This is a genomic window from Peribacillus sp. V2I11 (assembly GCF_030817135.1).
Taxonomy (GTDB): Bacteria; Bacillota; Bacilli; order Bacillales; family DSM-1321; genus Peribacillus; species Peribacillus simplex.
This window is the reverse complement of sequence record NZ_JAUSYW010000001.1, coordinates 1-57,671: the sequence shown is the minus strand read 5'-3', so window position 1 is coordinate 57,671 and position 57,671 is coordinate 1. Positions and strand designations below refer to the sequence as shown.

Annotated in this window: 51 protein-coding genes and 3 riboswitches (1 of these 54 running past the window's edge); of the genes, 38 read left to right on the top strand and 13 right to left on the bottom strand. The window is 40.0% G+C overall.

The genetic code is table 11. From position 1 onward, the window contains the following. Positions 1–242 carry the 3' end of an IclR family transcriptional regulator gene (locus QFZ73_RS00250; protein WP_307261767.1) on the top strand. It extends 514 nt beyond the left edge of the window, so 242 of the gene's 756 nt are visible here — the last part of the coding sequence; its start codon lies beyond the left edge, outside the window; its stop codon occupies positions 240–242. A gap of 225 nt (positions 243–467) precedes the next feature. Here QFZ73_RS00250 and QFZ73_RS00245 read toward each other — a convergent pair whose 3' ends face one another. Further along, positions 468–1,490: an NAD(P)H-dependent amine dehydrogenase family protein gene (locus QFZ73_RS00245; protein ID WP_307261765.1), complete on the bottom strand. Its 1,023-nt coding sequence runs from the start codon at positions 1,488–1,490 to the stop codon at positions 468–470. 757 nt (positions 1,491–2,247) lie between these two features. Between QFZ73_RS00245 and QFZ73_RS00240 the strand changes: the two genes are divergently transcribed. The 5 genes from QFZ73_RS00240 to QFZ73_RS00220 all read left to right on the top strand — a co-directional run bounded on the left by QFZ73_RS00240 (position 2,248) and on the right by QFZ73_RS00220 (position 7,269). After that, positions 2,248–3,528 (top strand): MFS transporter, encoded by a 1,281-nt coding sequence (locus QFZ73_RS00240; RefSeq protein ID WP_307261763.1) that lies wholly within the window; start codon positions 2,248–2,250, stop codon positions 3,526–3,528. Between the two features lie 316 nt (positions 3,529–3,844). Beyond that, a complete protein-coding gene (locus QFZ73_RS00235) occupies positions 3,845–4,627 on the top strand; it encodes an SDR family NAD(P)-dependent oxidoreductase (protein ID WP_307261761.1) in 783 nt (260 codons plus the stop codon). 279 nt (positions 4,628–4,906) lie between these two features. Further along, complete coding sequence (locus QFZ73_RS00230) at positions 4,907–5,695, top strand: alpha/beta fold hydrolase (protein ID WP_307261759.1); 789 nt, start codon at positions 4,907–4,909, stop codon at positions 5,693–5,695. 101 nt (positions 5,696–5,796) lie between these two features. Continuing rightward, the gene (locus QFZ73_RS00225) at positions 5,797–6,045 is read left to right on the top strand and encodes a ferredoxin (RefSeq protein WP_307261757.1); all 249 of its coding nucleotides are present in this window, start codon (positions 5,797–5,799) and stop codon (positions 6,043–6,045) included. A 231-nt stretch (positions 6,046–6,276) separates the two neighbouring features. Continuing rightward, the gene (locus QFZ73_RS00220) at positions 6,277–7,269 is read left to right on the top strand and encodes an NAD(P)/FAD-dependent oxidoreductase (RefSeq protein ID WP_307261755.1); all 993 of its coding nucleotides are present in this window, start codon (positions 6,277–6,279) and stop codon (positions 7,267–7,269) included. Between the two features lie 400 nt (positions 7,270–7,669). Here QFZ73_RS00220 and iadA read toward each other — a convergent pair whose 3' ends face one another. Together iadA and QFZ73_RS00210 are read right to left on the bottom strand one after the other, a co-directional pair. Continuing rightward, a complete protein-coding gene (gene iadA, locus QFZ73_RS00215; protein ID WP_307261752.1) occupies positions 7,670–8,842 on the bottom strand; it encodes a beta-aspartyl-peptidase in 1,173 nt (390 codons plus the stop codon). 36 nt (positions 8,843–8,878) lie between these two features. After that, complete coding sequence (locus tag QFZ73_RS00210; RefSeq protein ID WP_307261750.1) at positions 8,879–10,300, bottom strand: YfcC family protein; 1,422 nt, start codon at positions 10,298–10,300, stop codon at positions 8,879–8,881. A 275-nt stretch (positions 10,301–10,575) separates the two neighbouring features. Between QFZ73_RS00210 and QFZ73_RS00205 the strand changes: the two genes are divergently transcribed. Beyond that, positions 10,576–12,618, top strand: a complete 2,043-nt coding sequence (locus QFZ73_RS00205; protein ID WP_307261748.1) for a sigma-54 interaction domain-containing protein — start codon at positions 10,576–10,578, stop codon at positions 12,616–12,618. A gap of 231 nt (positions 12,619–12,849) precedes the next feature. On the opposite strand, the gene QFZ73_RS00200 is transcribed toward QFZ73_RS00205, so the two are convergent. Beyond that, entirely contained in the window at positions 12,850–13,761 is a 912-nt protein-coding gene (locus QFZ73_RS00200; RefSeq protein ID WP_251431896.1) for a LysR family transcriptional regulator, read from the bottom strand. Positions 13,762–14,215: 454 nt separating this feature from the next. On the opposite strand from QFZ73_RS00200, the gene QFZ73_RS00195 reads away from it, so the two are divergent. From QFZ73_RS00195 to ggt, 4 genes are all read left to right on the top strand, one after another. Beyond that, a complete protein-coding gene (locus QFZ73_RS00195; RefSeq protein ID WP_251431892.1) occupies positions 14,216–15,190 on the top strand; it encodes a TAXI family TRAP transporter solute-binding subunit in 975 nt (324 codons plus the stop codon). Between the two features lie 85 nt (positions 15,191–15,275). Next, complete coding sequence (locus tag QFZ73_RS00190) at positions 15,276–15,782, top strand: DUF1850 domain-containing protein (protein ID WP_307261744.1); 507 nt, start codon at positions 15,276–15,278, stop codon at positions 15,780–15,782. Beyond that, complete coding sequence (locus QFZ73_RS00185; RefSeq protein ID WP_251431886.1) at positions 15,775–17,769, top strand: TRAP transporter permease; 1,995 nt, start codon at positions 15,775–15,777, stop codon at positions 17,767–17,769. Before QFZ73_RS00190 ends, QFZ73_RS00185 begins: the two co-directional genes overlap by 8 nt. Before the next feature lie 221 nt (positions 17,770–17,990). Further along, positions 17,991–20,066, top strand: coding sequence for a gamma-glutamyltransferase (gene ggt / locus QFZ73_RS00180; RefSeq protein ID WP_307261741.1), 2,076 nt, complete (start codon positions 17,991–17,993; stop codon positions 20,064–20,066). A 131-nt stretch (positions 20,067–20,197) separates the two neighbouring features. Here ggt and QFZ73_RS00175 read toward each other — a convergent pair whose 3' ends face one another. Then, a complete protein-coding gene (locus tag QFZ73_RS00175; RefSeq protein WP_307261740.1) occupies positions 20,198–21,118 on the bottom strand; it encodes a LysR family transcriptional regulator in 921 nt (306 codons plus the stop codon). 123 nt (positions 21,119–21,241) lie between these two features. Between QFZ73_RS00175 and hutG the strand changes: the two genes are divergently transcribed. The 4 genes from hutG to QFZ73_RS00155 all read left to right on the top strand — a co-directional run bounded on the left by hutG (position 21,242) and on the right by QFZ73_RS00155 (position 25,374). Next, on the top strand, positions 21,242–22,198 hold the full coding sequence (hutG, locus tag QFZ73_RS00170) for a formimidoylglutamase (RefSeq protein WP_307261738.1): 957 nt from the start codon (positions 21,242–21,244) through the stop codon (positions 22,196–22,198). 356 nt (positions 22,199–22,554) lie between these two features. After that, positions 22,555–22,710: a hypothetical protein gene (locus QFZ73_RS00165; protein ID WP_153246094.1), complete on the top strand. Its 156-nt coding sequence runs from the start codon at positions 22,555–22,557 to the stop codon at positions 22,708–22,710. A gap of 60 nt (positions 22,711–22,770) precedes the next feature. Further along, positions 22,771–23,442 (top strand): SOS response-associated peptidase, encoded by a 672-nt coding sequence (locus QFZ73_RS00160; protein ID WP_307261728.1) that lies wholly within the window; start codon positions 22,771–22,773, stop codon positions 23,440–23,442. 321 nt (positions 23,443–23,763) lie between these two features. Further along, a riboswitch (SAM riboswitch) is annotated at positions 23,764–23,871 on the top strand. Between the two features lie 186 nt (positions 23,872–24,057). Continuing rightward, on the top strand, positions 24,058–25,374 hold the full coding sequence (locus tag QFZ73_RS00155; protein ID WP_307261726.1) for a Na+/H+ antiporter NhaC family protein: 1,317 nt from the start codon (positions 24,058–24,060) through the stop codon (positions 25,372–25,374). A 192-nt stretch (positions 25,375–25,566) separates the two neighbouring features. On the opposite strand, the gene QFZ73_RS00150 is transcribed toward QFZ73_RS00155, so the two are convergent. Together QFZ73_RS00150 and QFZ73_RS00145 are read right to left on the bottom strand one after the other, a co-directional pair. Continuing rightward, a complete protein-coding gene (locus tag QFZ73_RS00150) occupies positions 25,567–26,112 on the bottom strand; it encodes a chromate transporter (protein ID WP_307261723.1) in 546 nt (181 codons plus the stop codon). A gap of 49 nt (positions 26,113–26,161) precedes the next feature. After that, entirely contained in the window at positions 26,162–26,785 is a 624-nt protein-coding gene (locus QFZ73_RS00145; protein WP_307261721.1) for a chromate transporter, read from the bottom strand. 260 nt (positions 26,786–27,045) lie between these two features. Here QFZ73_RS00145 and QFZ73_RS00140 point away from each other — a divergent pair, with 260 nt between their 5' ends. From QFZ73_RS00140 to QFZ73_RS28795, 7 genes are all read left to right on the top strand, one after another. After that, positions 27,046–27,924 (top strand): LysR family transcriptional regulator, encoded by an 879-nt coding sequence (locus tag QFZ73_RS00140; protein WP_307261719.1) that lies wholly within the window; start codon positions 27,046–27,048, stop codon positions 27,922–27,924. A gap of 377 nt (positions 27,925–28,301) precedes the next feature. After that, entirely contained in the window at positions 28,302–30,293 is a 1,992-nt protein-coding gene (locus tag QFZ73_RS00135) for an alkyl/aryl-sulfatase (protein ID WP_307261717.1), read from the top strand. Between the two features lie 295 nt (positions 30,294–30,588). Next, on the top strand, positions 30,589–31,827 hold the full coding sequence (locus QFZ73_RS00130; RefSeq protein ID WP_307261714.1) for an MFS transporter: 1,239 nt from the start codon (positions 30,589–30,591) through the stop codon (positions 31,825–31,827). A 118-nt stretch (positions 31,828–31,945) separates the two neighbouring features. Beyond that, complete coding sequence (locus QFZ73_RS00125) at positions 31,946–32,851, top strand: LysR family transcriptional regulator (protein ID WP_307261712.1); 906 nt, start codon at positions 31,946–31,948, stop codon at positions 32,849–32,851. A 173-nt stretch (positions 32,852–33,024) separates the two neighbouring features. Then, positions 33,025–34,197, top strand: coding sequence for an acyl-CoA dehydrogenase family protein (locus QFZ73_RS00120; RefSeq protein WP_307261710.1), 1,173 nt, complete (start codon positions 33,025–33,027; stop codon positions 34,195–34,197). Between the two features lie 27 nt (positions 34,198–34,224). Continuing rightward, on the top strand, positions 34,225–35,799 hold the full coding sequence (locus QFZ73_RS00115; RefSeq protein ID WP_307261707.1) for a class I adenylate-forming enzyme family protein: 1,575 nt from the start codon (positions 34,225–34,227) through the stop codon (positions 35,797–35,799). A gap of 800 nt (positions 35,800–36,599) precedes the next feature. Continuing rightward, the gene (locus QFZ73_RS28795) at positions 36,600–36,782 is read left to right on the top strand and encodes an AbiH family protein (protein WP_373458983.1); all 183 of its coding nucleotides are present in this window, start codon (positions 36,600–36,602) and stop codon (positions 36,780–36,782) included. 307 nt (positions 36,783–37,089) lie between these two features. Here QFZ73_RS28795 and QFZ73_RS00110 read toward each other — a convergent pair whose 3' ends face one another. Beyond that, positions 37,090–37,875 carry an IclR family transcriptional regulator domain-containing protein gene (locus QFZ73_RS00110; protein WP_307261705.1) on the bottom strand — a complete coding sequence of 262 codons (786 nt, stop codon included), beginning with the start codon at positions 37,873–37,875 and terminating at the stop codon, positions 37,090–37,092. Positions 37,876–38,117: 242 nt separating this feature from the next. On the opposite strand from QFZ73_RS00110, the gene QFZ73_RS00105 reads away from it, so the two are divergent. From QFZ73_RS00105 to QFZ73_RS00045, 13 genes are all read left to right on the top strand, one after another. Then, the gene (locus QFZ73_RS00105; protein WP_307261703.1) at positions 38,118–38,774 is read left to right on the top strand and encodes a CoA transferase subunit A; all 657 of its coding nucleotides are present in this window, start codon (positions 38,118–38,120) and stop codon (positions 38,772–38,774) included. A gap of 6 nt (positions 38,775–38,780) precedes the next feature. Further along, positions 38,781–39,446, top strand: a complete 666-nt coding sequence (locus QFZ73_RS00100) for a 3-oxoacid CoA-transferase subunit B (RefSeq protein ID WP_307261701.1) — start codon at positions 38,781–38,783, stop codon at positions 39,444–39,446. Positions 39,447–39,470: 24 nt separating this feature from the next. Beyond that, positions 39,471–40,652: a thiolase family protein gene (locus QFZ73_RS00095; protein WP_307261699.1), complete on the top strand. Its 1,182-nt coding sequence runs from the start codon at positions 39,471–39,473 to the stop codon at positions 40,650–40,652. A 70-nt stretch (positions 40,653–40,722) separates the two neighbouring features. Then, a complete protein-coding gene (locus QFZ73_RS00090; protein WP_307261697.1) occupies positions 40,723–41,997 on the top strand; it encodes an Nramp family divalent metal transporter in 1,275 nt (424 codons plus the stop codon). 525 nt (positions 41,998–42,522) lie between these two features. Beyond that, positions 42,523–43,611, top strand: a complete 1,089-nt coding sequence (locus QFZ73_RS00085; protein WP_307261695.1) for a LuxE/PaaK family acyltransferase — start codon at positions 42,523–42,525, stop codon at positions 43,609–43,611. Then, complete coding sequence (locus QFZ73_RS00080; RefSeq protein ID WP_307261693.1) at positions 43,608–45,059, top strand: acyl-CoA reductase; 1,452 nt, start codon at positions 43,608–43,610, stop codon at positions 45,057–45,059. The genes QFZ73_RS00085 and QFZ73_RS00080 overlap by 4 nt, the downstream gene beginning before the upstream one ends. A gap of 11 nt (positions 45,060–45,070) precedes the next feature. Then, a complete protein-coding gene (locus QFZ73_RS00075; RefSeq protein WP_307261690.1) occupies positions 45,071–45,817 on the top strand; it encodes an ABC transporter ATP-binding protein in 747 nt (248 codons plus the stop codon). Next, positions 45,814–46,572, top strand: a complete 759-nt coding sequence (locus QFZ73_RS00070; protein ID WP_307261687.1) for an ABC transporter permease — start codon at positions 45,814–45,816, stop codon at positions 46,570–46,572. The genes QFZ73_RS00075 and QFZ73_RS00070 overlap by 4 nt, the downstream gene beginning before the upstream one ends. Then, the gene (locus tag QFZ73_RS00065; protein WP_307261685.1) at positions 46,569–47,600 is read left to right on the top strand and encodes an ABC transporter substrate-binding protein; all 1,032 of its coding nucleotides are present in this window, start codon (positions 46,569–46,571) and stop codon (positions 47,598–47,600) included. Before QFZ73_RS00070 ends, QFZ73_RS00065 begins: the two co-directional genes overlap by 4 nt. Continuing rightward, positions 47,597–48,361, top strand: a complete 765-nt coding sequence (locus QFZ73_RS00060) for an SDR family oxidoreductase (protein WP_307261683.1) — start codon at positions 47,597–47,599, stop codon at positions 48,359–48,361. Before QFZ73_RS00065 ends, QFZ73_RS00060 begins: the two co-directional genes overlap by 4 nt. A 123-nt stretch (positions 48,362–48,484) precedes the next feature. Further along, positions 48,485–48,658, top strand: coding sequence for a type II toxin-antitoxin system HicB family antitoxin (locus QFZ73_RS00055; protein WP_307261682.1), 174 nt, complete (start codon positions 48,485–48,487; stop codon positions 48,656–48,658). 1,034 nt (positions 48,659–49,692) lie between these two features. Continuing rightward, complete coding sequence (locus tag QFZ73_RS00050; protein ID WP_307261680.1) at positions 49,693–51,120, top strand: alanine/glycine:cation symporter family protein; 1,428 nt, start codon at positions 49,693–49,695, stop codon at positions 51,118–51,120. A 180-nt stretch (positions 51,121–51,300) separates the two neighbouring features. Next, a complete protein-coding gene (locus QFZ73_RS00045; RefSeq protein WP_307261678.1) occupies positions 51,301–51,519 on the top strand; it encodes a YozQ family protein in 219 nt (72 codons plus the stop codon). Between the two features lie 113 nt (positions 51,520–51,632). Here the strand turns inward: QFZ73_RS00045 and QFZ73_RS00040 are convergent, their stop codons facing one another. From QFZ73_RS00040 to QFZ73_RS00020, 5 genes are all read right to left on the bottom strand, one after another. After that, positions 51,633–52,478 (bottom strand): energy-coupling factor ABC transporter ATP-binding protein, encoded by an 846-nt coding sequence (locus tag QFZ73_RS00040; protein ID WP_307261676.1) that lies wholly within the window; start codon positions 52,476–52,478, stop codon positions 51,633–51,635. A gap of 18 nt (positions 52,479–52,496) precedes the next feature. After that, positions 52,497–53,273, bottom strand: a complete 777-nt coding sequence (cbiQ, locus tag QFZ73_RS00035; protein WP_307261673.1) for a cobalt ECF transporter T component CbiQ — start codon at positions 53,271–53,273, stop codon at positions 52,497–52,499. Further along, entirely contained in the window at positions 53,260–53,571 is a 312-nt protein-coding gene (locus tag QFZ73_RS00030; protein WP_307261671.1) for an energy-coupling factor ABC transporter substrate-binding protein, read from the bottom strand. The genes cbiQ and QFZ73_RS00030 overlap by 14 nt, the downstream gene beginning before the upstream one ends. A 1-nt stretch (position 53,572) precedes the next feature. After that, complete coding sequence (locus tag QFZ73_RS00025; RefSeq protein WP_063233507.1) at positions 53,573–54,316, bottom strand: energy-coupling factor ABC transporter permease; 744 nt, start codon at positions 54,314–54,316, stop codon at positions 53,573–53,575. A gap of 34 nt (positions 54,317–54,350) precedes the next feature. Next, on the bottom strand, positions 54,351–54,509 hold the full coding sequence (locus tag QFZ73_RS00020; RefSeq protein ID WP_307261667.1) for a hypothetical protein: 159 nt from the start codon (positions 54,507–54,509) through the stop codon (positions 54,351–54,353). Beyond that, positions 54,493–54,688: riboswitch (cobalamin riboswitch) on the bottom strand. It overlaps the preceding gene by 17 nt. Before the next feature lie 204 nt (positions 54,689–54,892). Beyond that, positions 54,893–55,082, top strand: a riboswitch (cobalamin riboswitch). 149 nt (positions 55,083–55,231) lie between these two features. Here QFZ73_RS00020 and QFZ73_RS00015 point away from each other — a divergent pair. The 3 genes from QFZ73_RS00015 to QFZ73_RS00005 form a co-directional block, all read left to right on the top strand. Then, the gene (locus QFZ73_RS00015) at positions 55,232–55,600 is read left to right on the top strand and encodes a (2Fe-2S) ferredoxin domain-containing protein (RefSeq protein WP_251431845.1); all 369 of its coding nucleotides are present in this window, start codon (positions 55,232–55,234) and stop codon (positions 55,598–55,600) included. A 14-nt stretch (positions 55,601–55,614) separates the two neighbouring features. Next, positions 55,615–57,252, top strand: coding sequence for a precorrin-3B C(17)-methyltransferase (cobJ, locus tag QFZ73_RS00010; RefSeq protein WP_307261664.1), 1,638 nt, complete (start codon positions 55,615–55,617; stop codon positions 57,250–57,252). Positions 57,253–57,270: 18 nt separating this feature from the next. Further along, on the top strand, positions 57,271–57,671 hold a 401-nt coding region (locus tag QFZ73_RS00005), incomplete at its 3' end, for a sirohydrochlorin chelatase (protein ID WP_307261662.1).

Sequence of the window (57,671 nt, the reverse complement as noted above, 5' to 3'; positions counted from 1 at the left end):
AACTACGTCAAGCTTTGGATGAAGCGAGAATGAATGGTTACACGATAACTTCATCAGAACTTGAGGATTATACAAAAGCGGTGAGTGCACCGATACTCAATGGTAAAGGTCAAATAGTAGCTGGTATTAGTGTGGCTGGGATTGAAGCTAGATTTCAGGAAGATCGCTTGCCTGAATTGATAGACAAAGTAACGAAAGCAGCCAAGGCCATTTCCATGAAACTTGGTTCTCAAACAAATTAATGAAGATAGAAAAATCATGTCATTTTCGGAATATATTTTCCTGAAATAAGATAACTTACATAAGATAGTCAATTCCTACATATAGGAAGTAAAGCCACCGCTTATGGTGGTTTTTTGTCGTTCTTGATCTTGGAGTAAATACTGAGCCAAATCGAAAAGGTGAACCATTCGGGGTTCACCTTTTCTGATATCGTAAGATTTATACGCAAGATTGTTGGTTAGCCATTAAATACGCACAAAGTCAGATTGATTTATATTTCTCGGCACCCCGATGTCAGCCATTGTAAGTAAACCTGGTTTACGAAGGGCATCAATTTGCTTAGCGGTATTGATAATCATTGCAGCGGTTGCGGTATCTCCAAAGATGCCGTTTGGAACAATCAACCTTTGGGTTTCGTTCCCCTCAATAACGATTTCATCTTCCTGTTTAATTCCTGCGGACATCGTTAAATCCAAGGTAATTTCCTTTCCGTCCACAGTCTTGCCCGTGGAAATTTGATGAAGCCCCATAACATCCCCTGGTTTTAAGGTAGTTAGCGGAACGGTCATATTTTCGCTTGCAATCGTTGGTTCAATGGTATTGTTTACACTTGATAGTTTCCAATTCAGCCCATAAGCGATTAACCTGACAGACTCCTCAAGACCTACATGCCCAATTTTATTCCGTTCAGCTAGATATTCAAACTCTTCTCGGGTCATCCCGATTCCGACCTTTTTTTGTAAGGGGAGGCGCCTTTTCGAAACATCAACTTTACGATTGACCTTAATGTGGTTAACCATGGTCAATATTGTTGTAAAAGAAATGGCCATAGTATCCATGATGTACCCTGGATTGATTCCGGTCCCAATGACACTAAGTCCTTTTGCTTTAGCATAATCATCTATTTCATTTGCAAGTAGAGGGTAGCGATGCCAAGGGAAGGAGAGCTGTTCACAGGTGGAAACCACTGAAAAGCCGTGATCTAGAAGCTCTTTGATTTGGGGCCATACTTGTTGTACGTTAGAACCGGTTGCATGGAGGGCGATAGGATGGTCAGCTTCAGTATTTACTTCCTGTATATGGGAGACTACACACTTGTTCGTTTCCTTTTCATTGATTAATGAGCCAATATCCTTTCCTACCTTATCGGGATCAATATCGACAACACCGATAATCGATTGTGGATTGGTTTGGTAAGCACTGCGTAGAATTTCAATTCCGATGGGACCCAATCCGAATACTGTGAACTGAGAATATTGTATAGTCATTCATCTCTCATCCTTTCAAATATCGTATAACAAAAGGTTAACATTGAGTGATAAATAATAAAAATAGTTAATTTTTATATATTTATAAAGAATCGTTATAAAAGAAAGACAATGAATGAGCGGATAGTGAAGAATCATTTTTCGATTTTGGGGTTACCGGAAGTGTGAAATGGTGGTTCACGAATTGTAACTTATTCAACTCGAGCCGCAACATAAGTTGGGATGTTGGACAGGGATACATGGTTATCTCCTATGGAGAAACCGCCATACTGTCCCCGGTTAAAACCTTTTCCTTGAACGGACTCTAGACCTAGTAAATCTCAATCCGCAGCATCTCCGGTTTTTTGGGCATGATGGACATTTTCTCGCTTCGGTTAATGAAGTTTCAAAAAATAATTATTGAATTGCATTACCTAAGGCTCGAGAATTTGCAGAAACGTTATCCGGTTTTATGTGATACAGGGAAAGTCAATGAAGAGAAGGTATTGTTTCTTTTTTTTATCGAAACAATACCTTATTTCGTTTTGTATATAAAACTACTTTTTTTCTGTTGGAAAAATATTAATCTGAATATTATTGACTATTATGAAAATTCAATATAACATTAAATATCGGTAACATTGTTTTTTATATAAAACAAGAGTTGCTGTCATCTTTTGAAAGGAGGAGTTGGTGAAGTTTGATAGTATGATAGACATTTTCTTTATCGAAAATCATGAAAGCGCATTCAAAGAGCCTATTATAAGGGGGAAATAACATGTTACAAGGTCAAAAAAGATGGTTGTACATTGCGATTCCTATTTTTTTCTTCTGGTTTTTCGGTCAGATTGATAAAGTAGGTATCTCTGTTATCCAAACCGATCCGGGATTTTTAAGTGATCTTGGTTTAACCGGCCCGGATAAAAATGCGAAAATTGGCTTGATCTCCTTTATATTCATGATTTCATACTCCTGTTCCAACATTTTTTGGGGAGTTATTATCGACAAGTTAGGGGCACGGAAAACAGCAGTTTTAGGTTTACTGGTATGGACAGCGACAATGGTCATGGGAGGGCTGTCCACTTCATACGAAATGTTTTTAATTAGTAGAGTCATCCTCGGAATTGGGGAAGGTATGATGATCCCGATATCGGGTAAATTCATTTCGAATTGGTTTAATAAACGAGAGCTTGGCAGGGCACAGTCATTCTGGATTACTGGAAACTACCTTGGCCCGGCAGTGGGTACAGTTATGCTCATTCTAATTATTTCAACGTTTCATTGGCAGGCAGCGTTCTTTGCTCTCGCCGCCTTTAACTTGTTTATAAATATTCCAATGTTCCTGTTTTTGACTCGTAATACGCCAGAAGAACATCCACGCATGAGTAAAGAAGAAGTCTCCTATATTCGCCAAAAAGACGAAGCGGATGATGTGCAGTCGAAGAAATTCTTCGCAAAGGATTATCGTTATTGGGTTGTCTGGTTTGGCAATTTGATGTCGTCCTTTCTTTTCTTTGGAATCAGTATTTGGCTGCCTACATATCTCGTTGAGGCCAAAGGCTTTGAAAGGGAAGCAATGACTGGTATTACTTCATTATCGTGGCTATTCGCGCTTGGATTTGTCCTGGCTGGCGGATTTCTGGCGGACAAAACGAAGCGCCCGAGTTTGCTTGCGACGATTCTTTTCATACTAACAGCTGTATTTTTGACAATCGCTGTCATTGCACCAAATCCTATTTTGGCAGGCGTTTCAATGGGGCTCGCCATGGGAACTCAGGGAGGAATGTTTCATCTGACCAATTTCTTCATCATCAAATTTTCAACACCTGAAACAGCGGGCCGCGCAGCCGGTTTAATGGGATTCACAAATATTATGGGTGGATTTTCAAGCTATATTATGGGGTGGAGCCGCGATTTGTCTGGCGGTGATTTTGGTCCCTCCATTGCCATGCTGATTGTAGCAGCCACTCTTGGGTTTGTGGCGTACTTGTTTATGATTAAACAAGAAGTTGCCGAATCTCACCTAAGTAATACGACAGGAAACAAAATAACTTTATAGAGCGCTAAAAGGTTAATATAATACGTTTCTTATTGACGAGTACACAGGAGTAAGGATAACTACAGATTGATATAGAACAAGTAACCTATTCCCGAACGATGGTTTCAGTTTTTTTACAGCTTACATTGACAATAAAGCGATTACATTTTAGAATTGTTTATATAAAAAAACATAGTTTTATATGTAAAACAACGTGTGGTAATTTTTGAAAAAATATTTGCTAGCTTACAAGAAACGTACACTTGATTGGAACCTAGATCTTTGTATAACCGTTCATCACGTTTGAAAGATAACAGAAAGGGTGGAGACAATGGGCATGGCCTTAAAAGATAAAGTCGTATTGATTACAGGGGGAGCTTCTGGAATAGGAGAAGCTGTCACACGCCGTTTTATACAAGAAGGGGCAAAAGTGAGCATTATCGGCCGCTCTAAAGACACGTTAGCGAAAATGAAAGAAGAATTTGGTGAAAATATCCTTACTTATCAGGGAGATGTAAGCAAATACGAAGACAATGAGCAAGCGGTCCAAGCTACTGTTGAGCAATTCGGAAAGTTAGATGTTTTCGTTGCGAATGCCGGCGTGTTCGATGGATTTGCCAAATTTGCCGATGTGACTCCTCAGGCGCTTTCCGAAGCGTATGATTTTCTTCTCAATATTAACGTAAAAGGCTCTTTTTTCGGAGCGAAAGCCGCTCTTGAAGAACTGAAAAAAACAAATGGCAATATTATTTTTACCGTGTCCGGTGCAAGTTTTTATCCAGATGGCGGCGGTGTTTGGTACACAGCGAGCAAACACGCCCAAATTGGATTGATGCGCCAGCTTGCGTTCGAACTATCTCCTTCTATCCGGGTAAATGCGGTAGCACCAGGGGGTACATTGACAGCACTCACGGTGATTCCACCGCTGCGTCCATTTGTGAAAATCGTCGATAATGATACGAAAGCAAGCAGCATTAAAAAACGGAATATTCTTCAACTCGCCCAGATGCCGGAAGATCACGTTGCGGCGTATGTACTGTTAGCATCTGACGAATCACGTGCGATCACAGGTGAAGTCATTTCCAGCGACGGAGGATTGTCAGTGCGGGGACTTGGCTAATCTGACAAAGATTTTAATACTGTTTTTAGCTAAATTGTAAGACAGGAACGGAAGAGGAATTTCCTGCTTATCTTCAGGAATGGAAGCACTTTCTTTATCAGATCAAAACGAAAGCTATTTCCAAGCGAAATATAAATGGAGTAAATCATTCACTATTTAAGAAAGATTTATCAAGAATAGGTGTTTTAAGAGTTAGAGATTTGCCTTGAAAAGTTCAGCAGTCTTAAACTGTATTGTTCAACGAAATGCCAAAAATAAATAAGGGGGGGGACTGATATTATGCCATACGTAAAAGTGGAAGATTTAAGTATTCATTATGAAATAGAAGGTAATGGAGAACCTTTAGTATTATTACATGGTATGAGTAATAATTCACAGTCATGGAAGGAGCAAATCCAGGAATTAAAGGAGCATTATACAGTAATTGCATGGGATGCTCCGGGTTATGGGAAAAGTTCAGATCCAGCAGAAGAATTTAGAAATTTTAAAGAGTTTGCACGTATTCTGAACGGCATGCTAGATCAGCTAAAGTTGGAAAAAATCCATCTGCTCGGCCATTCGATGGGAGCGGCAATTGCGATAGAGTACTGTAGCCTGTACCCTAATAGGATTAATAAACTTATATTAGCCGACTCGACAAGAGGGGCTGCTGCTCTAACCCCTGAAGAGAACGAGACGAAATTGAAAAATCGATTATTTTCAATTGAAAACCTTTCTACTGAGGAGATAGCGGATAAGAGGATAAAAGCATTGCTATCTCCCCATGCCTCAGAAAAAGTCTATAAGCGAGTAAAAGAGATCATGACACAGATAAGACCGGCAGGATATCGTTCGGTAGCCAATTCACTTTATCATCTGAATCAAATGAGATTGTTATCTCATATAGATGTTCCTGTTCTTGTAATTTGTGGTGAGTTGGATACTGTAACTCCTATAAAGGAATCGGAAGCAATTCATGAAGAACTAATAAACTCCCGGCTAGTGATAATTCCAGAAGGAGGTCATTTGTGTTATCAGGAAAATACTGGAAAGTTCAATTCGAGCATTTTGGAATTTTTGAGTGAGTAAGAATAAAACAATTTGGAATTGCTAAAGGATTCTAAACCATATTTAGAAATGCCTTTGTAAAAAACAGAAGCTTAGATTATTGAAGGGGATGGATAGTAAAAATGCCTAACTATACAATCGTGGATAAAGAAACTTGTATTGCTTGCGGAGCATGTGGTGCTTCAGCTCCGGATATTTATGATTACGATGAAGAAGGTATTGCGTTTGTTATATTGGATAATAATGTTGGGGCAGCGATCATACCTGATGAACTAGAGGAAGATATGCTAGATGCTTCAGAAGGATGTCCAACCGATTCTATTAAAGTAGCTCAAGCGTCATTTGATGGCAATCCTAATAAATTTGAATAATATTTCTAGATACAAGCATTAATGCCTTTTTGTTATTGATAATAGATGTATAGATTTATTAATTAGGAAATTGAAAAGTCTAGTGTTTTAGAAATGGTGGATTTTCAACAGTCTTTATCCATCATTTGTTGGAACGAGAAAAAGGAAGGATTACTCGTATAATCATTAAGTCTATCCCTTTATCTATGTTCAGTATGAACAACCAACCTAGAAGAACAAGGAGTGATTACATTGACAGAAGAAAAGAAGGTCTATGACATAACAATTATTGGCGGCGGCCCAGTTGGCTTGTTTACGGCGTTTTATGGGGGAATGAGGCAAGCAAAGGTGAAAATCCTTGAAAGTCTTCCTCAATTGGGAGGACAGCTTTCGGCTCTTTATCCCGAAAAATTCATTTATGATATAGCTGGATTTCCAAAAGTAAGGGCACAGGAATTGATAGAGAATTTAAAAGAACAAATGAAAGTATTCGAACCAACAATCTGTCTTGAAGAAGCAGTTGAACAGATGGAAAAGCAAGCAGACGGAACATTTAAGATCACCACAAACCTCGATACTCATTTCTCTAAATCAGTGATCATTACTGCTGGAAATGGAGCTTTTCAGCCTCGTAAACTGGAATTGGAAGATTCAACACAGTTCGAAAATAAGAATTTGCATTATTTTGTGAATGATATGAACCGCTTTAAAGGAAGAAAAGTGGCGATTCTAGGTGGTGGAGATTCTGCTGTTGATTGGGCCCTTATGTTAGAGCCGATTGCTGAAAAGGTAACATTGATACACCGAAGAGATAAATTCCGTGCGCATGAACATAGTGTAGAAAAATTATTGAATTCCTCTGTTGAAGTCAAAACACCTTATATTCCCTCCGAACTGGTTGGAGCAGATCAGATTAATCAAATTGTTTTAGAACACACTAAGACTCAACAAAAAGAAGTGATTGACGTAGATGATTTAATTATTAACTACGGCTTTGTCTCTTCTCTTGGTGCGATTAAAGAATGGGGTCTAAACATCAATAAAAATGCAATTATCGTTAATTCCAAACAAGAAACAAATATTTCAGGCATTTACGCAGCCGGGGATATTTGTACGTATGATGGAAAGGTTAAATTAATTGCTTCTGGATTTGGGGAAGGTCCTACGGCAGTTAATAATGCTAAAGCCTATATTGATCCTATGGCGAAAGTTCAGCCGATACATAGTACTTCCTTATTTGGTTGACCTATATCTAGTAACAAGGCTCTTCTGAAGAAATGAATTAAAAAGCACATAGGCGAGACCCCTAATGTAAATTGTGATAGATAAGGGGTCTCGATTATCCTGATTTTAATGGAAATGAAAAGTAGATTATAATCCCTTGAAAATAAAGTATTTCGAGGCTTAACAGGATTTGTTCCCTAATGAAGCAATAGGTTGATAGTTCAACAAAGGGGACAGGCCAATATGGCTGCAAAAAAATAAAAGTCGAAATCCTTTACAGCTAGGAATTCGACTTTTTAGTTTGTTTTAAGCAACGCCTCTATAGCAATTCTTCACAATATTAATTCCAGGTGATCCCTAATACGGAATCTTAAACAACCCGAGACGTAAAAATTTTTCGATAACGGCTATTCTGTCTAAATTATTCAAATGTTCCTTTTACCAACGGAATGCCCTTTTCTACCATAACTTGTCCTCTTGCCATTACAGTGGCGATTGCCAAAGTTTCCTTTTGCAATAATACGATATCAGCATCCTTCCCGGTTTGGATACTGCCCTTGTTTGATAGTTTCAGCACTTGTGCGGGATTCGTGGTGATGACCTTCAGTGCCGTTTCAAGGGGGATTCCTTCTTCTAAAACAGAATCACGCACTTCGTGATATAGCGAAGATACTTTTCCTACTTGAAGGCCTGCATACTCCCCATGGGTGTTGAAAAATGGAAGGCTTGCCTGCCCGTCTGAAGAGAAGGTGATGTGTCCGACTGGAATCCCTTCTTCAAGCATCTTGCGCAAGGCCAGGCTGCACTTCACTTCGCCATCATCCAGAAACTGAGGAATGGTGCTTGTAGTAAAGTCTACGTACCCGCCCCGCTTAGCGTAATCAATTCCCGCCTTGAATAATTCTTCATTACGGTTGATATGTGTCGGATGGAGCTGCCGAATCGGGATGTTGGTTTTATCAGCAATTGCATGTAACAACGAAAGCTCGCCATCTCCGTCTCCTACATGAACTTCTAATATACCTGCTTTTCCTGACAGAATCCCGCCGTTGCGTGCCGCTGCGGCGATTTTTGTCAATTCCTCAAAAGTGGGTTCTGATGATCTATGGTCGGAGATGGCAATCTCCCCGACACCGATAATTTTGTCGATAAAAATAAGGTCATCTTCGATTTTTCCTGTCAATGTTTTTACTGGCACTTGGTAGGAACCTGTATGTATGAAACAAGAAATACCCTCTTCTTCAAGCGCCCGGGCCTTGGCAAGCAGGCTTTCCATTCTACGCGTAGTCCCGTCTGTACCAAGCAAGCCGACAAGCGTTGTAATACCTGAAGTCGTAATATCCGTAAGCATCAGCTCGGGGGTGCGGGTTTTGAATCCGCCCTCGCCGCCTCCGCCAATAATATGAACATGTGAATCTATGAAACCTGGAACAACCAAAAGATTGGTCGCATCAATGATTTGAATAGGGGCAAAGTTTTCAGGAACCTCGATTCTGTCATCTATGAATGCGATTTTATCGCCTGTAATCAAAACGTCTTTCCGTCCTAAGTAATTGGGTGAGTATATCTCGCCATTTTTTATTAAAGTAAGCAATGCGTTTCTCCTCCTGTTATTAATTCGTGTTTTATATCAGAATGGACCATAACCGATGAAGTGAGCCGAGATGACAGCTATCAATCCGATGAGATATTGAATGAGTACCAGCGGCAGAATCCACTTCGCCCATTTCGTCCATGGTATGCCCGCGATTGCCAAGCCCGCCATCAAGGTGGTTGCGGTCGGGAAAATCATATTTCCAATTCCGTCCGCAAAAGAGAAAGACAACACTGCAGTTTGGCGTGTAATATCCAATAAGTCTGCGAGCGGAACCATAATTGGCATGGTCAACATCGCATGACCGGTGCCGGAAGCTAGAATAAAATGAATGAGAGTTTGGAAGCTGTACATGCCGGCAACGCTTAAATAGGCCGGAATATGCTGAATAGCTTCAGATATTTGATGCAGCATAGGGTCGACGATATGTCCCTCATTCAATACGACAAGAATGGCACGTGATACGCCTATTATCAAAGCGCCGCCGAGCAAGGCTGCAGATCCATTGGTAAAGGAGCTGACGATGTGATCTGCAGACAATTTTCCGATGATTCCAATTACAATTGTCAATATAATGAATAAGGCAGCGATTTCTGTCATGTACCATTGGAACTTGATGACTCCAAACGCCAAGACGATATAGTTAATTAAGAAACTGCCTAAGATGAACTTATGTCTCGCTGTTAACTTCACACTTGATTGCAGCAGTTTTTTCGATTCTTCTTTTGTATATTTTCCATAGATTCCGATGGAAGGATTTTTCTTTACCTTCATTGCGTAACGATGGATATAAAGAACGGAAACAAGGTAGACGATAATAAATAAAATAAGGCGCAACCCTATTCCTGAGAACATCGGCAATTCAGCAATCCCTTGCGCAAGTCCTACTGTGAATGGATTCATGATGGCAGTCGTGAACCCTGACAATGCCCCAACAATGACGATGGCGGTTCCAGTAATTGTATCGAATCCGAGAGCCAACGCCAGCGGAATGATAAGAGGAAGATAAGCTAGTGTTTCCTCCGCCATTCCCATTAAGGAGCCGCCTACAGCAAAAAACAGCATCACGACAGGAATCAATAGCTTTTCACGTGTCGCCAACTTCCGAGCCATTGTGGCGATAAGCACATCAACCGTTCCTGTTGCTCTTAAAACACCGAAAAATCCTCCGATTATCAATAAGAAAAAGATAATATTTCCGGCTTCTACCATTCCGGTGTGAATCGCTTTTATCATATCGAAAAATTCGACCGGTGCAGATTCTATCCATTTAAAAGAACTGGCGTCAACAGTTGTCCGTCCATCTGCTTCAATCCTTGCATATTCCCCGGCCGGCAAAATGTAAGTGAATAGAGTTGCTATTGCGAGAATGCAGAGCAGCAATACAAAAACATTGATTTTTCTCTCTTTTTCTCCCTTTGTTTCAAGCGAAACAGCCTTCTCTTCTATTTGGCTCATAAGTGTCTCTCCTTTGTTTTTAAAATAAGTGCATGGAAGTAATACGCTTACAAAATATTGCCGGCCTATCGACTATCATCTGTTTATTTCGTATTCTGCTGTTTCCCTCCTTTTCAAGTCCATTGGCACTTCAATGCTTTTATATATGCAAATTCTGTGCCAATATCGGGTAATTGATTTTTATGGAAACTTTAGGGTTGGATTAAAGTTTAAGGTCTTTATTGGTTCTTTTTGGTGATATAATAGTACCAATTAAAAGACAGGTAGGTGTTTTTATGTCAAAATCATCACTTACACTTATAGCGGGAAGCTCAAAAACAAAGGAAGCCTTGCAGGAGCAACTGGAACAACTGCTTGGAGACTATGTTCATGTCAAAAGCCATGCTGCCGATGAGGGAATACCTCGATCTCTGGGAGATGGGATTTTCTTGTATTCATCAGATGCCGCATACGATAAGAAAAAGGGAATGTATAGCGTAAATCCCGAGAAAATAATTGTGGGAAAGAGAACTGTTAATCATGAATACATTGACAAGCTATTAAGAATACCAGTGGGTTCGGCAGTTCTTTTGGTGAATGATGATGATGATGCAACTATAAACCTTATTGAATCCTTATATCAGCTTGGTATCGATCATGTTCAATTTATCCCTTTCAGGAAGGGGATTTTATTTTATGAGAATGTCCAAATAGCCGTTTCACCAGGAGAAACACATCTGTGCCCTTCTTACATAAAAGAAGTAATCGATATAGGCGTGCGTCTTTTTGATATAACAACAATTCTGGAAGTTGTAGAATGCTGCGGTTTACAAAAGGATATATCTTCGAAGATTTCAGAAAGGTATATTAGCAATATCATTGAATTACAACGTAAGCTGTTATATGCAGAGCGTGATGCCAAGCAGATGAGCGATCACATCCAAAATGTCTTGGGGACTGTCGATGACGGAATATTGGTCGTTAACGAGGAAGGGCTGATAACGGTATTCAATAATCAGCTTGCGGCATTGTTCCATGTTGATGCACAAGATATGGTTAATAAGTATCTAGAGCATGTAATGAATCGCCGGGATATTATCGATTTCATCATGGAAAGTAATGATGAAAGCAAGTTCTTCAATATAGACGGCGTGGACATCGTAATTTTCCGGTTACAAATGATGAAAGAAAATACAATCGTCGCAACCTTCAAAAGCGTACATCAAGCCTTTGAAATAGAAAAGACCGCTCAAAGAGAAATGCGAAATAAAGGATTTTATACAAAATACTGCTTTGAAGATATTATCGCCGAGGATGAAGTAATGAAAGAGCGTAAGCAGATTGCCAAGAAGCTTGCCCTGTCAGAGCATCCGATTTTGATTCAGGGAGAGACAGGAACAGGAAAAGAACTGTTTGCTCATGCTATTCATGAGCATTCTTTGCGAAAGAACGGACCGTTTTTGGCTGTCAACTGTAGCGCTTTAACAGAAACGTTACTTGAAAGTGAATTGTTTGGCTACGAAGAAGGGGCATTTACAGGGGCACAAAGGGGAGGCAAGAAAGGACTGTTTGAAATGGCGGATAACGGGACTATCTTTTTGGATGAAATTGGTGACATAAGTCTCACGGTTCAATCCCATCTGCTTCGAGTTCTTCAGGAGGGGGAAATCCGTAGAATTGGGGGCAAAAGAATCATTCCCATTAATGTTAGGGTGATTACCGCGACGAATAAAAATCTTCAAGATAAGATGCGGGACGGTTCATTCAGAACAGATTTGTTTTACCGGCTGAATGTACTCAATCTTTACATACCGTCACTCAAAGAGAGAAGAGCGGATATTCCACTTTTGATAAAGCATCTCATCACAAAAAGCGGGAAGTGGGTAAAAGTAGAGCACGACGTTTTGGAGTATTTCATGCAATATAAATGGCCCGGCAATATACGTGAACTTAAAAGCACAATCGATTACATGCTGACGGTTTGTGAGGGGAATGTCGTGACGAAAAGTGACCTTCCGTTCATGCACGGGCATGCGGAAGACAGTGTGACGGCAGATTATCCCGTCTGTAAAAGTATGCTGGAAATTCAGGAGCGCGCTTTCATCATGGAAGTAATCAAGCAATGCAACGATAAAGGAAAAGCGGCAAGCAGAGAACTGATTTCTAGTCAAAGTCAAGAATCGGACTTTGTCTTGTCCCCTCAGCAGATCCGTCGCCGCTTGGATATATTAGAAATCGAAGGATTTATCGTCAAAGGCAGAGGAAGGGCAGGCACTAAGATCACCGCTGAGGGAATAGAGTATTTATATTTTCTTAAGTCAAAGCATGCTATGCACTGATATAATTAGTCACTACCAATATGGGGAGTTTGCTAATTTAAGATTTTTACAAGTTATGGAAAATCTAAATCTGAAGTTTAGTAGGTTAAATTTTCCCAATATTAACAGCCCCATTTCTCAGTGTCATAAAAGAGAAATGGGGCTTTTTTAACATCGATTATAATTTAGTTCTTTTTACTATAATTGGCCCTTTTTCACACCGTGTCGTTTCGCAGCTTTTTCCAACAAGAATCAAATATCGCTAAAAGCATGGTCATTTTTTAACGTTTTCAAAATATGCATAGTCAGCATTGATGCATCCGTGTTTTTCCATACTGCCGATATGGAACTGGATAATTCCGAGTTATCGATGTTCAAGGCTTTAACTTTGCTTTTTCCCAACAAACTCACCATATCTTCCGGCATGAGTGCTACACCTAAGTTATTGGATATTAGATTGGCGATCGTCAGTAATTCAGAGCCTTTACATAATTCTTTAGGTGAAAATCCAGCAGTCAGACAAGCCTTTTCCAAAAGGAATTGAAGGGAGTGTGCTTGAACGGCATCATAATGGATAAAAGGTTCGTCTTTTGCTTCGGATAAATGTATAGCATCCTTTTGGGCTAGCGGATGATCAATGGAAACGACTAATTGTAAAGGGAACCTCATGAATTCAAGCATGCTTAATCCTTCATTGTCGATGATGTTACTGTGAATGGGCGTTCGGATGAAACCTATGTGATAATTTTGTTGGTTTACGAGTTTTACAGCCCTTGAGGATGTTGTTTCATGAACGTAAAATTCTGTTTCCGGGTATTCCCCCACAATCTTTTTCAATAGCTTCGGGATAAATATGCTAGCTGCAGAGGGGACGGTGGCAATCTTCAGTTTAGGCTTGGGGATGGTTTTATTTTCAACTATGTAATTCACTGTTTTCTCAATATCTTCAAAGGAAGGAGCTAGTTTTTTATAGATGTACTCTCCTTCTTCTGTCAATGTAATTTTTCTTGTCGTTCGATTCAATAATTTAAAGCCTAATTGTTTTTCAAGGGATAATATCTGTTGGCTAAGACCGGGCTGGGATATATGCAGGGTTTTGGAAGCCTCACTGAAACTAAGATGGTTAGAAACCTCTATGAAATAGCGGAGGGATAGGAAATTCAAACAATCACCCACTTCAGTTGGATTTGAAAGTAAAAGGCCAAAATGGCTGGTAAAAGAAAGGGTGGACTTCTAATATTCCCTCTCAAACAAATGCTGGAAATAACGATTAAAGGCTAGAAGTATGCTATTAAGGTCATTTTATAATATAGACTTATAAGTTTATAACAATAATATATTTCTAAAATGGAAGAGTCAATATTATCCTTAAAAAAAGGAAGAATAGGTAATAAAAGGTAGAATATTACTATTAGATAGCGAATTCCCCTTGTTTTTAATAGGTGTTTTTACACATTTATGCTTGTTATTTCGATTTGCATAAAAGTTTTTAATCAAATGCTAGTTCTTTCGGCTTAAGTTTCTAATTTTGTAAAAAAAGGGAAAGTGAGGTGATCGGTAGAATAATAACACTATCATCTTTTGCGGATGAAGAAAACAATTGAGGGGGTGGAGTTTTATGAAAAAATTTCATAAGTGCTTTTTATTGGTTATGATTTTGACGGTAACCGGTATTATCGCGGCTTGCGGAGACAGTAAAGCAGGTGTCTCGGGCAGCGGAAACCAAAACTTGAGTCTGTTGACTGGTGGAACGGGAGGTACATACTATCCACTCGGAGGACAAATTGGAAAAATCATTTCCGATAAAACAAAAGCGAATATAACACCTCAGACATCCGGTGCTTCGGCTGAAAATATGGAAACTTTAAGAGCTGGAGAAGCTGAAATCGCTTTTTCGCAAACGGATATCGCCGCATACGCACTGGAAGGAAAAGAAATGTTTGACGGGAAACCCATAGACAACATACAAGCGATCAGTTCTCTATATCCTGAAACGGTTCAAATTGTAACGACTGCAAAAAGTGGCATTAAATCAATTGACGATTTAAAGGGTAAAAAGGTATCAGTAGGTGCACCAGGTTCAGGTGCATACATCAATGCCATGCAAATCCTGGAGATCCATGGGTTGTCTGAGAAAGATATTAAAGGACAAAATCTATCTTTCGATGAGTCGGCGGAAGGAATCCAAGCAGGCAATATTGACGCAGCTTTCATTACGGCCGGAACGCCAACTGGTGCAGTTGAGGCGCTGTCCGTACAAAATGATATTATTATCCTTCCTATTGCAGAAGACAAGATTCAAGCTTTGGTTAAAAAGTATCCATACTATGCTGAAGACACAATTCCTAGCGGTACGTACAAAATCAAATCCGAGGTGAAAACAGTTGCTGTTAAAGCGATGTTAGTGGTTACAAAGGATCTTGATGAAGATTTAGTTTATGAAATGACTAAAGCTGTTTATGACAACACAGATCAAATCACTCATGCAAAAGGAAAGTTCATTACAGCAGAGACTGCACTTGAAGGGTTAGGGGAAATGGAAGTTCATCCTGGCGCAGAAAAATACTTTAAAGAAAAAGGTGTTTCCAAGTAATGCAATTTGGTCGGTAGCTCGCTTTTTGTGGCCTATCGGCTTTGTTTTTTCTGAATGGGATTTCGGATTTTGAAAGGAGGTACCTATGAAATTCAAGAGATTCTTGGCGTTTGGTATACCTCTGATCATCACATTTCTATTATTTTTTCCATATAAACATGTCATTGCCTTTTCCTTCGAGGACCAAGGGAAATTAGTCGCGTACTTACCATTGGAAAGCGAAAAAAATTTCCAGATTAAGTATACACACTCCATCCACCTTTCGGATGTACTGGAATCATATCGTTTTTCCGATAAGCAAATCATACAAACCGAATTTTCTTATCATGATTTTGCAGTCGGTATGCCTTCCAATGCAGAGGGGAAGGAAGTATTCGAAGAGAAAGACGGTACCTACTTCATAAAAAATATGAAACGTAATTTCACCTATATAGATTTACGAGTAGGACAAGTCAGGGCTAACCATAGATTGGTATATGATGAAAAAACATATACATTGACAGACTTTATTAAACCAGGAACATGGGTCAGGATTTCATTGGAAAGTATTTCATTATGGGAACAGTTGAAGGGAGTGAAGATTAGTGGCTGATAAAGAAAAAACCAAATATTTAACCGAAGCAGAGCAACAGGAGTTATTGGAAAAATATGATCCTGAAGCCGGGACAAGGAAATTAACTGGTGTCTTGGGCCACATTGCGTTTTTTGGACTTTTAGCTTTTTCGTTATTCCAATTATATACTGCTATTTTTGGTGTTTTTACAGCACAGATCCAACGGACGATACATTTAGGGTTTGCACTCTCCCTTATTTTTTTACTATTTCCTGCAAACCGTAAGAAGCGTCAAAAAGGAAAGTTTCAAATTGCCTGGTACGATGTCATTTTAGCGATTCTTAGTATCGGGGTTGGTGCATATTGGCCCTTATTTTTCGAAGATATCGTCATGAATGTAGGACGTTTGGGCGCATTGGATTTTGCGGTTGGTTTAATGGCCATCCTGCTGGTTTTGGAGGCAACCAGGCGTGCAGTGGGGATTCCTATTATGGTCATTGCTTCATTATTCATTTTCTATGGAATTTTTGGACAGTATATGCCGGGATTCCTCGCTCATCGCGGTTTAACTTTGGAACGTTTGGTGCAAACGATGTTCTTTTCGACAGAGGGCATTTTAGGTACCCCGTTAGCGGTGTCATCGACATTCATCTTCCTATTTTTACTGTTTGGTTCCTTTCTAGTCCGTACAGGAGTCGGCCAATACTTCAATGATCTCTCAACGGCCATTGCAGGCAGAAGGATAGGGGGACCTGCCAAGGTTGCAATTTTCTCCAGTGCTCTGCAAGGGACGATTAGCGGAAGCTCTGTAGCTAATGTTGTCACTTCAGGGGCATTTACGATACCGATGATGAAAAATCTTGGTTATAAGAAGGAATTCGCAGGGGCAGTGGAGGCGGCCGCTTCGACAGGCGGTCAATTGATGCCTCCGGTAATGGGGGCAGCCGCATTCTTAATGGTTGAGTTCATTGGGAATGGAATAACGTATTGGGATATAGCAAAGGCGGCTGCGATTCCAGCTATCCTATACTTTTCAGGAATTTGGATCATGACCCATTTTGAAGCGAAACGACTTGGGCTTCGTGGATTAACGAAAGAAGAGATGCCAAGTAAGAAGGAAGTGTTCGGCAAATTTTATTTACTAATACCGATCCTTGCCATTATCTTATTGCTCATGCTGAATATCACGGTTACACATGCAGCACTGTATTCCATTGCCATCTCTGTTCTTGTTGGATTCATAAACAAGGATGTCCGCATGAAATTCATCGATATCATTTATGCATTGGTGGATGGAGCTCGAACGGCACTTGCGGTTGCAGCCGCAACCGCAGCAGCCGGCATAATTGTAGGAATCGTTACGAAAACTGGATTAGGGCTGAAGCTGGCTAATGGTTTGATCGATTTGTCTGGCGGATATTTGATTCCAACATTGATGCTAACAATGGTAGCGGCACTTATTTTAGGAATGGGTTCACCTACGACCGCCAATTATGTAATCACATCGACGATTGCAGCACCTGCGATCATTTTGCTTGGTGTTCCTGATTTATCAGCCCATTTATTCGTCTTCTATTTTGGCATTATAGCAGATATAACCCCTCCAGTTGCTTTAGCGGCATTTGCAGCGGCGGGTGTGGCAGGCGGTGAACCGATAAAAACCGGGATTGAGTCATCGAAACTTGCCATTGCTGCATTTATCATTCCATATATATTTGTTCTTTCCCCACAAATGCTGATGATCGATACAACTTGGATGGAGGTTGTCTGGGTCGTATTTACAGCAATGTCAGGCATGATTGCAATTGGTGCGGGTGTAATAGGTTACTGGATGAGGGGGATGCACTGGTTGGAAAGAGTCCTCGCTATAATCGTTGGTTTACTATTAATCTATCCTGAAACGATATCGGACATCATTGGGGTATCTGCATTTATCGTATTATTGGCTTTGCAAAATCTTTGGAAGAGTGACAATCATGATAGCCCCAATATCTTGGAAAATAACCAAAGCATAGAGAAAAATTGAGTCTACGAATATCGATCAGGAAATAAAGGATAGAGCTGAACCATTTGGGGGGGGTGATTTTCTGAAGTGAAATATCATTGGGAATGCAACGCCCAATGGGAATGTGCAGACTGCAATTATATCGAGACAACCAGCATATTCCTACTATTGAGATCTGCTCGTATATCCACTTGCCTTATGATTAAACCCTAATCTGTTTTATTTTGAAAGGAGACTAATTCATGAAATTTTTAAAAAGTTTTATTTTAGTTACTTTCAGTTTCTTTTGTATGATCACACCAGCTTTTGCAAGTGTCCCTGGAGTAGATGAGTCAATGGGGAAGGGTTTTACAAATGGAATCGTATCAGTTTCTCATCCGTTAGCAGCTGAAGCGGGTATAAAGATACTAAAACAAGGTGGAAATGCAGTCGATGCAGCAGCAGCCATTCAATTATCGTTAAATGTAGTTGAACCGATGATGTCTGGAATCGGCGGCGGTGGATTTATCATGATTTATAATAAGAAAGAAAATAAAATAACGATGATCGATAGCCGCGAAATGGCACCGCAAAATGTTACGCCTAAACTTTTTTTAGATGAAAAGGGAAAACCTGTTCCTTTTAGTAAACGGCACATATCTGGGAAAGCGGTTGCTGTTCCCGGAACACTTATGGGGGTAGAAACTGCTCTAGAGAAATATGGAACATTGAAATTATCACAAGTTATGGACGAGGCCATTATACAAGCTGAAAAAGGGGTAAAAGTCAATTGGGCAACAGCTCAATATATCGGTGAAAATGTAAAAAAACTTGAAAATAACCAAGCGGCTGCAAAAGTTTTTGTGCCAAATGGAAAACCATTGGAAGAGGGAGATACCCTCGTTCAGCCAGATCTGGCAAAGACTCTTAAGTTAATAAAAGAACAAGGTTCTAACGTTTTTTATAAAGGTGAAATCGGGGAAGCACTTACCAAAGAAGTTCAAAAACGTGAAGGAACGATGACAAATGAGGATTTGGAAAACTATGTGGTGAAAGAGAGAGAGCCAATTAAATCGGAATATAGGGGCTTTGAAGTGGTGGGGGCAGCTTCACCAAGTTCAGGCAGCTTGACTGTCCAGCAAATCCTGGAGCTTATGGAAGGATTCGATGTACAAAAGATGGGGGCGAACTCCCCTGAGTATCTTCATTATCTAACGGAAGCCATGCATCTAGCTTTTGCCGATCGCGCTGCCTATATGGCAGATGAAGATTTTTATGATGTACCAACAAAAGGATTATTGGATGAAGATTATATAAAAGAAAGAAGAAAACTCATTAATCCAAATAGATCAACAGCTGATGTCAAAGCAGGCGATCCATGGAAGTATGAGGGCAAAGAACCCCCTTCAATGGAGAAGGTAAAGGAAGAGAAAACCCCGATCGGACAAACGACTCACTTTTCTGTAATGGATAAATGGGGAAATATGGTTGCTTATACGACTACAATCGAGCAAGTATTCGGTTCAGGTATCATGGTACCAGATTATGGATTCATGCTTAATAATGAAATGACGGATTTTGATGCCACACCGGGTGGAGTTAACCAGGTGGAACCAAGAAAAAGACCAAGAAGCAGTATGTCCCCGACCTTTGTATTAAAAGATGGCAATCCCTTCATGGCCATTGGTTCACCAGGCGGGGCGACGATAATCGCATCGGTATCTGAAACGATTATGAATGTGCTTGATCATCAAATGCGTATTCAAGATGCGATATATGCGCCACGTATTTATTCTGCTGGTTATCCGACAGTTAGATGGGAGCCGGGAATTGAACAAAATACAAGGTTGGAGTTAATGGCAAAAGGCCATGTTTATGAAGAAAAACCCCAACATATCGGAAATGTGCAAGCTGTTATTTTTGATTATGAAAAGGGGAAAATGTATGGAGGAGCCGATAATACGAGGGAAGGAACTGTTCAAGGAGTGTATAATGTTTCCCATAAATCGAAAAAGCCAAAAGAAATAAAAGAAGAAAAGAAAGGACCGTTTACCTTAAAAGTGAATGGAGCCGTTTATCCTTATACAGCTGAACAAATGAAACTGATAGATGAAAAACCCTATATCCAATCAGACAAATTGCTACTTGGTTTGGGTGTAATTGGATCAGGGGACTTAGAAACATTTAAACCAGATAAAAAATCGTATCTACCGGTGTTAAGAGTAGCGAAATCCTTAGGATATAAAGCAAAATGGAACGAAAAAGACAAAGAGGCACTATTGGAAAAAGATCCGGCGGATATTGAAGATCCAGGGGATGATGGTAGTGTCACGAATTAATTTTACCCTGACGAATATAGACTGAAATTCCTCTAGCAAGATGTAAATAAGGAAATCGAGTAAAATGGCCAGAGCAATGAAATGAAACATTCCCCTTGTGCAATGTGCATAAGGGGAATGTTTTTTTGTCATTACCGTTGGCTTCTTTTTTTGTCATCGAACCTAACATCACTCTTAAAAAAGCTATGTATGTCCTCTATTAACCTATATACCGCAGGAGACAGATAACGATCTTTCAAATAAGCAATGTAAACAGTCCTTTCCAAAAAGTTAGAATCGATTGCGCGAATTGCAGTATTTGGTGTAGCAGCGGATTTTATATAGCTTTCCGGTAAAATTGTAACCCCTAGCCCTTCTTCTACCAAACTGCAAGCTGTTTCAAGCCTTTCTATTTCGTATAGGATATTGGGAATTGCATTTTCACCCTTAAATGCTCTTAAGATATCATCTCTTGTTTGAAATCCAGTTGTACTGATGATCAATTCTTTCTTTGCAATGTCTTGGAAAGTGATGGACTCTTTTTCGTTTAACTTGTCATCTTTATGGATCAAAAGCATGAATTTTTCATTATAAAGGGGAGTGGATAGAATTTCATCGTTGTTGATGGGCTGGTTCGTGATGGTGAAATGAACATTATACCGGTTTAACGAATCGAAAACCTTCTCTTCCCCTAATATTTCCCTTACTTTTATTTTAATACTAGGATAATTGATTTTAAAATTCCTGATTATCTTCGGGAACCAAAATTTGAAGGACTCTATGGAACCAATAGATACTGTTCCGCTTCCAACATCCTTCATTTCCTTAAGCTCCACTTGCATATTATCGAATCTTCTTAACAGATCAACAGATCTCGTATAAAAAATTCCCCCCGCTTCCGTAAGCTCAAGCCCCCTTGTATTACGTTCCAAAAGCTGAAAACTAACTTCATTTTCTAATTTCATTATGGCATTACTTAGGGAAGGTTGAGATATATGCAGTATTTTTGCCGCTTTTGAGAAATTCTTTTCCTGGACAATGGTAGTGAAATACCGAAGTTGACGAAGGTCCATATATTCTCCTTTCTATAGCTTTAAACTATAGATATATTGAATTTTTGTATTGGTAATTATATATTATCTCATTTATAATTTTAAAAAAAGATATTTCGGAATTTTTTAAATAAAGGAGAAATTATGTATACTAATCCGACTTTAAAATATTGGAATGGAAGAATTGATTCCCAATCTGACATGGACAGCTTCAGATACCACCAAAGAGTACGTTTGGCACCGATTTCGGAATTAGCCATCTCTTCCAATGCATCAAGGACCTTTGGATTGATTGGCTTCAAATGTGATGAAGGCGTCAAAAGGAATAAAGGCAGGATTGGTGCTGCAGAGGGTCCTGATCATATTAGGCAGTCATTGGCAAAATTACCCTGTCATTTACCTTCCCAAACCGAGCTGGTGGATGCTGGCGATGTAATATGTGAAAGTACAGAGATGGAGGCCGCCCAATCCCAACTGGGATCAGCTGTTGCCGGGATATTGGAGAGTAAAGCGATTCCTATCATACTTGGGGGAGGACACGAAACCCTGTATGGCCATTATCTTGGGATTAGGAAATCCATTGGACCAAAAGCTAGATTAGGGATTATTAATATTGACGCTCACTTTGATATGAGGCCTTATGAAAAAGAAAGTTCATCAGGAACGATGTTTAAGCAGATTTTGGACGAAGATCAAAGTTGTGGATATTTATGTGTCGGAATTCAGAAACAGGGGAATACCAAGGCACTGTTTGAAACTGCTGAGAGAAGTAAGGTCGACTACATATTGGAAGAAGATTTGTCATTGAACGAAATGGATGAAACTAAGCGGCGGATAAATGAATTCGTTAAGGAAAATGACTACATTATTCTTACATTATGTACGGACGTTATTGATTCAGCCTACGCACCTGGGGTAAGTGCTCCATCGCCGTTTGGACTGAATCCGAAATTGGTTCGTGCCATTATTAGGCATATCGTATCAAATGAAAAGATCCTCTCCTTTGATATCTCGGAAGTGAATCCTTCGTTGGACGAAAATAATAAAACTGTTACATTGGCAGCACATTTAATAAATGAGGTTTTGCTGCATTTTAAATAATGAATGGACATGGAATAGGGGCAACTAATTTGGTTCTTCTAGAAGAGCATTCCTTTTCGTACCGACTGTTGGGGCTTTCCTCAATGCTATCTCCATAATCAATGATCAGTATTGAAGCGAAAAACCTTTGACAGCGCCCAGACTGTCCATGAATCATTCATGGACAGTCTTTTTTAAGCCTCAAGGAGTTATAGTCCCGGGCATTGCTTCGTGCGACTAACCCTTAGAAGTATAAAGGAACCTCCATGCGGCCTCTCCATTAGAGGATTAACCATGACTCTGCCAAAGTTCAATACTGATACTTGTGGTTTTTTGGTTTATAATAACAACCATCTAGCCTTTTGAGGGGGGATTATATGAATGAATATAAAGTAACGGTCAGGAATGGCAGTACCTTGATTTTGTCGGAAATCATTAAAGCTGAAGATGAAAGAGAAGTCCTTGGCACTCTTTTGATTTCCAGCGAATTATTTAATCAACCATTTACCGACATCAGGATTTTAGAACGCTGATTTGTGCCTGCCCGTTCCATTTGTTACACTGTAATAAATCTTAATACGGTAGGCGATATTATGTGTGGACGTTTCACCCTTTTCACTGACATTGAAGAAATAAAAGAACGGTTTGATATTCAAGGATCATTTGATGGGGAATACCAATTCAACTACAATATTGCTCCCTCCCAACCCGTGCTCTCCGTCATTAATGACGGGGCAAGGAATCGACTTGGATATCTTAGGTGGGGACTCATTCCTTTCTGGGAAAAAGACGAAAAAGTGGGCTATAAAATGATCAATGCCAGAGCGGAAACCATTGCAGAGAAAGCAAGCTTCAAGAATGCGTATAAGAAGAAGAGATGCTTGATAATCGCTGACTCTTTTTATGAATGGAAGAAGACACCAGAGAGAAAAATACCGATGCGAATAAAACTGAAGAATCATGCTCCATTTGGAATGGCCGGTCTCTGGGAATCCTGGAAATCTCCTGATGGCATCAGCATCTATTCATGCTCCGTTATAACAACCGTTCCTAATGAGCTAATGACCAGCATTCATGATCGTATGCCTGTCATCCTTAAACCAGAAGATGAAAAAGATTGGTTGAATCCATCCATTAATGATCCTGCATATCTGCAACAATATTTAAAGTCATTCGATTCGGAACAGATGGAAGCATTTGAGGTATCGACTGATGTGAACTCGACTAAAAATAATTCACCTAACCTAATACAAGAAATTTGTTGAGAGGTCATTAGACCTCTTTTTATATTAATTCCGCTCCAAAATGGATATATTTTGTGTTTTATCCAAATATAACAAGAGTTTCATTATTGAAATAAACTGATTAACTGCACATGTCAAGATCTCTTTATAATCCTTAATAGTGCATGTGAAACATTTTAAAACTAAACCTTGCGAAAATAGACAAAATGCTGTACTCTTATATTTGCTTTTCAATACGACTTTCGATGTCACTTTCACAAACTCAGATGGTTTCGGCAAGTTTCCAGCCTGGTACTTTTCTGGTAGACATCGTAATATTTGATAAATTATATAATTTAGATCTTCTTATCAAGAGAGACGGAGGGACTGGCCCGAAGATGTCTCGGCAGCAGACTTAATAGGAGTGCTGTGCCAAATCCAGCAGGCTGATTTTCGCCTGAAAGATAAGGAGGGTGTTTTTTATAAATTAAAAGACCTCTTCTTGTTGTTTAATAGAAGGGGTCTTTTTTATGCCGACAGTTTTTAGCTATAGCTCCATGACTGGATAATCAAGTTCAAATTGGTAATTTGCGAAAACTGTTAACAGAATAAGAGCTGTGACACATGTCATGGGAAAAATAAAAAGAGGTGTTCATCATGAGTGCAAACAATAAAGGGAATCCATGGGCATTGATCCCATTTGTCGTATTTTTAATTTTATTTATAGGGTCCGGAATCATCACTAAAGATTTTTATTCATTTCCAGTGATTGTAGCGATTTCAATTGCATCAGCAGCTGCCTTGGCAATGAATCGGAAAGAGACATTCAATCATAAGGTTGATATCTTCTGTAAAGGTGCCGGGGACGCCAATATTATGTTAATGGTTATCATTTTCCTTTTAGCCGGCGCTTTTGCCGAAGTTGCAAATGGCATGGGGGCAGTTGAATCAACGGTGAATCTTGCCTTAGCTGTTTTTCCGCAAAATCTATTAATGGTAGGGATTTTCATTATTGCTTGTTTTATTTCTTTATCTATGGGGACAAGCATGGGAACGATTGTTGCCCTAGCACCTATCGGGGTTGGAATTAGTGAGCAAACCGATATTTCGCTTGCCTTTTCAATGGCGGCCGTTATTGGCGGTGCGATGTTTGGGGATAACCTATCCTTCATATCAGATACGACAATTGCTGCAGTTCGAACGCAGGGAACGAAAATGAAGGATAAGTTTAAGGTGAATTTTTTCATTGTTTTACCTGCGGCCATCATCACATGTGTCATCCTTGGAATTTTAACGATGGGTGAACAAGCCGACATCTCCCAACATTCTTATAATTGGGTGAAGATTCTTCCATATCTTTGCGTATTGATCACTGCCTTGGCAGGAGTCAATGTGTTCCTGGTCCTTTCCATCGGAATCATATTTGCCGGAATTATCGGCTTGGCGGATGGAAGTTATCAACCGTTAGGTGTCATTCAAAAAATCGGAGAAGGGATGGCGGGAATGTATGAAATCTCTTTCCTTGCCATTTTAATTGCAGGCATGGTAGCTGTAATCAAGCATAATGGCGGGATCGATTATCTTCTCCACCTCGTGACCCGAAACAGCAAAACAAAAAAAGGGGCGGAATTCAGCATTGCCGGGCTTGTTGGTTTGACGAACCTTTCCACGGCAAATAACACGATTTCGATTATCATTGCCGGGCCACTTGCCAAAAATATCGCTGAAAAGTATGGGATCGATCCACGTAAATCGGCGAGCTTGCTTGACGTTTTTGCCTGTTGTATCCAAGGGTTGATTCCATATGGGGCACAACTGCTTGTTGCAGCAGGGGTAGCAAAGATTTCTCCGATCAGCATCTTGCCGTATTCATATTACCCAATACTAATTGGACTTTGTGGAGTCGTTGCCATCTTGATTGGTTATCCGCGGTTTCAGCCAGTAGATGATGAAACGAAGAAACGTACTTCTTAAAATGAGAATAATTATGAAAAAACACCCTGAATCATTGGATACAGGGTGTTTTCTGTATGGGTTAAATACATAAACATAATCAAGTTTTCTCGCACTTATATAGTATGAATGTTTAAAAAGTAATTAAGGCCGTCTTCCATTTATCTGCTTAATTCCGGTCCATATTGATAATGGTTGTGTGTGCGACATTTGTTATGAATAGAGGACAACACCAACTAAACCAGATAGAATAATTACATAGGCTGGGTGCCAGCGTAATTTCATTAGGGCAAATAACGATAATCCAAAAACGAGTAATAAGCTTATCGTATGCCATGAAAAGTTCAGGGCCATCATATGATTGGAAAGTGCAAAGCTGATTGCTGCAAAAAGGATTAAACTTGTGACAATGGGTCTTAGTCCATAAAACATGGATTGAATAACTGGATAATGATTCAATTTGCTGAAGAAGGTGGCTATAACGGTTACGAATATAATAGCAGGAAGCAAGATTCCGAGAGCAGATGAAATCGCTCCTGCTAATCCAGCAGTCGAATAGCCAATGAGAATGGCACTATTGGCGGTGACAGGTCCTGGGGACATGCCGGAAATGGCGATGATATCGGTAAATTGCTGCGCCGTCATCCATCCATGCTGTGAGACTTCCGATTCTATTACGGGAATCATGGCGTATCCGCCTCCAAACGATACAAAGCCGATAATAAAGAAGGTGCTAAACAACTCCCACAATTCCATCATTCCATCACACGCTTTCTTGAAAATTAGTTAGACCCTTTTTTTGATTTACCTATATGCCAGCACCCATGAAAGGTTCGAAATCATTTTCTTCATTTCTCATATCATTTCTATTCATCTTGACGTCGTAACCTAATTTTCTCTTTATGGAGATTGTCACAATACCCGCTACAGCTCCTGCTAATATAACCATTACAGGGTGAAGAAAGAAAAGGACTGGGATCCCTACTATTAAAATACAGAAAGTTGTTTTGTCCACAATAGCCGTTTTTCCTATCTTGATAGCCGCATAGGCGATGATGGCAACTATGGAAGCTCTAATCGATACGAATGCGGATTCTATCTTCGGGTTATCCTGAATGAAAAAATACAAAATGCCGAGGAGCAGAACAATTAAAAAGGTAGGTAATGAAACACCGATCATGGCTGCCATTGCCCCCTTCATTCCGGCAATTCGATGGCCGATAAAGGTTGCGGAGTTAATGGCGACAGCTCCTGGTACGGACTGAGATAACGCAAAAACATCCGTAACTTCTTCGCTTTTCATCCATTTTCTCTTTTCGACCACTTCTTTTTCGATTAAAGGGATCATTGCAAACCCGCCTCCGAATGTGACAGGAGCTATTTTAAAAAAGGTCCAAAATAATTGGAACAGAGTTTTCCATTGTCCTTTCATTGAAATCATTCATCTCCTTTGCCGCTATGTTTAAATCTTATTATTAACATATCAAAGAAAATGGAATGGGTAAATTGCAACAAAATCATCGGGTATAACAAAACGTTATACCCAGAAGATTTATCCGTTTTATAAAGAATGCGCCAATAATTGAATAGGCTCACTTATTCAGGGAATGTAACACTCTTCTTTCATTTCACCATTTACCAATATGATGCTATCATTTTAATAAACTATCTAAAAACATGGAGGTCGTTTTCTTGAAATTGGAAAATCTAAAAATGTTTTGTTTAGTGGTTGATGAAGGAAGTATAAGCCAGGCAGCGAGGTTAAGTTTCCTATCTCAACCCGCTGTAACAAGACAAATCCATCAACTGGAAAATTTTTATAACACTTTGTTATTCGACCGTGAGGAAGGAAGGCTGAGAGTTACAGAAGCAGGAAAGTTGTTATACCCTTTCGCAAAAGCTATTGTAAATGACTTCAACCATTCAAAAGTAGTGATTCAGCAATCAACGGGCAAGTACAATGCAAACCTCATAGTAGGGGCATCCTTGACTATCGGTGAGTATTTGTTGCCGAGCTTGCTTGGGAGATTTAAAAAACAACAGCCTGAAATAAAAGTGACATTAACGATAAAAAATACCCCCCGGGTTCTGGAGGACTTATCAAACGATGTCATTGATTTGGCCTTGGTGGAAGGACTTGTGGAAAACACCGATTTTATTGTAGACAAGTTCGCCGAAGACGAATTGATATTGGTATGTCCATCCGACCACCCATGGAAGGACAGAAAAGAAATTCAGCTAGAGGAATTGGGAAATGAAAGGATGATTTGGCGTGAATCCATTTCCGGAACACGGCTTATCGTAGAAAACATGTTAAGGGAGCAAGGGGTTTTAGAAAAAATAGAAAGCTACATGGAGATCGGCAGTACACAAGCGATAAAAAGTGCGGTTGAAGCTGGACTTGGAATCAGCATTTTGCCAAGGTTGACAGTGGCCAGGGAATTGGAGCAAGGCTTTTTGCGGGAAGTGGGCATTTCCAGAATAGATATAACAAGAAATTTATGGCTAGTCAGGAAAAACAAGCGTTTTAATAAAATAGGGGTGTCTAAATTTGTTAATTTTCTTCAATAAGGAATGAAAGCTACCTTGGTTTACTATTAAAACGTTTTCAATACGTGTTTAACGGTGTGGCCCCGGCCCCCTTACCTTGCAAAAGTCATAGCAAATTGAATATAACGCATACATAAAAGCTCTTCTCTATCGAGAGGGGCATTTTGTATTTGGTTTGTTAAGCCTACGGTTAGCCTAACAAACGAATTATCATTATGGAAACAAGCAGTTTTTTATATAAATAAAATTGAAGTTACTATTAGAAATAGGAAATATACATAATGGCAAATTAATTATAAAATAAATTCATATTATTCTAAAAATTTATAAAAAAGAGAAATTTTACTGCTTCAACATTCGGAATATAGACATGATATCTACTTAGAAAGGGGTATGAAATGTCCAAAGTATCTTTTATTAAAGGAATTGTTTCCGTTCCCATTATTTTTGTTTTACTAGCAGGGTCTTCTGTTACATATGCTGCATCAGATGAGCCAATGCCGGCAACAGATGCAACAATTTCAGCAAATAAGGCTTTTTATGAACAGTTGAATTTTACAGATAAGGAAGATTTCAAGAATGCAAATAAAGGATTTATTGCTCCTTTGAATATGAATCCAATTAAAAATTCAAAAGGTGAAGTAGTATGGGATAGTAATCGATATTCATTCATCAAAGAAGATCAGCCGGCAAGTTTTACTGTAAACCCAAGCTTGTGGAGACAGGCTCAATTACAAAATATAACAGGCTTATTTAAAGTGGTAGATGGCGTTTATCAAGTTCGGGGCCAGGATTTATCAGTGCTTACCATAGTGGAAGGAAAAACAGGATTAATAGTTTTGGATACACTTTCTACAATTGAAACGGCCAAAGCAGCCATGGAGCTGTATTTTGAACATCGACCCAAAAACCCAGTAAGTGCAATTGTTATTAGTCACAGTCATGCAGATCACTTTGGTGGTATAAAAGGCATTGCTCAATACTCTGAAAATCCAGCTAAAGTGCCCATTATTGTCCCAGCAGGTTTTAACGATGAAGCGCTAAGTGAAAACATTCTTTTAGGTAATATAATGTCTCGCCGTGCAGGTTTTATGTTTGGAAATCTTTTACCAGCAAATGAAAGAGGATTTGTTACTTCTGGTATTGGCCCCGGATTAAGTAACGGAACCTTTAGCTATTTACCTCCAACAATGGAAGTGAAGGATGATATTCAAACGGTGGAAATAGACGGAATAACATTTGAATTTTTATTGACGCCGGATTCAGAAGCTCCATCTGAGATGCATTATTATATCAATGATTACAAAACTTTAGTGGTAGCCGAAAACACCGGACACACGTTACATAATATTTATACATTAAGGGGAGCTAAAACCAGAGATACTTTAAAATGGGTGAAAGCACTTGATGAAACAGTTGATCTGTTTGGAAAAGAAGATATAGATGCTATGGTTACCGCCCATACATGGCCTATATGGGGAAAAGACCATGTTCTGGAGCAGTTGGAAAGTCAGCGTGATTTGTATAAATATATTCATGATCAAACCATACGATTAGCTAATTTAGGTCTCACACCTGATGAAATCGCGGAAAAGTTAAAGCTTCCTGAAAAGTTGGATAAAGTTTGGGCCAATCGGGGGTATTACGGAACATTGAAACACAACGTAAAAGCGGTGTACAACTTTTATTTAGGATATTTCAATGGTAATCCATCCGACTTGGATCCATTACCACAAGAGGAATCGGGAGCTAAATATATAGAATATATGGGTGGGGAAAAGAAGGTCATTAAACGGGCAAAACTTGATTATAAAAAAGGGGAATATCGCTGGGTGGCTCAAGTCTTAAAGCATGTAGTCATGGCTAACCCCAAAAATACAGAAGCAAAAAACTTACTAGCTAAAGCTTATGAGCAATTAGGATACACAGCTGAATCTTCTGTATGGCATAATTTCTATCTTACAGGCGCAGATGAGTTAAGGAATGGTGTGGCAAACTCGAAGGGAACTGGCGGAATGATGAATCTCGATACGCTGCTCAATATGCCAATGGATGATTTCCTGAAATTCTTGTCCATTAAATTAAACGGAACAAAAGCGGAAAATAAAAATATGTCATTCAATTTGACATTTACAGATTCGAAAACCAATTACATGATTAATGTGGATAATTCTGTACTGAATTTCAAAAAAGGGAAAATGGCGTCCAACCCTGATGCAACATTAACATTAGATAGAATAACCTTCTATCAGATTGCTCTAGGACGTGAAGATTTATCCAAAATGGAGGCGGCCGGTAAAGTCTCCATTTCCGGTGATAAAGAGCAGTTTGAAGATTTCCTGTCTTTGCTGGATCAATTTCAACCAAAGGTTAATATCGTTACTCCGTGATAATCAACTACTTTATATTCTGTAACCAGGATCGATCGGTGACCAATATCTGTACCCACGAGTCTATTTTTTAGTCTCGTGGGTTTGAATGTATCAATTAATCTTGTAGGCATCCAGTTTCGTTTTAAAAAATTCATTCATTGTTTTTTTATGAATGAAACGCTCCTAAAAGTCACAGAACAAAAATCAATAACCGTAAAAAGAAAATTTCAAGTCTTGTAATTTGAAAAGAATTGTAAGCGCTTCCTATAGGACTGAAGTTTTGTGAAAATATAAAAAGATGGAGTGATGGGGAATGCAGCTGTATGCAAGTAAGAAACGAAAAATAATGATTAGCGGCCTTTTATTTGTTGGAATGATTTTAAGCTTTTTTGATCGCGTTGCCATAAATGTCGGGATTATTCCAATTGCAGATGAGTTTCATCTCAATACGTCCCAGACAGGTTTTTTAATTAGTATATTTTTTGTTAGCTACTCACTCATGCAACCGCTTGGCGGATGGATGACCGATAAGTATGGAGCCAGAGTCATGGTTACTGTTTCTTTGTTTAGTTGGTCTTTGTTCACTGTAATGTCTGGGTTTGCTTGGTCATTTATGTCTTTATTATTCATTCGTTTTCTGTTCGGGTTAGGTGAAGGGCCTTTCTATCCTGCCAGTATGTCCACTATAAGAGATAACTTCCCGGAAGAAGAACGGGGCCGGGCAAATTCGTTTTTCTTGTCTGCCCAGAATATTGGCGGGATATTAGGTACTGCACTTGCCGCTTCCATGGTGGTAGCTTTCGGTTGGCGGGGCATGTTTACCATTGCCGGAATTCTAGGGATATTAATTTCATTCGGAATTTGGTTCATTCTAAAGCCTCAAGAAACTCAAGAGGTTAAAAAAGACAAACCGAAACAAAAAAAGGTTGCTCTGAAACTGTTATTTAAAATCGAAAACATTTGGAAACTCATAACTTTCAAGTTTATATCAAATATTATCAATTATGGTCTGATCACTTGGATGCCTATATATTTGGTTAAGGAAAAAGGGGTTGATTTAATAGCCGCCGGGGGTTTATTGGCAATCCCCTATATTTTTGGTTTCTTGATGTTTAATGTAAGCGGTTGGCTTCTGGATAAGCATATGGCTAACCGGGAGAAGTATCTTGCCGCTGCAGGCGCTTTATTATCTGCAATTTTTCTCTTTCTAATGTCTAACGCCACGTCTATAGCACTTATCATCACTTATCTCACTCTCAACTCCGTAGCGCTGTCTTTCTTTGGAACCGTTCTATATACGATCATCATAAAATACTCACCAAAGGAACTTACGGGCTCTGCCTCCGGACTCGTAACTTTTGCTGGTCAAATTGCAGGTGCGGTTTCTCCTTTAGCCCTCGGTTTGATTATCAGTTTGTTTAATGACTCCTATAATGCGGCTTTCCTGTTTTTGGTAATAATGGCGCTATTGGGAACGGTTGTTGCCGTATCTATTAAAAATAATCGGACACAACCCGCTAAAGAATACGAAAAAACAACTACCATTGTATAAAACTGGAATTCTGCTTTTGAGAAGACAGTTTGAGGTGTCCTGATTCCACTTCTCTAAAATTGAAAGGGCTTTCTGTTCGAGGTATGATATTAGTAATAGGCTAGAAGGAGAATGAACCATGAATATTGAACAATTGGAATATATCATTAAGGTTGCCGAGGTTAACTCGATTTCCACGGCTTCAGAAAGCCTCCATATCTCTCAATCTGGAATAAGCATGGCCATTACGAGTTTGGAGAAGGAATTAGGTATAAAAATCTTCAAGCGGTCAAGGTTAGGAACCATACCTACAGAAGACGGAAAGGAAATCATCCAGAAAGCTCTTGAAGTATTAAGCAAATTGGAAGAAATAAGAGACAGTGCCCAAATACATTCAGATACGATGGAAAAAGAGTTACGTCTATCATCTACACAAGGTTTATTTCTTACGGTTTTGCCTAAATCCTTGGCCTTATTTAAAAAGAAGTATCCCGAGGTGAAAATTGTGATTGAAGAAAAAGGGGGACAAGAGATAACCGAAGATGTACTGAATGGTAAGATAGACATCGGGCTATTGAATATTCCAAAGGTTAAACCAAAAGAAAATGAGTTGGAATTTCAACCCTTAATGGAAGCAAAAGTGATTGTGTCGGTCAGTAAGAACTCCCCTTTAGTGAACCGTAAAAGCATAACACCACAAGAGCTAATGGACCAAAATTTGGTCGTTTACAATGGACCAAGAATGAAGTCTTTCATTAAAGGTTTTTTTGATCATTACGGTGAGATGAATATTTTGTTTTTCACAAATAATACAGAGATCATCAAAAAAACGGTTGCTGAGGGATTAGCGATTGCCTTCTCTTATGATATTGGAGTTAACAGCGACCCCTATTTCCTAAGCGGGGAACTTGTGGCGATTCCTTTGGTAGAGCTAGAAAATGATTCAATGGAATTTGGTTACGTTCGCTCTAAGAAGCAGTATTTTTCAAAAGCTGCCAGGGAGTTTATTAAATGTCTCGAATTCTACACGACTCTTAAATATTAGTTTCCTATGCTGAAGGGGAACTAATATTTTTTTGTATTTACATCAATATTTTTTATATTTATATCATAAACCCTTATTTTACTTAAATATTATTTACATTTAAAATTAATTTTATAACATTTTAAATATTTAAACAGTTCAACAAAAAATCAAAAATGTGAAAGGGGAAACATATGGTAACGACGCAGGAAGAGAAATTAGAGGTACTTCAAACAAAGTTGCAGGATTTCATCCAAAATGAATTGCTTCCATATGAACAGGAGCATGGATTGAACGCTGAAGAGGATATCCCGTTGGAAGTCATAAAATGGGCAAGGAAACGATCCAGGGAATTGGGCTTTTACGGAATTAACCTCCCTGAAAAATATGGTGGACAAGATGTTAGCTTAAAAGGATTATGTATGTTCAAGGAAGAATTGACCCGTTCCGGAGCGGTTTTATGGGGGCAGGTTATAGGCGAGATTGGCGGTCCGCTAAGAATTGGTCAGATGTTGGAAAGTTTTACACCGGAGCAAATAGAAAAATATGTGATGCCCGTTGTGACGGGAGAAGCGAGCTGCTGCTTTGCCCTTACAGAACCAAATGCAGGATCGGATGCCTTTGCTATCGAAACGACAGCCGTTAAAGACGGAAATGATTATATATTAAATGGAAAAAAACATTTTATCAGTGCTGCCCCCTACGCTGATTTCGCCATTGTCATAGCGAAAGAATTTCATAAAGAAGAAAAAGAAAGAATCACTGCTTTTCTAGTAGATAAAAAAACACCCCAACATCCGGGGTTTGAACTAGGAGACATTCAAGTTCCCCTATCAGGAGAACGCATACATGCTGAATTGAATTTCAATCAATGTCGAGTGCCTGCCTCCAATATAATCGGAGAACCAGGTAAAGGGTTGCAGCTCGGATTGAAAAGAATAAACACAAATCGCGCTTCCCATGCCGCCGGCTTTATCGGAATGGCTCAACACCTTCTCGATTTATCTATTGAACATGCTAAAACGCGAGTCCAACACGGCCGGCCCATCGGTGACTTCCAGGCAATTCAGCATATGCTCGCAGAAATGGCGACGGAAATCTATGCAGCAAAGTGTATGGTCTACGATGTGGTTGAAAAAATCGATCAAGGAAAAGAGGATCGAGCCGGCACGTCTATGGCTAAGCTGTTTGCTTCAGAAGTAAATAGCCGCGTGGCTGATAAAGCTATCCAAATCTTTGGCTCCAAAGGCTTGGTAAAAGGGCATCCAGTAGAAAAAATGTACAGGAGTGCACGAATGTACCGGATTCTGAGCGGTACCTCAGAAATTCAAAAAAATACAATTGCCAAAGCATTATTAAAAGGGTAAAACCTTTTTCAAGGGAGGAAAAAATACGTGCTGCATAATTTGACATTTCAGTCATTGTTGAATAAAGGAATGAAACGATTCGGCGAACTGCCCGCTATAACCTTGTTGCCAACCGGAGAAACGATAACCTACGACGAGTTATGGAAAAAAACAGAACTTATCTCTTCTTATTTACTTCGTTTAGGTGCAGGCAGGGGTGTCCGCATAGCGTCCATCATTCCAAACAGTTTGGAGAGTGTGATGTTTGGTTTGGCCATCCAGCAATGTGGAGCTACCTTAGTGCCATTAAGTGAAAAACTGGGGAAAAGAGAATTAAAATTCATTTTAAAGGAAGCAAAGCCAGAAGTGGTCATTATAGCTACACAGACACACTTTGACACTTTTTTTGAGTATTTAGAAGAAATGAAGAAGGAAGATGTCCATGTCATTGGGCTCCCAGGCTTTAATAGTAATTATCCGGAGGAATTTGAACAGTTTCAATGGCCCGGTGAAATAAAAAATTTAGACTTGCCATTAGCTGAAGCGGAAGACATTGCCCTTCTGTCATATACAGGCGGGACAACCGGTACACCCAAAGGCGTCATGCATTCCCAGAAAGGACTCGGCGCCGCCATACTTTCTGCGGCTATCGAAGACCCGCTAGACGACCGAGACCGGGTATTGCTAAGTACGCCTATTGTGCATTCAGCCGGTTCATTACTTTGGAGATCCCTTGTTTCGGGCGTCCATGTCTATGTGATGGGCTCATTCGACGCTACAGCATTCATACAGGCAATAAAGGAACATAAAATTACGACGACATTCATGGTACCGACCATGTTATACAGACTCCTTGATCAGACAAAGAAGATGGAATATGATATGAGCTCCATGTGCAATATCTTCTACGGCGCGTCACCAATTTCACAAAAGCGCCTAAAAGAAGCTTTTGAAGTATTCGGGCCAATTATGCGCCAGCAATACGGCATGACAGAGTGTAATATTGTCATTACCAGACTATCGAAAAGCGCTCATTTATGGGCTTATCATAACAATTCGGAAATTTTGAAAAGCTGTGGAAAACCGTGCATTTTTACCGAAGTTCGACTGATTGATGAAGATGGAAATGATGTAAAACCATCCGAGCTTGGAGAAATTATCGTAAAATCACCAGCAATGATGGTAGGCTATTATCAAAGACCTGATCTTACCCAAGAATACATCCGTGATGGCTGGTTCCACACTGGTGATATTGGTAAATGTGATGAAAGCGGTTACCTTTATATTGTAGATAGGAAGAAAGATATGATCATTACAGGCGGAATGAACGTATATTCTTCAGAAGTGGAACGAGTGGTGAACCAGCACCCTTCTGTTGCACTAAGTGCTTGCATAGGAGTTCCCCATCCAGATTGGGGAGAAGTAGTGTGTGTCGTGGTAACACTGCGGGAAGGATTGAATTGTACTAGCGAGGAATTAATTGATTTCTGCAAACAAAGAACCTCTAAGTATATGGTTCCTAAAGTAGCCTATTTTCTTGAAAAGTTTCCATTAACGCCGATTGGAAAAATTGATAAGAAAGAATTAAGAAAGATGTTTGCACAAGGTATTCCAACCATCTAGGAGAGGCAGAACAAGGTTATCATAAAAGACCTAATTTCAACATTGAGACCTACGGCAAACCAGAATATAAGAGAGAGCAGATGAATGCAAAATAAGCCTCGCACGTTAACCTGGAATCAGGACGTGTGAGGCTTTTAGGGGCTATATCTATGTTGGGAGGCTTTCCGGTTAGACGATCCTGCAAACGCAAATATAGAACAGACGCAGATCAAGGTTAAGGTATATAAAATCGTTTCTTTCCCAATATGGCACACTGGGACTGTCATTGATGGTCGTAAGAACTATGTCCAGACGAGCAATCGGGTTGAAACTTGCAATCCAAGAGGGAGGGATCTTGATCACCATCGCACAATGGTACGGCTAGTGCCCGGTAACTTGGAAAAGGTGAGGTCGGAACTCGACACCGTCATTGAGCGCATTACCCGTGTCCCGGACAATGTAAGAAAAGAACTAGAACGGTTTTTCAAACACTTCCCATTACCGAATTGGCCAGATGATTGGCCCTTTTGAATTGATGAGTGCTTCTCATGATTTACGTAATAAGGTTTCATGAAAATAATCATTATTCACAAAAACTGTATATTTATACCTAAGATTAGGATCCATTATGTTTAATCTTTTTAAAATGGATTCTTTTTGTTTCCTGTAAAATTAGGTATTAGCTACTTTATTTTAAAACTTTATTACTAATATTTGTAACTCCTAAATAAATACGATGGAGTTTTATTGTTAAGATAACATGGATGTTTAAGTGTTGAAAATTTATTAATGAGAGGAGTATGATTATGATTAAATAGTATATAATCGGTAACGGATTTGATAGTTCTCATAAATTAAAAACATCATATGATGATTTAAGGCAATATCCACTTTCTAATTATCCTGAAATTAAAATTGATGAATTCATAGTACCAGATGAAATTCATCAGCCAGATGGAGGGATAGCTTATAATGAAGTACAAGTTTTATCTATGTTATTTTAATTAACTGAAGCTGAAAGTGATACAGGGAAATAAAGAAGGACAACTTCAACAAGGGGTGAAGTCTGTCCAAAGCGAGATTGAATTCATACACAAATTATTTTAAGTTGCATCATAATTCATACATGAATAGGATATTCAGGTATATGTTTCTAAAAAATCATTTTTGACCAGAACCCTTAATAATCAAAAAGACGACTCCAATTTTATGAAAATAAATTGGAGTCGTCTTTTTTACTACTAAATCAAATACCACTAAAAAAACGAAAGTTTTCAGTGGCCTCAATTTTTATAAGTGTGTTTTTTGATTTTAACTTTTAGATCCCGTTTGATGATTTAATTTTTTAACTCCTTCTTGAAGGGCTGGTAAGTAGATTTCTAATAATTTCTTTTTATCTGTTCGGATGACCTGGGTAGAAACATTTACTGCGGCTATCGTTGCACCCTGCCAATTGATAATGGGCATTGAAATGGAGCGGAGTCCTTCCTCTAGCTCTTCATCACCTATCGCATAACCCCGTGACCTGGTCATGGCCAAGTCTTCCTCGAATTCTTCATAAGTGGTGATTGTATTTTGGGTAAAAGCTTCGATATTGGTGATTCCCCAAATTTTTTTCCTCTCGTTTTCGGATAACCAGGCAACAAGTGCTTTTCCTAATGAGGTTGCATAATAAGGCAACCTTGAACCGACCTTCAAGTTTGCCCCGACAATCCTTTTAGCTGCATTCACTCTGGAAACATAGACAACTTCCGCACCATCCAGAATGGCCAGGTTTGTTGATTCCTTTACAGTGGCAGAGATAGATTCCAAGATTGGTTGAGCAAGATCCGGTAAATTCAATGTTTGTAAATAATGGACCGCTAAATCCAAAACCTTAGGGCTGAGTTGAAATCTATTGTCTTCTATTAACCTTAGATAACCGAGGTCGACAAGGGTTAATGCAAAGCGTCTAACTGTCGCTTTATTAATGCCTGTCCGCTCTGCAAGTTCCCGAAGCGAAAGACTAGCAGAACTTGAATCAAAAGCTTTTAACACTTCAAATCCTTTTGCGACTGATTGGACGAAATAAGATGATTGTTCCGTTTCATTATCCATCACGAACTTCCTCCTAAAAATAATGAAAATTTAGTGAATTATCAGTCTAATTGTTTAGGGAAAATAACAATTAGGTTGACTTCTTAACAAAAGATACTTATGATTATCCCAAGATACACTATATGTACAAGGTGTACGTATAGTGTACAGCTATAATCGGATTTACACAACTCTTATTTTAAATTTTTTTCAATGAATATGTAAGGGATTACATTACGTGGAAGAGGAGGCTTTAAGCTACATTGAATAAGATCATTACTGCATCAGAAGCTGTTTCGTATATAAAAGATGGAGACACCGTCGCTGTAGGAGGTTTTGGGTTGGTAGGATGCCCCCTTAACTTGGTAGAATCATTGGCTGAACATCCAGTTTCCGATTTAACTATCATTAGCAATAACCTAGGGGAACCAGGAGGAAAAGGTCTAGGTAAGATTCTACTCCAAAATAAAATAAAAAAAGGGATAGGTTCATATTTTACGAGTAATATGGATGCCGTCCGTTACGTCAAGCAAGGAATTTTGGAAGTGGAGCTAGTTCCGCAGGGGACATTAGGCGAAAGGTTACGAGCAGCAGGTGCCGGTATAGGTGGATTTTATACTCGCACGTCAGCAGGGACACTTATAGGAGAAAATAAAGAATCACGCGTGTTTAATGGAAAAGAATATGTTTTAGAGTTACCGTTATTTGCTGATGTGGCTTTAGTGAAGGCTAAAAAAGCAGATAGGTTGGGTAATTTAATCTATTCAAAAACAGCTCGGAACTTTAATCCTGATATGGCTAGTGCAGCAAAAATAACTATAGTTGAAGTGGAGGAGATTGTTGAAGTGGGCAAGATATCTCCCGAGGAGATCATAACGCCTCATTTGTTCGTGGATTTTATAGTGGAAAGGAGAAATTGACCGAAGATGTCGTCACTTACTATTAAAGAAATGATAGCCAAAAGGGTTGCTATGGAAATAAAAGAGGGAACAATCGTCAATTTAGGGATCGGCATTCCGACCCTGGTTGCTAACTATATACCCGAAAATAAATCCGTATACCTTCATACGGAAAATGGGCTCCTTGGTGTAGGTCCTTCGCCAGAGAAAGGGAAGGAAGACCCTGAAATCATAAATGCCGGGAAATTACCGGTCACCGCTCAAAAAGGTGCTGCTTATTTTTCATCCTCCGAATCATTTGCGATGATTCGCGGCGGACATGTTGATACAGTCGTTTTAGGAGCCCTTCAAGTCAGTGAAACAGGAGATTTAGCAAATTGGGCTGTACCGGGAAAGGATATTTTAGGAGTTGGTGGAGCAATGGATTTAGTCGTGGGTGCAAAGGAAGTCATCATTGCAACTCAGCATTGCACGAAAGAGGGCGATCCGAAAATTGTCAATCACTGCGATATTCCACTAACAGCCCAAGGTGTTGTATCGACATTAATATCTGAATATGCAGTTTTTCGATTTAAAGATAATGAAATGGTTTTAGAAGAGTTAGACAAGGGATGTACGGTAAAGAAATTAAAAGAAATCACACCTGCAAATTTTATAATTTCACCAAATTTGAAAGCGTATTCAGTCGAATGAATTTAAAAATCCGGAGGTATTATAATGGATCATGAATTTGTAATTGTTAGCGCAAACCGTACAGCCATTGGTAGATTTGGCGGACGATTAAAAGATGTACCTGCTGGAAATCTAGCTGCAACAACCATTAAAGATGCGATTGAGCGTGCTGGGCTAGCACCTGTGCAGATCAATGAAGTAATTTTTGGTGAGGTACGGCAGTCCACTGAATCATCTAATCTAGCACGTGTTGCTGCATTAAGAGCTGGTATTCCCCAGGAAGCCTCTGCTTTAACAGTAAACCGACTATGTGCTTCAGGCATTCAGGCTGTTGTATCGGGGGTTCAGCACTTAGCATTTAAACCGGATGATATTGTCGTTGCCGGCGGAGCGGAAAATATGAGTAGAGCCCCCATTTATTTAAGAAATTCACGATATGGAGAAGGAAATCCTTACCTTGTTGATTCTAATCTCGAAAATGGCCAGCAGCCAAACGAAGTTTATGGAAAAGACTTAGGTATGGGGGTTACGGCTGAAAACGTTGCGGAAACATATAATATTTCCCGTGAAGATCAGGATGCATTTGCTTTGGAAAGCCAGAATCGGGCAAAATTAGCAATTGAGTCTGAATCCTTCAAATCGCAAATTGTTCCGATTGAAATAAAAACTAGAAAAAACACATCGATTTTCCAAATAGACGAGCACCCAAGAGAAACAACCTTAGAAAAATTAACCCAATTGAAACCAGTCTTTAAAAAGGATGGAACTGTCACAGCGGGTAATGCCTGTGGCCGTAATGATGGAGCGAGTTCCTTAGTTTTAATGACTCGAGAAAAGGCTTCTAACATAGGTGTCAAACCCATTGCCAAAATCGTTAACTGGTCTACAGCTGGTGTCGATCCACGATATATGGGAATCGGTCCAGTTCCCGCAATTGAAAATCTTTTGAAAAAGACTTGTCTGAAGGTTGATGATATTGGGCTGTTTGAATTGAATGAGGCTTTCGCTTCGCAATCACTTGCCGTGATACGTGAAGCGAAGCTGGATCCGGATAAGATCAATGTCAATGGTGGGGCTATCGCATTGGGTCATCCATTAGGGGCAACTGGAGCGATAATCATAACAAAATTAATTCATGAAATGCAAAAACGACAAGAAAGATACGGGATAGCGACTCTATGTATTGGTGGAGGTCAGGGTATGGCTATTTTATTAGAATTAGCCTAAGACGATTCTAAAAGAATGAACTACATTAAACAAATATATTTGGGACATTTACCATCTGAGGAGGTATTACATGAAGACAGAACTTAATAAGCCACAGCTCAAAATTCCACCAGCTACCATGGGGGAAAAACTAAGACAGGTTGGACCAGGTATAGTTGTCGCTGCCACAGGTGTAGGAACTGCCGATTTGATAACATCTATCGTTATTGGAACGTCTTTTGGAATGACCTTTGTATGGGCCATTATTGTCGGTGCAATTTTGAAATACTTTTTAAATGAAGGTGTAGGACGCTGGTATTTGGCAACCGGACAAACCATGATTGATGGCTGGCATTCATTAGGGAAATGGGCAACAGGTTATTTTGGTATCTATTCAGTCATTTGGGGATTTATCTATGGAGCAGCTGCAGCATCGACTTCAGCATTGGCCATGCACGCCATGTTTCCAATCATGCCGCTTTGGGCTTGGGCTATCGTCCATTCGATTCTAGGCTTCGGTCTCGTTTGGACAGGCCGTTATCTTCTGTTTGAACGTGTAATGACAGTTTTAATAGGTGTTATGTTTGTAACGATTATCGGTACAGCGATTCTTTTCCTACCTAGCTTAGGAGATTTCGCAATCGGATTCGTTCCTAGAGTTCCAGAAGGCTCATTCATTTTAATGCTAGGCTTGATTGGTGGAGTTGGTGGAACAATCACAATGGCTTCCTATGGTTATTGGTTAAGTGAAAAAAGCTGGAGTGGAAAAGGTTGGATTTCAATGATGAGAACAGATACCAAGGTTGCCTATACATTAACAGCTATTTTTACATTGGCTGCATTGATAATCGGTGCTCAATTTCTTGCGGGTACAGGTGTTAGCATCCGTGATGATCAAGGGCTTATCCAACTTGCTGAAATGCTTGGGGCGGAGTTTGGCACACCCATGCGCTGGTTATTCTTAATTGCATTTTGGTCTGCAGCTTTCTCTTCCTTACTTGGAGTTTGGAATGGGGTTCCGTATCTTTTTGCTGACTTTGTCAAAACGATACGCAAGAAAAAGGCTCCGGGAAAACAGGCTGTTTCAGAAACGGAACCTGCTTATCGTGCCTATCTAGCCTGGCTGACATTCCCTCCGATGATTTTGTTTTATTTCGGAAAACCCGTCGAGTTAATCATCATATATGGAGCTTTAGGAGCATTATTTATGCCATTTCTGGCGATCTCCTTGATTTTACTATTAAATTCGAAAAAGGTTGATAAAGAGTTTAGGAACAAAGCGGTTCCTAATTTGGTTTTAACAGCTTGTCTCATCATGTTCGTCTATTTAGGGGTTAGCGAACTTATTGAAATTTTTACGAAATAATAGGTAAAGGCTGTGGGGAATCTTCTTCTTGACAGCCTTTATTTTTCCCTTTAGCTGGTCAGTCTCACTTTCATACCAAGGTTTTTTTTACGCTCAAATCTCAGTTTTTCATTTATTACAGGAATGCTGCCCCGTTAGCTCAATAAAAAAAGCATATGTGCTTCTTTCATATGGTATTTCTTTTATATGTCACTAATTATAGTATTATATGCCTTAAATGAAAAATTGAGAAAATCGATGGAGATGTCTGTGTTCATTCCTTTTAATTTAATGAAATATGGATCTATGATTTAGTGTATTTTACGGTAGTTTAAAATGGAGTTGCATTTTTTAGGCAGAAGGAATAGACTTGAATAAAATTTAATGTTACGGGAGTCTGTGGAATCAGGCTGAGAGTATGACTAACTGTTGTAGACCGTTTGAACCTGTTGGGTAATGCCAGCGTAGGGATTGTGACTAGAGGACCACTATGCACTTTGCTTACGCAAAGTGCTTTTTTATTTTCTATGAAAGGATGGATTCTAGATGAATCAACAGCAAGTCATAACCAATAATATTGTTCGCTATATGCAGAATGAAGTTACATCAGACGATGCATTCAATGAACAGGCCTTACAATTATTTTCTTATCAATACCATCATAATCTTCCCTATCGAACCTTTTGTTTTCAAAAAGGAAAGACACCAAGGGTAGTCAAGACATGGAGGGATATTCCGGCCGTACCGATTAATGCTTTTAAAGAGGTCACGCTAAGCTCCATAGATCCCTCTGAAACAGAAGCGGTTTTCATGACGAGCGGAACTACAAAAGGAATTAAGGGCAAACATTATCATCCCACTTTGGAAGTGTTTGACGAGTCCATGATTTTAAATTTTAGGAAAAGATTTATGAAGGAAACGGAGAAAATCCGCATGGGGATTCTTTTTCCAACCGAAATAGAAATGCCTAACTCTTCATTAGCTCGCTACTTGGGTCTTGGAATGCGTGAATTCGGTACGAAGGATAGCCACTATCTATTAAATGAAAGTGGAATTGATATGGACCGCTTGCTGGAGGACCTTGAGCATGCGGAAAAAACTGGGGAGCCTTATGCCCTTGTAGGCGCGAGTTTTAGTTTCGTACATATGATCGAAGAATTAGAACGAATGGGAAAGACCTTAAGTTTACCAAAGGGAAGTAAACTCCTTGATACGGGAGGATATAAAAATCAATCAAAGGAATTGGGTTTGGATGAATTCTATCATATGCTTTCCACTCACTTAGGTGTAGACCGGTCTGGATGCATCAATATGTATGGGATGACAGAGCTAAGCACGCAATTTTATGATGATGGTAACGAGACTGTTCCTCCTGTAAAATCGGGACCGCATTGGATAAGGACTAGAGTGATTAATCCTTTAAGTGGGGAAGAGGTCCAAAAGGGCGAGCGGGGAGTACTGGTTCATTGTGATTTAGCTAATTTTAATTCGGTCACTACCATCCTAACAGAAGATTTAGGGGTCGAGGTGGATGGTGGTTTTCTTTTATTAGGAAGAGTGCAGGGAACAGAGGCAAAGGGTTGTTCCATAGCGGTGGATGAGTTTTTAAAAGCTGCAAAGGGCTTTTCGGAATGAGCGAGATTGCAGGATATATACCGGATATAGGGGATAAAGATTTCGCAAAAAGGATTTTAGTATTTAAGAGAAACAATGAAGAAGTGGAAGTGGAGATTCCCCTTCTTACGATAGAACAGATGAATAAGGTTATAGAAAAGGTTAAAAGGGCGAGTGTTGAGACATTAAAGGCATTTACGACGGTGGAAATCATGGACATTATTGACAAAGCGATTGAGAGATTACTGGATCGTCGTTCACCGTACCGTCAAAAGGCTGAACAGCTCCTGCCGATTATTACAGGGTACGATGAGGAAATAGTTCGTCTTGGTCTTACTTTCTATTTGAAAAAATTCCGCAAACATGAACTCCAACGCTTTGTTGTTGAAGATTTTGGAAATCCCCTGTTGCTTGATGACTTTCAACCTCGAATCAAAGGCGGGTTCTCTAAGGCAGTCGGGCCAAATCTAATCACCCATATTTGGTCGGGGAATGTCCCTGGTCTTCCTTTGTGGAGCTTCATCTCCGCCTTGCTTACCAAGTCAGGAAACATTGGGAAGGTCTCAAGTGCGGAGCCTTTGTTTGCGGGCTTGTTTGCCCGTTTGTTAGTGGAAATTGAACCTAAATTAGCGGATTGCTTTGCCATTGTTTGGTGGAAAGGGGGCGATGAAGAGCGGGAAACATGCATATTGGAACAAAGTGACGTTGTAGTAGGGTACGGCGGCAACGCTTCGCTTGAGTCTCTTCAAAGCCGAACGCCAATAACCACCCGATTTTTGGCATATGGGCATAAAATCAGTTTTGGGTTGATCTCTAGTTTTAGCCTGGATTCACAAAAAGCTTTTGAAACGGCACGTCAAGCGGCACTTGATGTCATCCGTTATGATCAGCAAGGCTGCTACTCTCCCCATATTTTTTATGTCCAGCATGGCGGCAATGTTTCGCCAAAAGAATTTGCGAGATATCTGGCACATGAACTCGAAAACATGGAAAAAAGGTATCCTCGGCGGATTCTTTCAATGGAAGAGTCTGCAGCACTGGCATCGTGGCGTCAAAGAGAAGAGATGAGTGTTTTTTATGATTCCCAAAAAGAGGTATTGGGAAATGTAGCACATGATTGGACCGTCGTATACGAAGAAAAGGGCATTTCCTTCACTCCAAGTAGTTTGAATCGAGTGATAAAAGTGATTTCCTTTGAAAAAATAGAGGACCTGATTCCTTCCATTGAGCCTCACCGTGTTTTCCTCCAAACCGTTGGTATAGCTGCAAGCCCAAGAGAACTTTTTCATTGGGCCGAGTTATTAGGGGGGATTGGTGTAACGAGGTTAACGGCTTTGGGCAGTATGACGTCTCCCGAAGCTGGATGGCATCATGATGGCCGCTTTAATTTACTAGATTTGATCAACATGGTAGATATAGAGTCCTCTGCTGTAGTATACAGTGAAAGATTTGCCCCTTATGTTGATTAGGAGGTAGTGGAATGGGTTTTTTGACAGTTAATGATGTGACATACTGCTATCAGGGCAGAGGGTCAGTTATCAATCGTGTAAGCTGGGAAATCGAAGAAGGGGAGTTTCATTGTTTGCTGGGGAAGAGTGGGTGCGGGAAAACGACGTTATTAAAGCTCGCTGCAGGCTTACTGCAGGTGGATGCTGGAATTATTTCCCTGAATGGGAACATCGTAATCAAGCCGTCCCCTGAAGCCGGATTTGTCTTTCAATCCCCAACCCTATTAGAGTGGAAAACTGTAATGGACAACGTTCTGTTGCCCGTTTCCCTTAGGGGGAAAGTGACGGTAAAGGATATAGAGTATGCGATGAAGTTATTGGAGACTGTTGGGTTAGCAGACTATCTTCAGAGTTTCCCGGCACAATTATCAGGAGGTCAGCAGAGTCGTGTAGCCATTGCAAGGGCCCTTGTTGAACAGCCGTCCATGATGTTCTTAGATGAACCATTTGCCGCATTGGACGCGATTACAAGAGAAGAATTACAGGACGACCTTTTAAAGATATGCAAACAGGAAAATACGACAGTCCTTTTTATAACACATGATATTTCAGAAGCTGTTTATCTCTCAGACAAGATAGCCGTAATGGATCAGGGAAGCATTGTCTATGAAACAGCTGTCGATCTTGCAAAGCCGCGAACGGTGGAAATGAGGTACAGCTCGTATTTTAATGAACTTTGCCTCAAGATCCGTCAGGTTATGGGGGGAGTAAGGTTATGAGACGATTTCCTATATACTCCGTAATCCTTTTACTACTTTTGCTGTTTTTATGGGAACTAGCAGCAAGATCCATGTCAGAGCTTGTCCTGCCGACACCTATTGTGATTTTCCATACCCTTTTTGAAGGCATAATGGGCGGATACTTTACCCCGCATATTATCCGAACCACATCAGAGGTGTTGCTGGGACTGTTTTTTGGAGGGGTATTCGGATTTGTGGCAGGCATTATTTTGGGCGAGGTGCCTTTTTTACGGAAGCTCTTATTTCCTTACATTATTGCCAGTCAAGCCGTTCCGAAGCTTGCTTTAGCCCCTCTTTTTATCCTTTGGTTTGGATTTGGAATGACCTCTAAAGTGGTGATTACGGCACTGATCTGTTTTTTTCCTTTATTGGAGAATACGGTGATGGCCATAAAGTATACGGATAGGCAGAAACAGGAACTGTTCAAAATGCTTGGTGCATCACGCTGGCAAACCTTGATCCATTTAAAGATACCTGCTGGGATGCCTGGGATTATAGCAGGGCTTCGCGTAGCGGTTGTTTTGGCAATAGTAGGAGCGGTTGTTGGAGAGTTTATCGGCGGAAGTGACGGATTAGGAGCGGTGATCATCGCTTCACAGGGAATGATGGATACACCATTGATGTTCGCGACCTTGATTTTGTTAACGGCCATGGGAATGGTTCTATATCAGGCGGTGCAACTATTGGAAAAGAAATGGGTCATACGATTTATAAAGGAGACGGAGAAAAAATGAAATCAAAAATTATGCTAATGGGTTTATTATTATTGATAGCAATAATTACAAGCGCTTGTGGAGCGAAGGAAGAGACAACCAAGGAGTCAGGCTCAGAGAAAATACAGCAGGTCAGAGTAGCGAATTGGAGTAAGCCGATAACTGAGCAAACGAATTTATTGGTGGATGAGAAAAAACACTTTTTCAAGGATAAAGGATTGGACGTTTCGGTTATTCCAGGAGAAGGTGGCGGCGATGCCATTAAAAATATTGTTTCTGGACAAGCTGACATTGCGTTTACAGATCCCGGCTCTCTTTTCTTTGCAATAGACAAAGGGGAAAAGCTGAAAGTGATTTATAATATCTATCCACAAAATGTTTTTAACATTGTATCGCTTAAAGACAAAAGAATAAATAAGCCACAGGATCTTAAAGGGAAAACAATTGGTGTATATAGTTTAACAAGCGGGACGCGTCAAAATTTATTGGTTCTTCTGCATCAGGCTGGACTTTCGGAAAACGATGTAAAAATCGTGGAGACGGGATTGTTGAATTTTGCTCCTTTGATGCAGGGAAAGGTGGATGCTACAGCTGCAACGGATACTGGATTAGCAGTCGCTAAACAAAAAGGTTTGGATGAAGTAAATGTCATGGAAGTAAAAGATTATTTGAATGTGCCTAGCGATGTATTTGTTGTCACAGAAAAGACGTATGATGAAAAGAAAGACGTTCTGAAAGAATTTTTGGAGGCTTATAGTAGCAGTGCACAGTGGATGATCAAAAATCCAGAGGAAGCCGCTACACTAGCATCTGAATATGCCATTGATGGAAAAGATGAACAACAAAACTTGAAAATTATTAATTTGAGAAATACTTCGAGTGTTTCCTCTGAAGAAACTGATAGTAAGGGGCTAGGGGAACTTGATACATCGGTTTTACAAAAAGGAGCAGATACGTACCAACAACTAGGACTAATTGAAAATAGCATCGATATGAAAGAGGCAGTACGTGACGATCTTCTCCCTAACAAAACGAAGGAGAAAAAATGAAAAAATTTCAGGGGAAAGTAGTACTGGTGACGGGAGCTAGCCGAGGAATAGGAGCTAGTATTGCCCGTGCCTTTGCGAGAGAAGGGGCACTGGTTATCATCAACTACCTGCAAAATCACGAGGCCGCTGAACAGGTTGCCGTGGATTGTACTAAACTGGGCGGTGAAGGATGGGCTATACAGGGAGATGTCACTTCTGAATCGTCCGTCAAACAGATGATCGAACAAGTTTTGGAAGCGGGGAAAATTGATGTTCTCGTGAATAATGCCTTCAAGTCTTACATTTTTGATGCTGACAATCGAAAAATGTCATGGGAGCTAAAATGGGAAGATTATCAGGCGCAAATTGATGGGGCTTTACGCTCGACACATTATATGTGTCAGGCAGTCTTACCCATTATGAAAAAACAGAGCAATGGCAGCATCATCAATATGATCAGCAATTTAGTTCAAAGACCGATTGTACCTTACCATGAATACACGACAGCAAAAAGTGGACTTATGGGGTACAGCCGTAATTTAGCTGCAGAGCTCGGAGCTTTTGGAATCAGGGTCAATTGCGTGGCTCCGGGGCTTGTCTATCCAACGGATACAAGCAAGGATACAAAAGAAGAGTTGAAGGACCTCATCATATCCCAAACTCCACTCCGCAGAATTGCAGCACCAGAAGATGTAGCAGGACCCGTGTTGTTCCTAGCATCAGATTGGAGTCAGTTTATGACAGGGCAAACTTTATTTGTAGATGGCGGGCTTGTGATGTAACAACACGATAATCAATCAATAAATCCAAACTTGGTAAGTAAATTTTCATTTCATTACTTAATTTATTTGACCAAATCTTCAAATATTATGCTGTCGTTGGGCAAGAGGGGTGGAGTTTATGCTGTGAGCTTTCCTGATTTAGAGAATTGCTTTACAGATGGTGAGACAGTGTCTCAGGCTGTAGAAATGGCTGAGGTTGTAATTGGTACATTGCTGAGCTTTTATGAGGATGAAGGAGATACTATGCCAGCTCCAAGTAAGGCAGATGTAATTAATGTCCTGAGGGAGGTGGTTTAGTCCTAATAACTGTAGAAACTGATGAGTTTAGGGAGGCTGTTTAAGCCTCTCTTTTTGTTTGGATTAGGGGAGCAGAAATGCTCCTCTTTTTTGTTGTGAATTATCTGTTAATAAGTTAATATTTTGGTAGGATGGCAGGGTGGAATATTATGGAAATTGTAAGAGTAGATGCCTTTTGGGGGCTAGTTGGTGCTGTAATAGATTTAAACACAGCAGAATGAGCAGTATGATAAGACAATGCTAGTTATAATCAGCTTTATTAAAAAGGAAGTTAGGCATAATTATGAAGTATTTAAAAAAGGTAATGCTGATTTTCCATTAGAGATGATTAAAAATTTTCCATGATCTTATAAATGCTTTATTTAGAAAAGTATAAAGTCAATTTTTGTTATTTAATACAGACCACTATGGTAAGTTTAAATATGAGATTGCTTACATGGAGAATATATTTGCTACTGATTAGCTGTTGAAGAAAGAGACTTTGAAATATATAAGAAACAAGGATTTACTTTTGTAGAGGGTGAGAAAAAGGTAGGAATCATCAGAGATACTACAGGGGAGATAACCTATATTGATCCTGATATTATTGAGGCAATAAGTTACAGTTTTATGTAGGGGGAGCTGAAATGCTCCTTTTTTTTATGAGTCTCTGCCTACTGATTTTACGTTAGGCACAGCAAAATCTTCTTGTGTTTTTCAATTTTAACAGTACCCCCTTAGTACTTTTTTATAATGATGTGGATAAAAATAGAAAATAACTCCCGTTGGGATTGAATGTTAAATGAAGTGAGTCAGAAAGATTATTATCTAAAGGAAATGATACTGAAATATTATATTTATCGTTTGATTCCAACAATTCATGAATGAAAAAAATTGTTTGTTAGGATATAATATATTATTGTATTGGAGATTCATTCTGGAATTTCCTTTTTTTATGGGCTTCCTTTGTTTATTTCCCCAATGAATCGGGAAACAAATTATAGTTGTATATGTTTTTATAATATATTTTGAGTGAAGTAGAGGGGATTGTTTTAATGGAGATGTTAGAAAAATTTATTAGTGAAACAAATGATGTGTTATGGTCTTCCATATTGATCATCATGTTGATTGGATTGGGTCTTTATTTTTCCGTCCGCACGAAGTTTGTCCAATTCAGAATGGTAGGGGAAATGTTCAGGCTATTGGGAGAAGGGGCCACTGCGGATAAAAAAGGTGTAACATCTTTTCAGGCATTTTGCATAAGCACGGCATCGCGGGTAGGAACGGGTAACCTTGCAGGTGTTGCCATCGCAATCACGATGGGCGGACCTGGATCCGTTTTCTGGATGTGGTTAATAGCACTGATCGGGTCTGCTTCCGCATTCATTGAAAGTACACTTGCGCAAATCTATAAGGTCAAGGATGGGGATGCATTCCGCGGCGGTCCTGCGTATTATATGGAAAAAGCATTGAATGCCCGTTGGATGGGCATCACTTTCGCAGTGTTGATTTCACTTACATTTGGACTAGCTTTCAACTCGGTACAAGCCAATACGATTACAAGCGCATTCAACGAATCGTTTGGGATTGAAAAGTGGGTTACGGCAATCATCCTGGCTATCGTCACCGCTGTCATCATTTTTGGCGGGATCAAAATGGTTGCAAAGGTCTCTGAAGTCATCGTTCCGATTATGGCAGGAGCCTATGTGATAGTGGCGTTGATTATCATCATCATGAATATTACCGAGTTACCGAGTGTCTTTGCTTTGATCTTTGAAAGTGCATTCGATGGAATAAAAGAAGTGGCTGGCGGAGTACTGGGAGCAGCCATGATGCAGGGAATCAAGCGCGGATTGTTTTCAAATGAAGCCGGTATGGGTAGTGCACCTAATGCTGGTGCGACTGCTGATGTCAGTCATCCTGTCAAGCAAGGGCTCATTCAGTCCCTGGGTGTTTTTGTAGATACGCTCATCATTTGCAGTTCGACTGCCTTCATCATTTTGTTTTCAGGTCTTTATACTTCGAAGGAAACGGATGGAATCGTTCTTACCCAAAATGCCCTTGGAACGGCATTGGGATCTTGGGCGGGTATTTTCCTTGCCATTATCGTACTGTTATTCGCTTTTAGTTCCATTGTGGGCAACTATTATTATGGAGAGTCGAACATTGGTTTCATCAATGAAAATAAGGTTTGGTTAAACATCTATCGTGTTGCTGTTGTAGGGATGGTGATATTCGGTTCGCTTGCCTCACTCGATTTTGTTTGGGGTCTGGCTGACTTGCTGATGGCCCTTATGGCCATTATCAACCTGATTGCGATAGCATTACTTGGGAAGATCTCTTTTGCTGCACTGGCGGATTATCAAAAGCAAAAGAAAAGTGGGAAAAATCCTGTCTTCCATGTGAACAATATTAAAGGTTTGAAGAATGTGGAATGCTGGGGTGACCCATCCGATAATGTGGATGGGAAGAAGGTGGGCTAAGCTCTCATTAAGCTTACAAGTAAAATCCTTGAAAGGGGATTTTACTTGTAAGCTTTTTTTGCCTTTTGCCTCCTTTTTTATCATTATTGAATATTGCTTCGTTTTTTACACAAAATACCTTTGTCTTTAATACTGCTGTCAATCTCTGATTGGACAATTTAAAAACTAGGAGTGAAAAAAATGGATAGCAAGCAATCAAAAAATGAATCTTCAGAAATCGCGGGAAGAATATATGATGTCAGTGATTATAAACGGGAAGATCCTTTATCTTCTGGACTGGCTAGAACCCACGAACAAGTCTCGGATACTTATGCGGAAGGCGAAATAAAAGCAGTGGTTGATGATGTAAACGGAAGAGATATTGAGCTTGCAAAAGAAAGATCTGAGGAAGAAAAGTAATAATAGGATTTTTGTTTTTTTAGGAACAAGAATTATCGCCTGCTATTTTAAAGATATATCGGTTTGAACCCCTAGCTTTTGGAAAGATGAAACAAGAGCTAGGGGATACATAATTAATAAATCCTTTCTCTCTCCAACTTTTGAAGCAATTCTTCCTTCGTTCTTGGGAAAAGGTCCCTTTCTGTAGGTTTCCTTGATTGAAGGAGGGCTTGAAACATTTCAAAAACCCACGGCTTCTCCAGATGTGCCTGCAGCAAAACGTCTTCATCATGGAAAACGGATATAGGATCCCCTTGGTATATGACCTTACCATCGTTCATGACAACGACTTCATCAGCCCATTGATAAGCTAAGTTAACATCATGAGTTGATAGGATTATCGTTTTGTCAGGGTGGTGGATACTGTCCAGCAGAGCCATGATCTGTCTTGAGAAATAAGGATCCAATCCAGCGGTAGGCTCGTCCAAGAGCCAGACATCGGGTTCCATGGCGAGTATCCCTGCAATGGCGACACGTTTTTTTTGCCCAAGGCTCAAAAAATGGGTAGGTCTGTCTTTCAGTTCCGTTACTTCCGTTTGAGCCATCGCCCAATTCACTTTCTCCTGGACTGCATTTTTATCCCATCCCAAATTCATCGGTCCAAACGATATATCCTGTTGTACATTAGCGGAAAAGAGCTGCGAATCGGGATCTTGAAAAACGATCCCGACTTGCTTACGTAATGTTAATAATGCTTTACGGTCATATTTCATTTTCTTGCCATTGAATCTGATTGTACCTGCTGTAGGTTGTAAAAGACCATTTAAATGGAGGAATAAAGTCGATTTGCCAGCACCATTATTGCCTAATAATGCAATCTTTTTACCATGTTGGACCGTTAGCGAAAGATCTTTTAAAGCGAACGTTCCATCTGCGTATTGATGGGTGAGGCCTTCTATATAAAAAATATGCTCTTCCATTCTTGGGTTGCCTCCAATTTACAAATATCCATTAATAAAGATTAAGCTTCCTAGTATTACAATCGCGATCAGCCAATTGCGTGAGGAATAGGTGTAAGTATCCTCGATATAGGAAAGGTTCTCCTGATAGCCTCTTGCGTTCATCGCCATCGTCAATTGCCCAGAGCGCTGCAATACTCCTAAAAATAATGATGAGATTAGTAATCCGAGAGATCGAATGCCTTTCCTTAACGTACCATACCCCAGCCGTGAAGCTTGTGATTGGTGAATCGCCATAGCTGTATCTAAAAAAATAAAGATGAAGCGATAGGTCAATTCTATTAAATCGACCAATAAGGAAGGCACTTTAAGTTTTCGCAGCACGGATAGGATGTCGGTAATGGGTGTAGTTAAGGTAAGGAAATATAAACAGCTGATACTGCCGAATACGACAGTGATCAAATTGATCACCGTGCCGATGCTGTCATCGCTGATGAATATCTGCCAATTCCCGACTTTCCAGGACCACCATATATTCGATATCGAAGTGAATTTACTTGTGAAAGAAAAAAGGATGGTAATTGTACCTGATAGTATAAAAAATCCTGGTAATAGAAGTAATTTAAGATAATAAGAAAGCGGTATTTTTGCCGCAAAAATGATTAAAGCGCTTATCACCGTAAAAGTGATGAGCGAAACGGTCATATCCCTTACTGTTAACGAAAATAGCAAAAGGGAAAGTGCAAAAACCATCTTTTCCAACGGATGTACATCCTTTAGCCCATTGAAATAGGCATATTTATCAATGAGTAACATGCTTCGATTTTTCGGGAATTTCTTGTTTGGTTAGCTTATTCCTTAGCCTCGTTACACCTATGAAATAACCAATGAAACCAGCTCCGATTGCAGCTTGCAGCGCAAATAATAAGCTTTCGGTTTCTGCACCTGGCGGCTCCCAAATATTGTTGAACCATGGCTTGTATTCCGGCTGGATTTTAGTGATGGCTTCTTCAGCTTCGCCGTCGGCACCGCCAAATTCCGTTCCTTGTTGGGTGATTAATGGTATGGTAGCAAGAATGACGACCAGGAAAAGCAGCAGTAAACTTTTTTTCATGTTAACGGGCCTCCTTAGATAAAACTCGCAGCAATTTCAATTCGCCTAGATTGTATTTTTTCAAGAAATTCATCACGACGACTGTCAATAACCCCTCACTGATTGCCAAGGGAATTTGGGTCAGGGCAAAAATCCCTGCAAATTTACTGAAAGAGGCCATGAATCCTCCTACCTCGGATGGAAAAGCAAGAGCAAGTTGAACGGAAGTTACCACATAGGTTCCCAAATCTCCAAAAGCAGCTGCCAAGAAAACGGCAAGAGAGAAAGACCACCCTAATTTAGTAGCGCCCTTGAAGACAAAGTAAGCAATGAAAGGTCCGCAAACCGCCATGGAAAATGCATTGGCCCCTAATGTCGTCAATCCTCCGTGAGCCAGTAAAACAGCCTGAAATAACAGAACGATGGAGCCAACGACACTCATGGCCAATGGTCCGAATAAAATGGAACCCAATCCAACTCCGGTAGGGTGTGAAGAACTTCCCGTAACGGAAGGAATCTTAAGGGCAGATAATATAAATACAAATGCGCCCGATAGGCCAAGTATCATTTTTGTTTCTGGGTTTTCCCTTACTTTGGACCTAATGGACCGGTAACCCAAGATTAAAAATGGAAGCGTCACGGCCCACCAGAATATAGCCCATTCAATGGGTAAAAAGCCCTCCATGATATGCATGGCCATTGCCCGTTTTGGGACAAAAAGCAGTAAAATGACAAAATAAAGAATTTTCCAATTGGTTCTTTTCATTCTTTTCTCCTTTCAACACTTTTAATTTTTCTGATCAATCTTTAGAAGAAAAGCGGCGCCCAACATAAAAAGCACTTCTCTCAAGGGAAAGAAGTGCGTAATGAACAGGAATTTTGCAGCATAAACCAACCATGGGCCTTTCTGCCTGATCCGCACACCCATCCTCGTAGGCTGAAACAGTTTCACGCTTCATGGCAGGTCTCCTGGCTTAGGTTCATTATCCCATTACATCCTTCCCATCTCATTTGACAGTGGATTAAAGTTAAAGTATTAGGACTTCCCTATACAGTGGCGGGACCGCTCCGGATTTTCACCGGCTTCCCTTTTAAGCTGAATTCCGTGGAATTCAACACCCTGAAACTTATGTAATTATTTTGAAAATTCTCGTATAGTGTACCATAAAGAAATAATTTCAGCTACACTATCTTTTTTTTTTTCGGGACGAAGTTTGTTGCGAGGGAAGGGTTGAAACTGGTTTTACACTATTAAACTTTTCTAAACAGTCGGAATAAACTATTGAATTTTGATAAAGTTGTTATATGATAGATAAAGTTAGTTAGAAATGTATAATAAAACCAAATATTTCATTTTAAAAGTGCTCTTATGTGAATAACCAAGGGATAATAGGGAAAACGGTGAAAACCCGATGCAGCCCCCGCTACTGTAAACGCTGATGAAATTGTCGATAGCCACTGGCATGATGCCGGGAAGGGACAAAGTAAAATGAAGCGTAAGCCAGGAAACCTGCTTTTAAAATTGCATGATACTTTTCGGAGGGAAAGGTAAAAGGACTATGACGATTTTGGGAGATTGGGCATGCTTGCCTGGGGCTCCTCATTCATATAGTTTTTTAAACCTTGACTCTTATGTTAAGGTTTTTTATTTTGCCTTTTCCCTGAATTCAGGAGGAAAAAGATGACTACTTGGAACTTGACGGGTACAAATACGCATCTGTTGATTTGTAATGGGAGCAGCTGCATGAAAAAGGGCGGGGAAGAAGTAACCCAAGCGATTCGCGATGAAATTACTTCCAAAGGACTGGATTTGAAAATCCATACAACCAGGACACGGTGTAACGGAAGATGTAAGGATGCCTGCGTTGTGATTGCCTATCCCCAAGGAAACTGGTATCGAGTGGAAACGCCTGATTTCGGTCGGCAGATTGTCAGCCATATTGATGATGGGGAGTTTGTTCCACGTATGATCTACCAATTCAATGATGGGGAAATGACACCTAATCCAGATTTTCCTGCTCATACGGGTATTTCGAAGAACAAAGCGTAAAAGGAGATGTCTTAATGAGTACAAACGGTAAATTATTCGTCGTGGGTTTTGGGCCAGGGAATTTTGAACACATTACCAAACGTGCTGTCGAAGCCCTTCAAGAAAGTGACTACATCATTGGTTATAAAACTTATGTTGAGCTCATTCAGGGACTGCTTACAGATCAAACGATTATTAGTACGGGGATGACTGAAGAGGTATCACGTGCACAGGAAGCGGTGAAACAAGCGGAGCTCGGAAAGAAAGTTGCGGTAATTTCCAGCGGAGATGCCGGAGTTTACGGGATGGCAGGGTTGGTTTATGAAGTATTGATTGAAAAAGGCTGGAAAGAAGAAACTGGTGTGGGCATTGAGGTCATTCCCGGCATTTCTGCAATCAACTCTTGTGCATCTTTACTTGGGGCACCAGTCATGCACGACTCGTGTACGATTAGCCTCAGTGATCATTTAACTCCTTGGGAACTGATCGCAAAGAGGGTTGAGGCAGCTGCAATGGCAGACTTTGTCATTGCACTTTATAATCCGCGCAGCGGCAGGCGGACCAGGCAGATTGTTGAAACTCAGAAAATTCTCCTTCGCTACCGTTCGCCAGATACACCTGTCGGGTTGGTGAAAAGTGCTTATCGCGATAGACAGGATATTGTCATAACCAATTTGAAAGATATGTTGAATCACGATATTGGAATGTTGACCACCGTCATTATTGGAAATTCATCCACCTTTTTATATGATGACAAAATCATCACACCAAGAGGCTATCAGAGGAAATATACTTTGAATTCGGATAAGCAAACATTGAAGCCGCATCAGCGCCTGCAAAAAGAAGCGGAACCGTGGGCATTAGATCAAGAAGCCTTTACCGAGTCTGCTGGAGGAGTTGGATTACTTACAAAAGCACCAGAAAAGAAGCCAGCTTCTTTTGAAATGGCAATGGAAGCCCTGTCAAGAGTCAAGGGTCAAACCGTTCAACAATCCATTAAGCCGATTGTTCAGCAAAAAATGGAGTCGGTATTCGAACTTGCCGTTAGTCCAGGTGTGGCGAATAAACAATTCACTCCCAAACAAATGATGACACTTGCGGAAGTTGTCGGGGAAAAAGGAACGATGGAATACACGCCAAATCATAAAATCATATTAAAGATTCCCACAACTGATCCGGAAGTCATTACAGGGAAATTGCAATCAGCAAACTTTCTATTATCGCCGATTGGAGATGTACTGACATTAAAAGCCTGTGATTTCTGTGATGGTGAAAAAGCGGAATCCATTCCTTATGCAGAAGAAATACACCGGGTGCTTGGCGGAATGAAAATGCCCAAGGAACTGAACATCGGTTTTAATGGGTGTGGGATGGCTTGTTATAGTGCTGTGATGGATGATATCGGGATTGTTTTCCGAAAAGGGAAGTTCGACTTATTTCTTGGAGCTAAACCGGTTGGAAGAACAGCCCATCCAGGTCAGCCGGTTGCGGAAGGAATTGAACCGGAACAGCTTGTTGAACTGATTACGGACATTGTCGGGGAATATAAGCAAAATGCCCATCCAAATGAGCGGCTTTTTAAATACTTCAAACGTTCGAAAAAGATAAAGAATTTTTCTTATCAGGACATCGCTCCCAAAATAAACATAGAGCCTGCGCCTTGTGAAGACTAATCAAGAGGGGGAAAGTAAATGAAAGCAGTTTTGTTCGTAGGACACGGAAGCCGCTTGGCTTCGGGAAATGAAGAAGTCCTTCATTTTATTGAAAATATGATTCCGGCAATGGACGAGCGCTTCCTAGTAGAAACGTGCTTCTTGGAATTTGCGGTACCGAATATATCTAAAGGCATTGATAATTGTGTGAAACGAGGAGCTACTGAAGTTATCGTCATACCGATCATTTTGTTGCATGCAGGACATTCGAAATTACATATCCCAGCTGAAATAGAGGATGGGAAAACCAAGTATCCTGAAGTGAAATTCACATATGGCCAAACGATCGGGGTTCACCATGATGTATTGACAATCCTGACAGACCGTCTTGAGGAAGCGGGATTCGATACAACCGCTGAACATGCTGAGACAGCAATATT

Excerpts from the sequence above, each read along its gene's own strand:
- QFZ73_RS00145 (WP_307261721.1), bottom strand. The coding sequence starts at position 26,785 with ATGAAAGGACAATGGAAAACTCTGTTCCAATTATTTTGGACCTTTTTT.
- QFZ73_RS00030 (WP_307261671.1), bottom strand. The coding sequence starts at position 53,571 with ATGAAAAAAAGTTTACTGCTGCTTTTCCTGGTCGTCATTCTTGCTACC.
- QFZ73_RS00190 (WP_307261744.1), top strand. The coding sequence starts at position 15,276 with ATGAAATTCAAGAGATTCTTGGCGTTTGGTATACCTCTGATCATCACA.
- QFZ73_RS00070 (WP_307261687.1), top strand. The coding sequence starts at position 45,814 with ATGAGACGATTTCCTATATACTCCGTAATCCTTTTACTACTTTTGCTG.
- QFZ73_RS00160 (WP_307261728.1), top strand. The coding sequence starts at position 22,771 with ATGTGTGGACGTTTCACCCTTTTCACTGACATTGAAGAAATAAAAGAA.
- QFZ73_RS00040 (WP_307261676.1), bottom strand. The coding sequence starts at position 52,478 with ATGGAAGAGCATATTTTTTATATAGAAGGCCTCACCCATCAATACGCA.
- QFZ73_RS00165 (WP_153246094.1), top strand. The coding sequence starts at position 22,555 with ATGAATGAATATAAAGTAACGGTCAGGAATGGCAGTACCTTGATTTTG.
- QFZ73_RS00015 (WP_251431845.1), top strand. The coding sequence starts at position 55,232 with ATGACTACTTGGAACTTGACGGGTACAAATACGCATCTGTTGATTTGT.
- QFZ73_RS00095 (WP_307261699.1), top strand. The coding sequence starts at position 39,471 with ATGGATCATGAATTTGTAATTGTTAGCGCAAACCGTACAGCCATTGGT.
- QFZ73_RS00075 (WP_307261690.1), top strand. The coding sequence starts at position 45,071 with ATGGGTTTTTTGACAGTTAATGATGTGACATACTGCTATCAGGGCAGA.
- QFZ73_RS00175 (WP_307261740.1), bottom strand. The coding sequence starts at position 21,118 with ATGGACCTTCGTCAACTTCGGTATTTCACTACCATTGTCCAGGAAAAG.
- QFZ73_RS00100 (WP_307261701.1), top strand. The coding sequence starts at position 38,781 with ATGTCGTCACTTACTATTAAAGAAATGATAGCCAAAAGGGTTGCTATG.
- QFZ73_RS00240 (WP_307261763.1), top strand. The coding sequence starts at position 2,248 with ATGTTACAAGGTCAAAAAAGATGGTTGTACATTGCGATTCCTATTTTT.
- QFZ73_RS00025 (WP_063233507.1), bottom strand. The coding sequence starts at position 54,316 with ATGAAAAGAACCAATTGGAAAATTCTTTATTTTGTCATTTTACTGCTT.
- QFZ73_RS00120 (WP_307261710.1), top strand. The coding sequence starts at position 33,025 with ATGGTAACGACGCAGGAAGAGAAATTAGAGGTACTTCAAACAAAGTTG.
- QFZ73_RS00060 (WP_307261683.1), top strand. The coding sequence starts at position 47,597 with ATGAAAAAATTTCAGGGGAAAGTAGTACTGGTGACGGGAGCTAGCCGA.
- QFZ73_RS00195 (WP_251431892.1), top strand. The coding sequence starts at position 14,216 with ATGAAAAAATTTCATAAGTGCTTTTTATTGGTTATGATTTTGACGGTA.
- QFZ73_RS00205 (WP_307261748.1), top strand. The coding sequence starts at position 10,576 with ATGTCAAAATCATCACTTACACTTATAGCGGGAAGCTCAAAAACAAAG.
- QFZ73_RS00090 (WP_307261697.1), top strand. The coding sequence starts at position 40,723 with ATGAAGACAGAACTTAATAAGCCACAGCTCAAAATTCCACCAGCTACC.
- QFZ73_RS00020 (WP_307261667.1), bottom strand. The coding sequence starts at position 54,509 with ATGAAGCGTGAAACTGTTTCAGCCTACGAGGATGGGTGTGCGGATCAG.
- QFZ73_RS00155 (WP_307261726.1), top strand. The coding sequence starts at position 24,058 with ATGAGTGCAAACAATAAAGGGAATCCATGGGCATTGATCCCATTTGTC.
- QFZ73_RS00135 (WP_307261717.1), top strand. The coding sequence starts at position 28,302 with ATGTCCAAAGTATCTTTTATTAAAGGAATTGTTTCCGTTCCCATTATT.
- ggt (WP_307261741.1), top strand. The coding sequence starts at position 17,991 with ATGAAATTTTTAAAAAGTTTTATTTTAGTTACTTTCAGTTTCTTTTGT.
- QFZ73_RS00235 (WP_307261761.1), top strand. The coding sequence starts at position 3,845 with ATGGCCTTAAAAGATAAAGTCGTATTGATTACAGGGGGAGCTTCTGGA.
- QFZ73_RS00065 (WP_307261685.1), top strand. The coding sequence starts at position 46,569 with ATGAAATCAAAAATTATGCTAATGGGTTTATTATTATTGATAGCAATA.
- QFZ73_RS00125 (WP_307261712.1), top strand. The coding sequence starts at position 31,946 with ATGAATATTGAACAATTGGAATATATCATTAAGGTTGCCGAGGTTAAC.
- QFZ73_RS00150 (WP_307261723.1), bottom strand. The coding sequence starts at position 26,112 with ATGATGGAATTGTGGGAGTTGTTTAGCACCTTCTTTATTATCGGCTTT.
- QFZ73_RS00080 (WP_307261693.1), top strand. The coding sequence starts at position 43,608 with ATGAGCGAGATTGCAGGATATATACCGGATATAGGGGATAAAGATTTC.
- QFZ73_RS00210 (WP_307261750.1), bottom strand. The coding sequence starts at position 10,300 with ATGAGCCAAATAGAAGAGAAGGCTGTTTCGCTTGAAACAAAGGGAGAA.
- cobJ (WP_307261664.1), top strand. The coding sequence starts at position 55,615 with ATGAGTACAAACGGTAAATTATTCGTCGTGGGTTTTGGGCCAGGGAAT.
- QFZ73_RS00050 (WP_307261680.1), top strand. The coding sequence starts at position 49,693 with ATGGAGATGTTAGAAAAATTTATTAGTGAAACAAATGATGTGTTATGG.
- QFZ73_RS00245 (WP_307261765.1), bottom strand. The coding sequence starts at position 1,490 with ATGACTATACAATATTCTCAGTTCACAGTATTCGGATTGGGTCCCATC.
- QFZ73_RS00045 (WP_307261678.1), top strand. The coding sequence starts at position 51,301 with ATGGATAGCAAGCAATCAAAAAATGAATCTTCAGAAATCGCGGGAAGA.
- QFZ73_RS00225 (WP_307261757.1), top strand. The coding sequence starts at position 5,797 with ATGCCTAACTATACAATCGTGGATAAAGAAACTTGTATTGCTTGCGGA.
- cbiQ (WP_307261673.1), bottom strand. The coding sequence starts at position 53,273 with ATGTTACTCATTGATAAATATGCCTATTTCAATGGGCTAAAGGATGTA.
- QFZ73_RS00230 (WP_307261759.1), top strand. The coding sequence starts at position 4,907 with ATGCCATACGTAAAAGTGGAAGATTTAAGTATTCATTATGAAATAGAA.
- QFZ73_RS00130 (WP_307261714.1), top strand. The coding sequence starts at position 30,589 with ATGCAGCTGTATGCAAGTAAGAAACGAAAAATAATGATTAGCGGCCTT.
- QFZ73_RS00085 (WP_307261695.1), top strand. The coding sequence starts at position 42,523 with ATGAATCAACAGCAAGTCATAACCAATAATATTGTTCGCTATATGCAG.
- QFZ73_RS00110 (WP_307261705.1), bottom strand. The coding sequence starts at position 37,875 with ATGGATAATGAAACGGAACAATCATCTTATTTCGTCCAATCAGTCGCA.
- hutG (WP_307261738.1), top strand. The coding sequence starts at position 21,242 with ATGTATACTAATCCGACTTTAAAATATTGGAATGGAAGAATTGATTCC.